The following is a 57,671-nucleotide window of genomic DNA, read 5'->3' on the forward strand; positions in this document are numbered from 1 at the left end:
TGGACAGCACCCCGTCGTACGAGGTGATCTTGCCGTCGGTGATCTGCAACAGCTCGGTGGACATCCCGAACTTGTGGGCGAGGGGCTGCAGCAACTGAGTACGGACCATCTTGGCCGCCCGTTCCACCGCACCCCCCGACACCCACGTGTGCCGGCCCCGGCAGCCCGGACCGGCCGGCGGCTGATCGGTGTCGACGGGCGCGACGTGCACCTCGTCGATGCCGAGCGTCTCCTGCACGATCTGCCGGGCCAGCGTGGCGAACCCCTGCCCGGTCTCGACGGCGGCGCACAGCACCGTCGCCACCCCGTTCTGCACCTTCACCGTCGCCGTGGAGACCTCGTCCGCGCCCTCCGCGCCGAGCATGTGCACCATGCCGATGCCATAGCCCACGCCCCGGCGCACCGCGCCCGGTTCGCCCGCGCCCTCGGGGCCGCCGGGCAGCAGCCACTCGTCGGCGGGCGTGTCCTTGGGCAGCGCGGGCAGCGGGAAGTCGCGTACCGCTGCCAGCAGTTCCGCGACCGGCGCCGGGCAGGTCACCGTCTGGCCGGTGGGCAGCACGTCACCGGTGGCCAGGACGTTGCGCAGGCGCACCTCGGCCGGGTCCAGCCCCAGCTTCTTGGCGATCTTGTCCATCTGCGCCTCGTACGCCGCGCACACCTGCATGGCGCCCTCGCCGCGCACGTGCCCGGACGGCGGGTTGTTGGTCCGCACCGCCCAGCCCTCGATGAACGCGTTCGGGACGACGTAGGGGCCGCAGGCGAAGGCGACGGCGGCGGCCAGCGCCTCGGCGGAGGTGTCGGCGTACGCGCCCGCGTCGAGCAGGATCTGCGCCTCGACCTTGACCAGCCGGCCCTCGGCGTCCGCGTGGTGGCGGTAGCGCAGCAGGGTGGGGTGGCGGTGCACGTGACCGAGGAAGGACTCCTCGCGGGTGGCGGTCAGCTTCACCGGGCAGCCGGTCTTCAGCGCCAGCAGGCCGAGCGGCAGCTGGAAGCCCTGGTCCTCGCGGTCGGCGGTGGCGCCGGGCACGCCGGTGACGACGACCTTGACCTGCTCGGGCGGCAGCCCGAAGGCGGCGGCGGCGGTGTCCCGGTCGGTGTGCGGGTCGGTGGAGGCCAGGTACAGCTCCACGCCGCCGTCCGGGCGGGGCACGGCGAGGCCCGCCTCGGCGCCGATCGGGGCGGGGTCCTGGCGGCCGATGCGGTACAGGCCCTCGGCGACGACCTCGCCGGCCGCCTCCGGGTCACCGTGCCGCAGCGGGATGTGCCGGATCAGGTTGCCGTCGGGGTGCAGCGGCTCCGCCTCGAACGCCTGCTCGGGGTCGGTGACCGGGTCGAGCACCTCGTACTCGACGATGACGGCCGCCGCCGCCATCCGCGCGGTGTCCGGGTGGTCGGCGGCGACGGCGGCGATGGGCTCGCCGTGGTGCCGTACCACCTCGGCGGCGAAGACCGGCCGGTCGGCTCTGCCGCGTCCGTGCAGCGCGGCGCCCGGCACGTCCTCGTGCGTGACGACCGCCCGTACGCCGGGCATCTCGCGCGCGTGGGTGGTGTCGACGGACACGATCCGCGCGTGCGGGTGCGGGGAGCGCAGCACGGCCGCCCAGAGCAGGCCCTCGGCCCACAGGTCGGCGGCGTAGGGGAAGGTGCCCTCGGTCTTGGCGCGGGCGTCGGCCGGGTGCAGGGAGGCGCCGAGGCCGTGCGCGAGGGGCTCGGGGGCGGGGGCGGTCTCCGTGGTCGCCGCGGCCTGGGCGGTGGCTGCCTCGTTGCTCACGCCTGGCCTCCGTCGTCCTGGCCGTGGGGGTGGTCGTGGGGGTGGTCGTGCGGTTCCCGGGGGTGCGGGCCGGCTGAGCCCTGGGGGTCGAACGCCGACGGGTTGACGCCGCCGGCGCCGGGACCGGCCTGGTGCGGGATACGGGCCTCGCCGGCCTCCGCGGCGTCCGCGTCCGCCTCGGCGCTCGCCTCGCGCTCGGCGACCACCTCGTCGACGGCCCGCAGGAAACCGCGGTAGCCGGAGCAGCGGCACAGGTTGCCGCAGAGCGCCTGGCGGGTCTCCAGCTCGGTCGGGGCGGGGTTGCCCTCCAGCAGGTCGTGCATGGTCATCGCCATGCCGGGCACGCAGAACCCGCACTGCACCGCCCCGCACCGGGCCAGCGCGCGCTGTACGTCGGAGGGCTGTCCGTCGGCGGCCAGGCCCTCGACGGTACGGACCTCGCTGCCCGCCGCGGTCACCGCCGGGACCAGGCAGGAGGCGACGAGGCGGCCGTCGACCTGCACGTTGCAGGCGCCGCACTCGCCCTGCGAGCAGCCGTCCTTGGCGCCCGCGAGGCCGAGCCGCTCACGCAGCACGTAGAGCAGCGACTCGCCGATCCAGGCGTCGGTGACGGGCCGGTCGGTGCCGTTGACGCGCAGCACGTAGGAGGCGAGGGGGTGTTCCTCGTGGAGGGGGCCGGGAGGCGTGGGGCCGTCGGCGCCCTCGGGCTCCTCGGGGGCGGGGTCCGGCGGGCCGGGTTCGGAGTCGGACTCGGGCACGGGATCGGGATCGGGCGCGGGATCGGCTTCCGCCGCCTCCGCCTCCGCTTCCGTCGCCGCCTCGGTGTCCGGGTCCGGCTCGGCTTCGGTCGCCGTCTCGGTCGCGTCCCGCGCGTCGGGTTCGGCCGCCGGCTCCGGGGACGGGGCCTCGCGCGCCGGGGCGACGGGCGGCACGGGCTCCTCGGCGGCCTCGGGCGCGGTCTCGGCCGCGTCGGCCGGGGCCGGTGCCTCGGGCGGCTCAGCGGGGCCCTCAGCGGCCTCCTGGACTCCCTGGGTCTCCTGGGCTCCCTGCGCCCCCTGGGCCTCGTCCGTCACCGTCCCGCCGGGCACCGGCTCGGCACCGGACTCGGCCACCGGCCCGGCGACGGACTCGCCGCCGGCCTCGGCCGCGGGCCGCAGGTAGGGCCGTACGTCCGGGAACGGCCGTTCGTCCGGGAACGCCTGCCCCTGCGGATACGTCCGCTCGTCCGGGCCCGGCTGCTCCGGCGCGAACCGCCGCCCGTCCGAGTACCGCTGCTCCTCCGCGTACCGCTGCTGCTCCTGGTGGTACCGCTGCTCGTCCGGGTACCCCTGCCCCTCCGCGAACGACTGCTCCTCCGCGAACGCCTGCTCCTCGGGGAACGCCTGCGGCTGCGGCGCCGGAGCACCGCCCTGAACCGTTTCCGCGCCGGCCTCCGGGGCGGCCTCCTGGATGCCCTGCGCGCCGTAGTCGGGACCGAAGTCCGCGCGGGCACCGGCGCCGTACTCCGGACCGAAGCCGGTCTCCGGCTCCCCGGCCCGGGCGCCCCACGGCGCGCCCGCCGCCTGGGTCGCCCACGGGGCGGGCGCGCCGCCCGGCAGGGTGGCCGGCGGGGTGCCGCCCCACTGCTCGACCAGGGACGACGTGGTGAACTCGCCGGACTCGTCCGGCAGGTCGCCGCCGGCCACCGGGATGGACCACTGTCCGGTCACGTCGTGGCCGGGCGCGGGCGCGCCCTGCTCCTCGGCGACCGCCTCACCGAAGTCCCACTGGCTGGTGGCGCCCGGGTGGTAGGCGAACCGGTCGTCCTGTGCCGCGTGCGGATCGTGCCCCGCGTACGGGGCGCCGACCCCGTACTGCCCGTGCCCGGCCGTCCCGTACGGGTCCTGCCGCGCCGCGCCGTACGCCTGCGCCGGGTCCGCGCTCCCGTACTGCTGGGCGGCGTCCGGGTCACCGTACGACGGCTGGCCCGGCGTTGGTGCCTGCCACTGCGTGCCGTCCACCGGTGCCGACGGCATCGGCCAGCCGCCGGTGTCGGCGGGGTCGGTGCCGGCGGCGGGGGCGACCGTGATCTGCGGGGGCACGAAGCCGTGGCCGGGCGCCGCGAGCGGACTGCCGGCGGCGTCCAGGAGGGCGTCGATGCCGCCCTCGGGGAGCTGGACGAAGGCGGTGGCGCCGTCGTCGTAGTCGCCCTGGGGCAGCGGGTCCCAGCGGCTGCCGCCGCCCTGGGGCGTGCCCTCTCCCTGCTGGTCGTCGGTCACGACAGCGCCCTCCCCAGTGCTCGTCGGGCCAGCGCGGCCACGGTGCGCCGCAGGTGCAGTACGGCGGGCGGAAGCTGCGGTACGGACCCGTCCTCGGCGGGCGCCGGGTCCGGGATGCAGGCCGCGGCGACGTACTCGCCGAAGGCGGCCAGTGCCTCCGGGACGATCGCGCGGTTGTTGTCCCAGTCGATGAGCTGCGCCACCCACTGCTCGGCCTCCAGCGGGCGCAGCGGCATCGGCGCTATGGCACCGACCGCGCACCGCACCCCGCGCCGGGCCGGGTCCAGGACCAGCGCCACGGAGGCGACCGCGCGCCCGGGGCCGGTGCGGCCGGTGGCCTTGAGGAAGACCTGCGGGGCGTGCAGCAGCGGCACCCGGACGTAGCCGATGAGTTCGCCCGCCCGCAGCATCTCCACGCCGGCCAGCAGGTGGGAGACCGGGATCTCGCGGCGGGCGCCGCCCTGGCCCGCGATGATCAGGGTCGCCTCCAGGGCGGCCAGCACCGGCAGCGCGTCGCCGGTCGGGGCGGCCGAGGCGACGTTGCCGCCCAGCGTGCCCGCGTTGCGGATCTGCGGCGGTCCGGCGGCGCGCGCGGCGGCGGCCAGCGCCGGGATGAGGGCGGCGAAGTCGGGGCGGCCCATGCGGGCGTGGGTGAGTCCGGCGCCGAGCAGCGCGTGGCCGTCCTGGTACTGCCAGCCGCGGATCTCGCTGATCCGGCCGAGGCCGACCAGCGCGGCGGGCCTGAGCTGGCCGGAGTTGACGGCGGCCATCAGGTCGGTGCCGCCCGCGACCGGCACGGCGGCGGGGCGTTCGGCGAGCGCGCCGACGGCCTCGTCCAGTGTTGTGGGCAGCGTGACGGCCTGCGCCGCCTGCGGTGCGTGCGTACTCAAACCGCTGCCCCTTCCCGCTGTCCCACTGGTCCCGCCCGTGCGCCGTACGGTACGTGCTGACAGGGCGGACGTGGCAACTCTGGCACATCATCGCAGCACCCGGACGCGGGGGTCCGCTAGGAGGCATTCGCCCACCTCGCGGAAGAGATGGGCGGTTTGAGTCACTTGTTCGGAGGCGGCCCCTCGATCGGGCGGCCGGGGACCCCGGGGCGCCGCTGCCACGGCCGGGGTCCGGTGGGCGGCCGGTAGCCGACGCCCAGGGCGTCAAGTCGCGCGTAGTGGCCGGTCATCCGGTGCTCGAAGGCGGTGAAGTCCCGGTCCGCCGGGGCGGGCAGCGCGCTCCAGGCGACCTCGGCGAAGGCGGCGAGCCGCGGGAAGGCCTGGTAGTCGACCCGGGCCGGGCTCTCCATCACCTCGGTCCAGACGTTGGCCTGGGTGCCGAGCACCCGCCCGGCCTCCGCCGCCGTCAGCTCCGGTGGAACGGGTTCAAACCGGTAGACGTCCTCCAGGGTGCGGACGAACCCGATCGGCACCGGTTCGTCGGCGCCGCCGTGCTGCCGGTGGTCCAGGTAGACGTGCTGCTCGGGGCACATGACGACGTCGTGTCCGGCGCGCGCGGCGGCGATGCCGCCCTGGTAGCCGCGCCAGGAGGAGACCGCGGCGCCGGGCGCGAGGCCGCCCTCCAGGATCTCGTCCCAGCCGATGAGCCGGCGTCCGCGCGCGGCCAGCCAGGTGCTGAAGTGCCCGATGAACCACGCCTGCAAAGCGTCCTCGTTGGCCAGCCCCAGATCCGCCATCCGCGCCTTCGCGGTCGCCGACCGGCGCCACTGTTCCTTGGGGCATTCGTCGCCGCCGACGTGAATGAACTCCGAGGGGAAGAGATCGAGGAGTTCCTCGAACACACCCTCGTAGAAACGCAGCGTGTTCTCGGTGGGGGCGAGGACGTTCGGGGAGATCCCCCAGGTGTCCCAGACGCCGAGCGCGGCGGTGTCGACGACGTCGGTGTTGCCGAGTTCGGGATAGGCGGCGACGGCGGCCTGCGAGTGGCCGGGGACGTCGATTTCGGGGACGACGGTGATGTGCCGTTCGGCGGCGTAGGCGACGATCTCCCGGATGTCGTCCTGGGTGTAGAAACCGCCGTGCGGCTTGTCGTCCCACAGCGGTGAGGCGCGGTGGCCGAATTTGGTGCGGGAACGCCAGGCGCCGGTCTCGGTGAGCTTCGGGTACCGCTGGATCTCGATCCGCCAGCCCTGGTCGTCGGTGAGGTGGAAGTGGAAGACGTTGAGTTTGTGCGCGGCCATCAGGTCGAGATAGCGCAGCACGCCGTCCTTGGGCATGAAGTGCCGGGCCACGTCCAACATCAGGCCGCGCCAGCGGAACCGGGGGGCGTCCGCGACGTCGACGGCGGGCAGTTCCCAGTCCCGGCCCGGCCGCAGCGGGGCCTGTCGGAAGGCGTCCGGCCCGAGCAGCTGCCGCAGGGTCTGGGTGCCCCAGAACACCCCGGCCGCGCTGCCGCCCCGGATCCGCACCGGGTACTCGCCGGTGCCGAGGCGGTAGCCCTCGGCCGGCAGCGCCGGGTCGATGGCCAGCTCGATCCGTTCCGGCCCGTCCCCCTGCGCGAACGCCAGCCCGGTCGCCGCGCCGAGCGTCGCCCGCAGCCGGCGCGCGACCCCCTCGGTACCGGCCCCGGCCACCAGCCGTGTCGCCGGTCCCAGCCGCACCCCGCTCCCGGTCGCGCCCGCGACCGCGCTCCGCACCTGTGGCACGAACCCGAATTCGACCGACATACGAACCTCAATCCTTGACCGCTCCGCCGAGGCCGGAGACGAGCCGCCGTTGCACGAGTACGAAGAGGACCAGCACCGGAATCGTCATCACCGTGGACGCGGCCATCACGCCGCCCCAGTCGGGGTCGTCCGGTTTGTAGAAGACCAGCAGCGCCATCGGCAGCGTCGACTGCGAGGTGTCGCTGATGATGAACGACTTGGCGAACAGGAAGTCGTTCCAGGTGGAGATGAAGGAAAACACGCTGGTGGCCACCAGGCCCGGGAAGACCAGCGGGAAAAGGACCTGCCACAGGAATCGCGCCCGGCTCGCCCCGTCCAGGTAGGCGGCCTCCTCCAGGGCCTCGGGCACGGCTTTCACGAAACCCCGCAGCATCCAGATCGCGAAGGGCAGCGAGAAGGCGATGTGCGGCAGGATCAGCGACCCGAGGGTGTTCAACTGGCCGAGGTCGCGCATGAGGAAGAACAGCGGGATGGTGAGCGCTTCCACGGGCACCATCTGGGCCACCAGGAACATGATCAGCAAGGTGGTCCGGAAACGGAACCGGAATCGCGTCACGGCGGTCGCGGCGAGAAACGCGATCAGCCCCGAGGCGATCACGACGGCCCCCGCGACGAGCAGACTGTTGCCGAAGTAACGGCCGAATTCCTGCTGCCCGAACACCCGCCGGAACGAGTCGAGGGACGGCGCCAGGGTCCACGGGCGCGGCGAACTCGACTCGATCTCCCCGGCCGGTCTGAACGCGCTCAGCACCATCCAGTACAGCGGCAGCGCGACGACGACCGCGATCAGCAGCGCGGACGCCTCGGCGGCGAACCTCCACGGACGTCTCACAGTTCCTCCCCCCGCCGCCGCAGCAGCCGCAGTTGGCCGAGGGTCACGGCGAGCAGGATCAGCAGCATCACGACGCCGATCGCCGAACCGAGGCCGTACTGCGAGGAGGCGAACGCCTTCTGGTACGCGTAGACGTTCAGCACGAGGTTCTGCCCGGCGATCCCGCCGCCGCCGGTCATCACGTAGATCTGGGTGAAGACCTTGAAGTCCCAGATCACCGACTGGATGGTGACGACCAGCAGGATCGGCCGCAGCAGCGGCGCCAGCACGGACCGCCAGATCCGCCACTGCGAGGCACCGTCCAGCGCGGCGGCCTCCAGCACCTCGGCGGGGACGGCGCGGATGCCGGCGTAGACGGTGACCATCACGAACGGGAAGGAGCACCAGACCACTTCGAGCAGCACCAGCAGGAAGGCGCTGTACCGCCCGTAGGTCCAGGAGTGGTCGCCGAGCCCGAGAAACCGGTTGACCGGCCCGAAATCCGGGTCGAACAGCAGCAGCCACACTGTCGACCCGGTGACCGCGGGCGTCGCCCAGGCCCCCAGCGCGGCCAGCATCAGCACCAGCCGCGGCACCGCCCGCACCCGGGTCAGCAGCACGGCGAGCGCGCACCCGACGGCGAGCGTGCACACCACACAGGCAGCGGCGAACACCACGGTGGCCAGCAGCACCCGCCAGAACTCGGCGTCCCCGAACAGTTCGCGGTAGTTCCCGAGCCCGCGGAAGCTGGTGGGCACCCCGCCGCTCACCTGGGCCTGCGTGTACTCCAGGAAGGAGATCAGCCCGAGCTGGTAGACGGGGTAGACGAGCAGCCCGCCGAGGACGACGAGAGCGGGGGCGAGATACAGCCAGGGGGTACGGGCCTGCCCCGGGGGGCGCAGCCGCACCCGGGGTTCAGCCGTCACAGCGCGGAACCGATCTTCGCCGCCGCGTCCTCCGCCGCCGCGGCGACCCCCTTGCGGCCGCTCACGACCTCCTGGTACATCGTCGGCAGCACCAACGACGAGTCGACCTCGGCCCAGCCGGGCGCCACCGGCACGAACTCCGTCCCGGCGTTCAGCGTCTCGACGAACGGCCGCACGAACGGCTCGGCCGCCGCCACCTCCCCCCGCACGTCCGCGAACGTCGGCAGGAACCCCATCGCGTCGAACAGCTCCCGCTGCGTCGCCTTCGAGGCGAGCCGCTTCATCAGGTCCACGGCCAGCGTGCGATGCGACGTGGACCGCAGCACGCCCACGTTGTTGCCGCCCGCGAAGGCCGGCGCGATCGACCCCGGCGCCACCCCCGGCAGCGGCACCACCGCGTACTTCCCGCGCACCGCCCCCGCCTGCACGGCGGCATGGCTGAAGTCGCCCCCGATCGCCATCCCGGCCTTGCCCGCGGCGAACGCCGTCACCGTGTCGTTGCCGCCCATCCCGGCGCACTTCGCGGCGGGACAGTTGGCGTCGCCGAAGAGGTCGGTGTACGCCTCGATGCCCGCGCGCGAGGCCGCGCTGTCCAGGTCGGTCAGGTCGCCGCCGTGGGCCCACAGGAACGGCAGCGCGCCGTACGTGTACGCGCCGCCGACGGCGAGGCCGTACAGGCCGGGTTCGGCGGCCCGGATCTTCCTGGCGGTGGCGGCCAGTTCCGCCAGCGACCGGGGCGGTTCCAGGCCCAGTTCCGCGAAGAGGTCCGTGCGGTAGTACAGGGCGCGGACGCCGACGAAGAGCGGCGCGCCGTACACCTTGCCGTCCACCGTGACCGACCGGCGGGCCGTCGGGTCGGTGTCCTTCGCCTCGTCCCAGGCGCCGAACTCGGCGGTGACGTCGGCGAGTCCGCCGTCCGCGACATAGCCGGCGGTGTCGGTGTTGCCGTACTCGACGACGTCGGGCGCGGAGCCGGGGTCGTTGAAGGCGGCCTTGATGCGCTGGGCGCGGGTCTCCACGGGGATGTACTCGACGGTGACGTCGGTGCCGGCGTGCGCCTTCTCGAAGCCGGCCACCACCGCGTCGACGACCTTCTCCTTGGGCTGGTTGCCGACCTCCTGGAAGAGCCAGACCCGCAGGGTGCCGGTCGCCTCGTCCCCGCCGGAGCCGCCGGAGGTACCCGGCGCGCAGGCGGTGGCGGCGATGACGGTGAGCAGTAGAGCCAGTCGGACGGGGAGCTTCATGCAGCGGTCCTCCGAGAACAGGCGTTGCAACATACGCAATGGCGGTTTCGCTCTGCACAACACCATGGAGGCTAAGTACTACATGCACATGCCCACAAGAGGTCTGAACCATTTCCCGGACAGGCGAGAGCCCCCGGAGCGCGCGCACCGCACGCCCGGGGGCTCTCGAACCGAAAGAAGCCGGAACCGATAAGAAGCCGGAACCGATAAGGAGCCGGAACCGATAAACAGCCGGCGGGAAGCTACTTCTTGTCGCCGCCCTTGCCCTTGCCCTCGTCCCCGCCGCCGCTCATGGACTCGTAGATCTCCTTGCACATGGGGCACACCGGGTACTTCTTCGGGTCGCGGCCCGGTACCCACACCTTGCCGCACAGCGCCACGACGGGCGTGCCGTCGAGGGCGCTCGCCATGATCTTGTCCTTCTGGACGTAGTGGGCGAAGCGCTCGTGGTCACCGTCGCCGTGGGACACCTGTGGCGTCGGCTCTACGAGGGTCCCCGTACCAGTCCCGCGCTCGGGCTCAAGAGTGCTCATAACCGCCAAGGGTACTGAAGCGGGCCGGCTTCAGTTGAGCGAAGGGTCGTCCGGGTACGTCGCCACCATCGCCAGTTCGCTGCGCTGACGGCGCAGCACCTCGCGCCAGAGCCGCTCGGGCAGCGGCGCGGAGACGTCACCGGGCTCCGACTCGACCACGTACCAGGCGCCCTCGGCCAGTTCGTCCTCCAGCTGACCGGGGCCCCAGCCGGCGTACCCGGCGAAGATCCGCAGCGAGCCGACCGCCCGGGCCAGCAGTTCCGGCGGCGCCTCCAGGTCGACCAGGCCGATCGCGCCGTGCACCCGGCGCCAGCCCAGCGGGTCGCCGCCGTCGCCGTCGCCGGGCACCACGGCCACGCCGAGCGCGGAGTCCAGGGAGACCGGACCGCCCTGGAAGACGACGCCGGGGTCGCCGGCCAGCTCCGCCCAGCCGTCCAGGATGTCGCCCACCCCGACCGGGGTCGGGCGGTTGAGGACGACACCGAGGGAGCCCTCCTCGTCGTGGTCGAGGAGCAGCACCACCGCACGTTCGAAGTTCGGGTCCGCCAGGGCGGGTGTGGCCACGAGCAGCCGCCCTGTGAGCGAGGACACCTCGGTCATGCCTGACATGATCCCGCATCCTGCGCCGCGGTGGGGAGGCAATCGGGGGCACCGGAGTGAACGCAGCTCAGGCGGCACCCCGGCACGCCCCGTCGCACGCCCGTCCGCCGTGACCCCATGTGCCCGGCGGTGCACCGTTCGTGTTGTGACAGAACCATGAAGTGCCTGTGCGGTCCTGGGCTTACGGCCCCCGGCCGATGGACCATTACCCTTTCCCTTCTGGCCCCTGCCCCACCCCAACGGAACGCGAGATTCATGACCGTCAACGGCGCTGATGACGTACTGCTTGTCCACGGCGGGACCCCGCTGGAGGGCGAGATCCGTGTCCGCGGTGCGAAGAACCTCGTACCGAAGGCCATGGTGGCCGCGCTCCTCGGCAGCGCGCCGAGCCGGCTGCGCAATGTGCCGGACATCCGCGACGTGCGGGTCGTACGCGGCCTGCTGCAACTGCACGGGGTGACGGTCCGTCCGGGCGACGAACCGGGTGAGCTGGTGCTCGACCCGACCCATGTGGAGAGCGCCAACGTCGCCGACATCGACGCGCACGCGGGCTCCAGCCGCATCCCGATCCTGTTCTGCGGCCCGCTGCTGCACCGCCTGGGCCACGCCTTCATCCCGGGCCTGGGCGGCTGCGACATCGGCGGGCGGCCCATCGACTTCCACTTCGACGTGCTGCGGCAATTCGGCGCGACCATCGAGAAGCGGGCGGACGGGCAGTACCTGGAGGCCCCGCAGCGGCTGCGCGGCACCAAGATCCGGCTGCCGTACCCGTCGGTCGGCGCCACCGAGCAGGTGCTGCTGACGGCGGTGCTCGCGGAGGGCGTCACGGAGCTGTCCAACGCGGCCGTCGAGCCGGAGATCGAGGACCTGATCTGCGTACTGCAGAAAATGGGCGCGATCATCGCGATGGACACCGACCGGACCATCCGGATCACCGGCGTGGACGAGCTGGGCGGCTACAACCACCACGCCCTCGCGGACCGCCTGGAGGCCGCCTCCTGGGCGTCGGCGGCGCTGGCGACCGAGGGGAACGTCTACGTCCGCGGCGCCCAGCAGCGCTCGATGATGACGTTCCTGAACACCTTCCGCAAGGTGGGCGGCGCCTTCGAGATCGACGACGAGGGCATCCGGTTCTGGCACCCGGGCGGCCGGCTGAAGTCCATCGCCCTGGAGACGGACGTGCACCCCGGCTTCCAGACCGACTGGCAGCAGCCGCTGGTGGTGGCGCTCACCCAGGCCACCGGCCTGTCCATCGTGCACGAGACGGTCTACGAGTCCCGGCTCGGCTTCACCTCGGCGCTCAACCAGATGGGCGCGCACATCCAGCTCTACCGGGAGTGCCTGGGCGGCTCCGACTGCCGCTTCGGCCAGCGCAACTTCCTGCACTCGGCGGTCGTCTCCGGACCGACCCGCCTGGAGGGCGCCGACCTGGTCATCCCCGACCTGCGCGGCGGCTTCTCGTACCTGATCGCGGCGCTGGCCGCCCAGGGCACCTCCCGGGTGCACGGCATCGACCTGATCAACCGGGGCTACGAGAACTTCATGGAGAAGCTCGTGGAACTGGGCGCGAAGGTGGAACTGCCGGGCAAGGCACTGGGCTGACCGGTACGCGAAGGGGCGGCCACCCGGAGGTGGCCGCCCCTTCGGCGTCTCTACGCCTTGTACGCCGTGCGGTGACGGACGTACGGCGGGGTCACTTGCCCTTGGCGGCTTCCTTCAGCTTGGAGCCCGCGGAGACCTTCACGCTGTAACCGGCCGGGATCTGGATCGGCTCGCCGGTCTGCGGGTTGCGGGCGGTACGAGCGGCACGGTGGGTGCGCTCGAAGGTCAGGAAGCCGGGGACGGTGACCTTCTCGTCGCCCTTGGAGACGATGTCGCCGACGACCTCGGCGAACGCGGCCAGTACGGCGTCGGCGTCCTTGCGGGTCACCTCGGCACGGTCGGCCAGCGCGGCCACCAGCTCACTGCGGTTCATGTTGTTACTCCCGTGTTCTTCTTGCCGTTGAGGCGTGGCACGCGGCGTAGCCGCATGTTGGGCAGGTCCGTCGCCAGACCCACGCGCCCAGGGAGGCATCCTGCCTCTACCTGCGGCGGTAAAGCCAATCCGGCACCCGCAGGAGTCACGAGAACACCCTTGGGAGTCACACGAAGAGACTGCCCGGGCACGGCCGCCCACCCTAAAGGACCGCCGCGGGGTGCCGGTGAAGCGACGCGCCGGGTGAGGACCGTCGACGGCCCGGGAAGACCGTGGTGATCCTCACAGCCGGCGCACACCCGCGCTAGGCGACGGTGGCGCCCGCCGCCTTCGCCGCGTCCCGCACCGCGCCGGCGACGGCACCGGCGACCTTGTCGTTGAAGACGGAGGGGACGATGTAGTTCGGGTTCAGCTCGTCCTCGGTCACCACGTCCGCCAGGGCGGTCGCGGCGGCCAGCATCATCTCGGTGTTGACCGTGCGGGACTGGGCGTCCAGCAGGCCGCGGAAGACGCCCGGGAAGACCAGCACGTTGTTGATCTGGTTCGGGAAGTCGGAGCGGCCGGTGGCGACCACGGCGGCCGTCCGGCGGGCGACGGCGGGGTCGACCTCGGGGTCCGGGTTGGCCAGCGCGAAGACGATCGCGCCGTCCGCCATCGCGGCCACGTCGTCGCCGTCCAGGACGTTCGGGGCGGAGACGCCGATGAAGACGTCGGCGTCGCGCACGGCCTCCTTCAGGGTGCCGGTGAGGCCCTCGGGGTTGGTGTTGTCGGCGATCCAGCGCAGCGCCGAGCCGGGGGCGGCGTCCACCAGGTCCTCGCGGCCGGCGTGCACGACACCGTGGATGTCGGCGACGACCGCGTTCTTCACCCCGGCGGCCAGCAGCAGCTTCAGGATGGCGGTGCCGGCCGCGCCCGCGCCGGACATCACCACCCGCACGTTCTCGATGCCCTTGCCGACCACCCGCAGGGCGTTGGTGAGGGCGGCGAGCACGACGATCGCGGTGCCGTGCTGGTCGTCGTGGAAGACCGGGATGTCCAGGGCCTCGCGCAGCCGGGCCTCGATCTCGAAGCAGCGCGGCGCGGAGATGTCCTCCAGGTTGATGCCGGCGAAGCCCGGGGCGATGGCCTTGACGATCTCCACGATCGCGTCGGTGTCCTGGGTGTCCAGGCAGATCGGCCAGGCGTCGATGCCGGCGAACCGCTTGAACAGGGCCGCCTTGCCCTCCATCACCGGCAGCGCGGCCTTCGGGCCGATGTTGCCGAGGCCGAGGACGGCCGAGCCGTCCGTGACCACCGCGACGGAGTTGCGCTTGATGGTCAGGCGGCGGGCGTCCTCGGGGTTCTCCGCGATCGCCATGCACACCCGGGCGACGCCCGGGGTGTAGACCATGGACAGGTCGTCACGGTTGCGGATGGGGTGCTTGGACTGCATCTCGATCTTGCCGCCGAGGTGCATCAGGAACGTACGGTCGGAGACCTTGCCCAGGGTGACGCCCTCGATGCCGCGCAGTTCCTGCACGATCTCGTCGGCGTGCGAGGTGGAGGAGGCGGCGATGGTGACGTCGATGCGGAGCTTCTCGTGACCGGACGCCGTGACGTCGAGGCCGGTCACCGAGCCTCCGGAGGACTCCACCGCGGTGGTGAGCTGCGAGACGGCGGTTCCGCTCGCGGGCACCTCCAGCCTGATGGTCATCGAGTAGGAGACGCTGGGCGCCGTAGCCATGGCCGACTTCCTTCTGCTTTTACCGTGTCGCGTGTCGCGTGTCGCTTGGTTGTGCCGTCCGATGGTCGCACCTACCCCGGAGTACGCGGTAGCCGCCCCTGGTTTCGGAAAACCGGTTCCACCATACGAGAAGCGTACGAGAACTCGCGGTCCGGGGAAAGAGAACCCCGGGACGGGAATTGTCTTGCGGGGATCGTTTGTTACCTTGGACGTGGCACCGGCCCGATCCAAGCCCCCGGGCCCAACCTACGTCGCTACGAGCGACCACTTGCCGCGAGGCGAGCATGGCGGGTCGGTGTCACTTAGACGTAAAAAGACGCGAGGCCCGCACCGGCGACGGTGCGGGCCTCGCCTCATGCCGGCGTCAGTCGCGCAGCAGGTCCGGCAGGCCGGCCGCGTCCGGCTCGTCCCGCTCCCCGGAGACCACCGTGAGCTGCTGGGTGGCCCGGGTCAGGGCGACGTAGAGCACCCGCAGCCCGGCGGGCGACTCGTCGGCGATCTCGGCCGGGGAGACCACCACGGTGGCGTCGTACTCCAGACCCTTGGCCTCCAGACTGCCGAGCGCCACCACCCTCTCCCCGAGCGGGGCCAGCCATCTGCGGGCCTCCTCGCGGCGGTTCATGGCGACGACGACACCGACCGTGCCGTCGACCCGCGCCAGGAGCCGGGCGGCCTCCGCCCGGACCGTCTCGGCGAGCGAGCCGCGGACGACGGCGAAGCGCGGTTCGAGGCCGGTGGAGCGGACCGCCTTCGGGGACTCGGCGCCGGGCATCGCCAGGGCCAGCACCCGGGCCGCCAGTTCGGCGATCTCGGCGGGGTTGCGGTAGTTCACCGTCAGTTCGAAGCGGCGGCGCGGCCGGGTGCCCAGCGCCTCGTCGCGGGCGGCCGCCGCCTCGTCCGGGTCGGACCAGGAGGACTGCGCGGGGTCGCCGACCACCGTCCAGGTGGCGTGCCGGCCGCGGCGGCCGACCATCCGCCACTGCATCGGTGTCAGGTCCTGCGCCTCGTCGACGATGACGTGCGCGTACTCGGTGCGCTCCTCGGCCAGCCGCTCGGCCCGCTCGCGCCGGGTCTCCTCGCGCTGCGGCATCAGCTCCTCCAGGCCGGTGAGCTGGTCCAGCGGGTCCAGGTCCCGGCGCTTGCGGGGGCGGGCCGGGGCGCCCAGGATCGCCTGGAGCTCGTCGAGCAGCGCGATGTCGTGCACCGAGTGGCCCTCGCGCCGCAGCGAGCGGGCCACCTTGCGCACCTCGCCCGGGTTGAGCACCCGGCGCGCCCAGCGGCCAAGGCGTCGCTCGTCGGCCATCGCGGCCAGCACCGAGGCGGGCGTCAGCTCCGGCCACCAGGCGTCCAGGAAGGCGATGAAGGGGTCCTCCGCCGAGACGTCCTCGTCGAAGGAGGAGCGCAGCTCGGCGGCGAGCTCCGGGTCGGTGTGCCGGGTGGCGGCGCCGGACTGGGCCCACAGGGCGTCCAGCAGCAGCTTGCGGGCGCGCGGGCGCAGCAGGTTGACCGGCGCGGTGCCGCCGAGGGCGGTCTGCCGGAGGCCGGCCAGCTCCGCGGCCGCCAGCTCCAGCCGGCGGCCGAAGGCGACCACCCGCAGCCGGGCCGCCGGATCGTTCAGCTCCAGGGCGCCGCGCGCGGCCCGGCGCAGCACCTTCAGCATCCGCGCCGAGCCCTTGGCGCGGGCGGTGGCCGGGGAGTCGTAGAGGGTGGCCTCGGCGCCGTCGAACAGGGAGCCGATGGCCCGGATGGCGACCTGGCCCTCCTCGCCGAGGGAGGGCAGCACGCCCTCGGTGTACGACACCAGGAGCGGGGTCGGGGAGACGATCAGGATGCCGCCCGCGTACCGGCGCCGGTCCTGGTAGAGCAGGTACGCCGCCCGGTGCAGGGCGACGGCGGTCTTGCCGGTGCCGGGGCCGCCCTCGACGTAGGTGACGGAGGCGGCGGGGGCGCGGATGACGAGGTCCTGCTCGGCCTGGATGGAGGCGACGATGTCCCGCATGGAGTGGGTCCGGGCCTGGCCGAGCGCGGCCATCAGGGCGCCGTCGCCGAGCACGGCCAGTTCGCCGCCGTCCAGGTACGCCTTGATCTCGGGGCGCATCAGGTCGTCCTCGACGCCGAGCACCCGGCGCCCCTTGGAGCGGATCACGCGCCGGCGCACGACCCGCCCCGGGTCCACCGGCGTGGACCGGTAGAACGGCGCGGCGGCCGGCGCCCGCCAGTCGATGACCAGCGGCGCGTACTCGGCGTCCAGGACGCCGATCCGGCCGATGTGCAGGGTCTCGGCGATGTCGGCGGTGCCGTCCGGGCGTACCGCCCCCTCGGCGGGCTCCACGGCGGTGTAGGCGCCGTCCGGGCCCTTCTTGCCGTCCTTGCCCCGCAGCAGGTCGATGCGGCCGAAGAGGAAGTCCTCGAACTCGTTGTTCAGCCGGTTGAGGTGGACGCCCGCCCGGAAGACCTGGGCGTCCCGCTCGGCCAGCGCGCCGGGCGTGCCGACCTGGCCGCGCTGGGCGGCGTCGTTCATGAGGAACTCGGCCTCGTGGATCTTCTCCTCAAGACGGCGGTACACCCGGTCCAGGTGCGCCTGCTCCCCGCTGATCTCCCGCTCTCGGACAGAATCCTGGGTTCTGTCCGAGTCGACGGCCGAATCCTGTTGCGCCTGTGCGGCCACCGGGCCCCCTTCTGACGTGCTGGGCAGCCGTCAACCGTACGCGAAGGGGGCCGGTGAAGCTACGCGTCGACCTCGACCAGCCGTTCGCCGCCGAAGGTCATGACCTCGAAGTGGTCGATCTGGTTCGGTTCGAAGGCGGCGCCGCCGTGCACGTAGAGCGGCTGTTTGGCCTTGTCGGTGGTGGCGTCCGGGATGCCGTAGCCCCACTCCGGGACCGACCACGACGTGACCGTCTCGCGCTCGCCGTTCTTGCCGACCGCGATCAGCGCGCACTTCTCCGGCCCCTTGACGTTCTTCAGCTCCAGCACCGCGTGCGTGCCCCACGCCTTCTTCTCCACCGCCACGGTCGCGCTGACCTCGGTGTCCGGGTCGGTGGCGCTGACCCGGTCGGTCATGTCGCCGAACGCCTCCTGGGCCGGGGCGGCACTGCTGCGCACCTCGGCGGTCCGGCCCTCGTCGCCGCCGCTGGTGGTGGCCACGGCGGCGAACGGGCCGCCGACGATCAGCGCGGCGGCGGTGCCCACCAGGTACAGGTTGCGGCGCTTCTTGCGGGCGCGGCGCTCGGCGACCTCGTCGACGAGTTTCTCCGCCACCCGGGGCGCGGGCCGGGCGGAGAGCGACTCGCCGAGCGCGGGGGTGCCCACCCCGCCCGGCAGCCCGGCCAGCGCGGCCATCATCGGTTCCATGCCGGCCAGTTCGTCGAGCTGCTGGGCGCACCACTCGCAGCCGGCCAGATGCCGTTCGAAGGCGGACGCCTCGGCGTCGTCGAGAATGCCGAGGGCGTAGGCGCCCACGGTCTCGTGCTCGCTGGGCACCGGAGACTCCCGCATGGGGCCAGCCATACCCGGACCTCCCGCACCGAACCCCCGAGATCCCCCGTGAACCCCGTTCGTCACGCCGTCACCCCCCGCTCCTCCAGTGCCAGCTTCATCGATCGCAGGGCGTAGAACACCCGGGAGCGGACCGTGCCGCTCGGTATGCCCAGGGTCTCGGCCGCCTCATTGACGGTACGCCCTTTGAAGTACGTCTCGACGAGTACTTCCCGGTGGGCCGGGGTCAGGTCGTCGAGCGCGTCCGACAGCGTCATCAGCCACAGCGCCTTGTCGATCTCGTCCTCCGCGGGGATGACCTCCAGCGGCGACGGATCGACCTCCTGCGGCCGGGCCTGCCGGCTGCGATGGCCGTCGATGACGATGCGCCGGGCGACCGTCACCAGCCAGGGGCGTACCGATCCGGTCGCCCGATTGAGCGAACCGGCGTTCTTCCAGGCCCGGATGAGCGTCTCCTGCACGACGTCCTCGGCGCGCTGCCGGTCCCCCGCGACCAGCCGCAGCACATACGCCAGCAGGGGTCCGGCGTGTTCCCGGTACAGCGCGCGCATCAGTTCCTCGTCGGGTTCCGAGGACGACCGGGCGGACATCCGATGTCGGGCCCTCGTACCGCGTTCCTTGGCCACGACGGGATCCTTGCGCACGCCCACCTCCGGTGTCCGGGGGTTCCCCCGAGTCGGTCGCTCGTCCATTCGGTACGGACGGGGAGGGTGGGGTGTTCAAAGGCGGGGGACAGAAATCCGCCGGGCGGCCCACGGCGAGTGGGTTCGGGTACTCATGCCGGGGCGGGGGCGCCGGGCCGTCGTGGGGTCAGGCCAACTCCGGTCCTGCGCAAGGGAGTACGCCATGCCGAACACCGCCCGCTCACGCCGCCGCGCCGGCTCCTCACCCTCGCCACCGGCAACTGGCCCGCCCGGACTCACCTCAGCCTCGTCGGGGCCGCGCTGGGCTCACCTGAGCGCCCCGTAAGGGGGACTCAACCCACTCACGCCCGGGCCACCGCGGCGACCCGCCGCCGATGCCGGGCGACCCGCTCCCGATTGCCGCACACCTCACTGGAGCACCAGCGCCGGCGCCGGCCCCGCGAGGTGTCCAGGTACACGATCGGGCAGCCGTCCCCCTCGCACTGCCGCAGCCCGGCCCGCGCGACCGGATCGGTGAGCAGGTCCACCGCGTCCCGGGCGAGCGCCCCGAGCAGGGCCGCGCACTCCGGCGGCTCCGCCAACTCCCGTACCAGCACGCCCCCTTCCGCGGGCACCGCCCGGGGCGCCGGGGGCGCGGCGCGGGCCAGGTCGTTGACGTGGGCGAGGGCCTGCGGGTGGGGACGGGCCCCCGGGGTGAGCCGGTCCCGGACCAGCCGCCCGGTGCGGGCGCGCAGTTCCCGGAAGGCGGCGAGCCAGCAGGGGTCGGCGTGGTCCAGCCGGGTGCCCGGCGGGACCAGCCCGGCGGCGGCGATCCAGCCGCACAGGGCCGCGACCGAGTCCAGGTGTTCGGCGGGATGGGAGGTGGTGAGGAGATCCAGGCAGGGTCGTCCGGTGTCGAAACGCGCCATGTTCCTGTCACCACCTGGGCTGCACGACTGGGGGAACCGTCCTCCCACAGTGCCTGCCCGCACCGGCAGCCGGAACCCCCCGTACCGGCTAGGCGTCGTACTTGGTCTCGGCCGACGGGTCCAGGGCGAGCCGGTAGCCGCGTTTGACGACGGTCTGGATCAACTTGGGCGTGCCCAGGGCGGTGCGCAGCCGGGCCATCGCCGTCTCGACGGCGTGCTCGTCGCGGCCGGCCCCCGGCAGCGCGCGCAGCAGTTCGGCGCGGGGCACCACCCAGCCCGGCCGCCTCGACAGGGTCCGCAGCAGCGACATCCCGGCCGGCGGTACGGGTTTCAGCGCGCCGTCCACCAGCACGGCGTGCCCGCGGATCTCCACCCGGTGCCCGGCGACCGGCAGCACCCGGGCCCGGGCCGGCAGTTCGCGGCAGAGCAACTGCACCAGCGGCCCGAGCCGGAACCGCTCCGGCTGGATCGTGTCAATGCCGCGGGACTGGAGCGGCAGCGCGGTGACCGGGCCGACGCAGGCGGAGAGCACGTCGTGGCCGAAGGCGGTGAGCAGTTCGGGCAGCAGCCCGCGTTCGTCGGCGCGGGAGAGCAGGGCGGCGGCGGCGGGCGCGCTGGTGAAGGTGATCGCGTCCAGGCCGCGGGAGACGGCGGCGTCCAGCAGCCGGTCGACGGGGCCGATGTCCTCCGGCGGCATCCACCGGTACACGGGCACGCCGACCACCTCGGCCCCGCCCGCCCGCAGCGACTCCACGAACCCGGGCAGCGGCTCCCCGTGCAGCTGGACAGCGATCCGGCGCCCGTCGACCCCCTCCTCCAGGAGCCGGTCGAGCACCTCCGCCATCGACTCGGAGGACGGCGACCACTCCTCGGTCAGCCCGGCGGCCCGTACCGCGCCCTTGACCTTGGGCCCGCGGGCCAGCAGCTCCACCGTGCGCAGCCGCTCCACCAGCGCCTCGCCCAGCCCCCAGCCCTCGGCGGCCTCGACCCAGCCGCGGAACCCGATGGCGGTGGTGGCGACCACCACGTCCGGTGCCTGGTCGATCAGCTCCTTCGTCGCGGCCAGCAGCTCACTGTCGTCGGCGAGCGGCACGATCCGGATCGCCGGGGCGTGCAGGACGGCCGCGCCGCGCCGGGTCAGCAGCGCGCCCAGCTCGTCGGCGCGGCGGGCGGCGGTCACGCCGACGGTGAAGCCGGCCAGGGGTCCGTGGTCGTCGATCTGTCGCTGTACGTCGTCCATGGCCTCGTCCCGCTTGTTCCTGCCCCGCGTGTTCCTGCCGGCGCCCATCGTGCCGACCGAGCCTGTCAACGGCTCGTGACAGGCTCGGTTCGGCTGTATGTCACCAGTGTTACGTCATACGTTGGAGTAGCTGAGCTGCGCGTTCTCCTCCGTGGGGGCGGCCGGTCCGGCGACCGGGGCGCCCTGGCGCCGAAGGTATACCGCCCAGGTGAGCGCGAAGCAGGCGGCGTAGAAGGCGAGGAAGGCGACGAAGGCGCCGGTGCCGGAGCCGTAGGAGAGGAAGGACTGCCGGAAGGCGAGGTTGATCCCGACGCCGCCGAGCGCGCCCACCGCCCCGATGAGCCCCATCGACGCCCCGGACAGCCGCCGTCCGTAGGCGGCGGCGGCCTCACCGGTGAGCCCCTTGGCCTCGGCCTTGGCCTGGAAGATGCCGGGGATCATCTTGAAGGTGGACCCGTTGCCGAGTCCGCTGAGCACGAAGAGCACGACGAAGGCGCTGACGAACAGGCCGAGCGAGTCCCGCATGCTGGCGACGATGAGTACGGCGGTGGCGGCGCCCATGGCGACGTAGTTCCACAGCGTGATCTTCGCGCCGCCGTACTTGTCGGCGAGCTTCCCGCCGACGGGCCGGATGAGGGAGCCGAGCAGCGGCCCGATGAAGGTGACGTACGCGGCCTCCAGCGGCGTCCGCCCGAACCCGCTCTGGAGCACCTGCCCGAAGGCGAACGAGTACCCGATGAACGACCCGAAGGTCCCGACGTACAGGAAGGCCATGATCCAGGTGTGCCGGTCGCGGGCGGCGTCCTTGGCGGCGCCGGTGTCGTTCTTCACGGACGCGATGTTGTCCATGAAGACCGCGGAGAGCACGGCGGCCACGACGATCAGCGGGATGTAGATGCCCAGCAGCACCCGCGGCCCGCCGCTCGCCCCGATGATGGCGAGCGCGGCCAGCTGGATGACCGGCACCCCGATGTTGCCGCCGCCGGCGTTCATGCCGAGCGCCCAGCCCTTCTTCCGCAGCGGGAAGAAGGCGTTGATGTTGGTCATGGAGGAGGCGAAGTTGCCGCCGCCGATGCCGGCCAGCAGGCCGACGAGCAGGAACGTCGAGAACGACGTCCCGGGCTCCATCACCACGAACGCGGCGATGGTCGGCACCAGCAGCAGACTGGCCGAGATGATCGTCCAGTTCCGCCCGCCGAAGATCGCGACAGCGAACGTGTAGGGAACCCGCACGACGGCCCCGACCAGCGTCACCACCGACGTCAGCAGGAACTTGTCGGCGGGGGTGAGCCCGTACTCCGGCCCCATGAACAGCACGAGCACGGACCACAGGGTCCACACGGAGAACCCGATGTGCTCGGAGAGCACCGAGAAGAGCAGATTCCGGTTGGCGATCCGCGCCCCGGTCCGCTCCCAGAAGGTCTCGTCCTCGGGTTCCCAGTGCTCGATCCAGCGACCTGCCGCCATGACGCCTCCACGCTCCTTGGACTCGGTCTTTCGAAGGTAGGGAGACCGCGTTTCATGACTGTGGCTGCGGGTGACCGGTGGGGAACGTTGCTCTCACCCTCCGGGGAACACGGATGAGAGGTCCCGGAGTGTCAGTTCCGCCTGGATGGACTTGCCGTTCCGCTCCATCCGCACGGTGAGGCGGGCCGCGAGCCCTTCGATAACCGTGAGCCCCCGGCCGGTCTCGGCCTCGGGGGCGGCTGCCCGCTGTACGGGAGGACGAGGCGAGGAGTCGGCCACGGTCACCCACACCACCCCCACCGCCGGACGCTCCACCGTCAGCCGGCACCAGCCCGGCTCCTCGGCAGTCGCTGTGGCCGGACGGCCGTGCAGCACGGCATTGGTGACCAACTCGCTCGCGATCACCTGAGCGCTGTCGGCCAGTTCCTCCAGCCCCCAGCAGGCGAGTGTGGTCCGGACACTGCACCGGGCGAGCGCGGCGGACTCGGGGATCAGGGCGAGGGCCTGCGTGTAGCCGGGGGCAGTGCCGGTCAGCGGGAGCAGGGGCGATTGTTCACGGGACATCTGGTGGGTCATCGCGGCCTCGATTCTGGGGCGGGACGGAGTGACGCCATACGCGGCCGGTTACTTTCCGGCACGGCGCGCTCACGAGACGTCAGAGTGCACCCATGGAAGCGATGGCTGCAAGTTTGGAATTCAAATCCGCAAAGACAGAACACACGTGCTGTGGACCTGCGACCCTGACACCGGGCACACTGCACCCGGAAGCGCATCCGAGGACCCCTTCGCACGGGCCAGCCAGCCCGAGCCGTACCCGAGTTGACCCCACGGAGGGCAGATTCAGATGGCGACCGTCCGTCTCGTTCCGACAGTCCGCCGACGCCGCCTCGGAGGTGCTCTGCGCCGGTTGCGCAACCAGGCCGGCGCCTCGATCGAGGCCGCCTCGGAGGCGATGGGCTGGGACCCGAGCAAGCTGAGCCGCATCGAGAACGCCAAAGCGCATCTACCCGTCAAGGACGTGGCCCCGCTCCTGGCCCAGTACGGCGTCACCGACGCGGACGTGATCAAAGCACTCGAAGGGCTCGCCCAGGATGCCAACAAGACTGGCTGGTGGACGACATACGGAAACGTCGTCGCCGACGGCTACAAGGACTACATCGGGCTTGAGGAGGACGCGGAGTCGACGCACATCTACGTCCAGGGGCTCATCCCCGGTCTCCTCCAGACCGGCGCGTACGCCCGTGAGATCATCGCCGGGACCGGACCGCACCTCGGACCAGCCGACGTGGCCGCGCTCGCGGAGGTGCGCAAGAAACGTCAGGCCATCCTCACCGACAGCACACGGCCAACCGGCCCCCTCAAGCTGTGGGCCGTCATTCATGAGACCGCACTCGGCTACAGGTCGGCGGCCCAGCCGACCCTGATGCGCGAACAGCTCCGTCACCTGCTCGACATGACCGACCTGCCGAACCTGACCCTCCAGATCATGCCGAAGGACGCCCCCGCGCACCCCGGGATGGCGGGCCCCTTCCACGTCGTCCGCTTCCCGATGCCGTGGCCTACCGTGATCAGCCTGGAGAACCTCCGGGGCGGCTACTTCGTGGAGGGCACCGACGACGTGAAGGCGTTCGAGTCGTGCTTCGAGTTGATCGTCGCCGCCGCGCTTCCCGTGGACGACTCCCGGGAGGCCATCAAAAAGATCATGGAAGGGATCTCACGATGACCTCGAAGGAAGAACGCTTCCCGCTCGATCTCCGCCGAGCCGTCTGGTGCAAGTCATCACATTCCGATGCGGCACAGCAATGCCTGGAGATAGCCGCGAATTACCCCGGCATCGTCCCCGTCCGGGACAGCAAGGCCCCGGAGGGGCCCGCGCTCGTCTTCCCCCGGGTCTCCTTCGCGGCCTTCGTCACCGCTGTCGGCGTCGGCGAGTTCGGCGCCATCTGACCCATCCACCCCTCGCCCGACACGGTGCCCGCCCAGGGCAGCTGGGCGGGCACCGTGTCGCGTGCCGGGTCACCGGCGCTGCGGAAGCTGCCAGTGGGCGCGTTCTGCTGGGGATACGGGCTGCGGCGCGCACCGGCCCGGGGCAGGCGGGGCGTACAGCCCCTGCGCCGGGGGCTGCTAGGCGGCGTACGGAGCCTGCGGCGCGGCGTACGGGCCGGCGAAAGGGTTGCCGTGACCCGGCATCGACATCGTCATCGGCGCCTGACCCGGCACGGAGCCCTGCGTCCCCGGCGGCAGGTAACGGACCTGTCCGGCCGCGTCCATCACTGGCAGGAAACCGGCGGCCGTCAGCCGGGCGGCAAACTTGGCGGGAGACCCCGTCGCCGGCGTTCGGGTACTGCGCCCAGTTCTGCGCCGCCCGGGCCTGGGCGCTCGGGCCGGGCACGACAGCATCTTCAGCACGCGCCATTGCTGCCCGTCCTCTGCCGGATGCCAGCGCACTCGTACTCGAACTGCTGTGCCGTGATGGCGAGTCGAACGAGCTTCTTCACCGACGCCAACCGGCTGGTCAGCTCGACGGCCTCGCCGCCAGCCATCAGCCATCAGCCATCAGCCATCAGCCATCAGCCATCAGCCATCAGCCATCAGCCGCAGCATCTCCCGCGTCTGCCGCTTGCGCATCAGCCCCCCCCGGGGCTAACCCGTTCACTTGCGCAACCGGGGCAGTGAGCCTTTTCCAACCTGCTGATCCAGTCCCGCGGTCGGCGTGACGGACGAGTGAAATCCCTGGTAGATGGGTTCACGACCAAGATCACCCGTTCCGCCAGAGGCTTCCCGTGCTTGTCTACCCGTCCGGACTGGACCTGTCCAGCTCGCATCTTCGTTTCCTCACCGCCGTCTCCGTGAACACCGCCGTGCCATCGGCAGCCGGTGGCGTCGGCTGAACGCCGGCCGACAGGCCCTGCCGGCGCTCGCCCACCTGCGCCACGGCCACCCGTACGCCCAACTCGCGGCGGGCTTCGGCATCGGAACCACGACTGCCTACCGGTCCGCCACCGAGGCCGTGGAGATCCTGGCCGCACTCGCTCCCAGCCTCGCCGAAGCAGTACGGGTCACATCGTCGAAGGCGTTCGTACTGCTGGACGGACGCTGCTGCCGACCGATCGGACCGGCCTTTCTACTCCTGCAAGCACAAGAAGCACGGCATGAACGTGCAGATCGCCACGGACCCGGCAGAGCCGGCTGCTGTGGGCCTCACCGGCCCTGCCGGGCGCGATCCACAACGTCCGCGCCGCTCGCGAGCACGGCATCGTCAACGCTCTCGCCGAGGCCGACATCACGTGCTGGGCGGACAAGGGCCACCGAGGAGCGGGAGGTACCGTCTGGGGAAGCTCTCCGCAGGTCAGCAGGCCGTCAACCGGTCCAACGCGAAGATCCGGGCTCTCGTTGAACCTGCCATCGCCGCACTGAAAACCTGGCGTCTCCCGCGCAAACTACGCTGCTCAACCACCCACGTCACCCAACTCGTCCAGGCAGCCCTCACCCTCCACCTCACCACCACGAACTGAGGTTGGAAAAGGCTCACTCTCTACCAGGGCTCTCCCATGTCGATCTAGCTACGCCATCAGAATCTGGCACCACAGCACACCATCCAAACAAGGCCGCATCAGCCAGCATGAACGAGAATCCCATGTCAGTTACTTCAGCAAGGCTCTCAGCCCCCCCGGGATAGGCGCGGTGCATGAGCTGGCCGGGCGTGAGAGGGGCTTCGAACGCAGTGAAATCTTCGTCCAGCAACCCCATGTCGAGCTGCAGGTTCGGGTTTGCGGCAACGCACAGGAGCGAGCGTGCCCGTACCGTATGTGCCACCTCTGTAACATTCCCCGCAGTCACCCGGAACCATCGGCAACCGTAGGCACCGTGCGCCCAGCGCTCACACAAGAGCACTAACCCATCAGCCGCCACCCGAACCGAGTTCCAGAACTCGTCATCCACGGCGTCATCGATAATTTTTAGTTCCTCCTCAGAATCTTGTTCTGCGGGGCGCCACTCAAGAGACAGTGCGTCGCCAGCCAGCCCGGTAAGCACATTGGCTACCGCCGGATCCATTGAGAGATGGATCGCCCCATCCCATCCCGACTCGATGCGGAGCCGCCCCGGCGTAATCAGTCGGCAGTACGGTCCGAACCCAGCCGCCATTCGCTCGGCGAGATCTATCGCCTCTGCCGCGTTGGCCTGCATCCCGTTGCGGAGCTTCCAGTACCGGTCAGGAAGCGGTTGACTGACAAGCAACTCGCTGACCTCAAGACGGTCAGCTCCACATGCCTCGATTGCCGCATTGAGAAACCTCCGCAGATCCACCGCGTAGGCACTCCAGACCGACGCCTCCGCCAGGGAGGCTCGCACATGCGGGTCGCTCGGACTTACGACAAGCTCGGCTGTCATTTGGCTAGCCACTTGAGACCCAACACCTCTCCTGTCGAGGAGACGTCCAGCCCATACGTTCCGTCCCGAGCCGAATCTTTCGTCGACTGGAAGGGATTACGGAAGCTGGCGCCCTTGAATATCGCCTGCTTGTTATGTCCGGTCCGATCGTAGGTGATGTACCGAGGTTGCCCACCTCCAGCCTTCCTATTCTCCCAAATTGGAGCACCACCTGCGGACTTCATTTTTGTTTTCGCGTATCCCAAGAAGTTCGCAATATCGTCAGACTGTGCACGCGTAAGCGAGTTGCAATTGCTGTTGTGGACGAGTACTGGCGTCTGCCCAGCGAGTACATAGTAAGTGTGCAGGTCGTCGACGCTCAGGTTGTACGTGCGAGCATGGTCCGTGTACGCACGATTCGCTGCAACGATGACGGTGTCGCCGTCGTCGCTGAGAAGCGTCATCCCGGACTTAAGAGCACCTGCCTCGATCCAATCTCCCTCAGAGGGCGACCAGAAGGGGTGCTCGTAGGTTGCCGTGAGCTGCTCAACACCACTTTGAGTGACAATCGACAAATCGTTGAATCGCTTGTCGTCCTCGGTGATGATCAGACGGGTAACTTTCCGCGGACCGGATTCACCTGTCTCGGGATCAGTGGCCAGCACTGTGTCGCCGATGTTGACATCTTCGATATCCTTGACGGTTTCGTCAGCCATCAGAACATCCGTGCCAGCAAGGAAACATTGGGTGCAGCTACCCGCGCTGGACCTTTTTCCAACCTCTCCACGCCTATCCCCAGCCGCCCGACCATCGGCGTAGGCTCGTCCGAAAATTTCCAGGAAACTCTTCCTGTTCAACGGCATCGACTCGATGTCGTCAGGCCCCACTTCATCCGAGCAGTCAAAAATGAGACAGGGTCCGAAGTTGTCGATCACTTCCTCGCTATACCCGTAGAGCCACATCATCCACTTGGAATCCTCAATGGCACCGTCATACGCTCCCTGATATTTCATCATTGCTCGATGAAACTCATCACGGTCCACGGTTTGAGCGTTGCGCACGTAGGGAGCATCGCTCAGCGCCAATTCAACCGTTGTGTTATATGCCACGGTCGACGAGATGTCCTGCAATTCCTGTCGAGACGGCTGTGAGTAGTCGACTGCTTCGTTCGGACGTCCGTTGCCCGGTGTCCCGTCGGGACGGGTCGGACAGGCCGCCGTATCACCGCCGGCTCCGCCGCAAGCAAGGCCCATACCCGTGGGGTCGGAGTGGGTGATCGGGTTCTGCGCCCCGTAACCATAGCCGTTAAGGGTCTGATGCTCGTCGAGTTCGAGCAGGGGATCAACGCTTACGAATTGTCCAATGTTCGGGTCATATTCCCGAGCCCCCACGTGCGTCAGCCCAGTCGAGTCGTCCGTCGATTTGCCCAGGAAGCCCTTGTCGTCAGGCCACGTCGTCGCCTTGGTGCCGCGAGTCTCACCGAACGGTGAGTTGTAGCGCTTCGTCACCGCGTACGTGCCGGAGTCGAGTGCGATGCTCGACGTACCGTGGTGGTCGGCGGCCAGGAAGCTGAGCTTCGTGCCCGACACTCCGGAAGTCGCCGTGCGGACGGCGATGGTCTGGCCGTTCGTCGTGTAGTAGCGGGTGCCGGAGAGCGTTTTCGTCGTGCCCTTAGTGGTGAGCCGGACCTCGGTGCCACCCAGGTAGAGGATCGTGTCGCCGTCGCCGTTGGCCCGGCGGATCAGGAGTTCTCCGGAGGCATCGTAGAGGTACGCCGTCTCCTTCGTACTCTCGGTGAGCTTGCTTAGGTCGCCCTCTGCGTTCCAGCTCAGCGACTGCTGGGCCGTCGCTCCGGGACGGGAGGTGGTGTTGCCGGAATTGTCGTAGCCGTAAGCACCGGTTTCGGCGCCCGTCGTCTTATCGAGCGTGTGCAGCTTGGTGTCCGTCGTGCCGTCATAGGTGTACGTGGTGATCTTGTCGCCGGACGACGCATGCTGCGTCTCCGTCTTGCGCTGGCCCGCGTCGGTGTACGTGTAGGACGTCCAGTACGGCGCGGCGCCGTCCAGGTTCGATGTCGTGCGGCCGGAGGTCGAGCAACTCGCCGTCTTGGGAGTCCAGGCGTCCGTCAGCCGGCTGTAGCCGTCGTAGGAGAAGCACTGGTAGTCCGTCTCGGTCGTCCCGCCCTGGGTCGTCGCGTCGAAGATCGATGTGACATTACCGGCGTCGTCCTGGGTGTACTTCAGCTCCTGCGGCATGTAGCCATGCACGTCGTCGGTGACGTAGGAGCGCGTGAGGCGGCGGGTGCCGTCCTCGTAATCCCAGTTGAGGTACGCCTTCTTCGCGGAACTGGCCGTGTCGGTGCCGAGGGCGAGCTGCCGCAGGTCGCCCTGCGGGGAGAAGGCTGCCCCCTGGAGGTAGGAGGTGGTGCCCTTCGCAGTGAGCTGGCCTCCGGTCTCGTTGTAGGTGTAGGCGACCGTTTCCGCCGACAGGCCACCGACCGCCGGCGCAGAGGCCTGGCTGACGGTGCCGTTCAGGTTGTACGAGGTGGTGGTCGACAGCGTCTTCGCCACGTATCCGTCGGCGACCAGCGGCTCAGTGTCAGGCAGGATCAGCTGACTGGCCGTCACTTGGTACAACGCGTCGTACGCGGTGACTTTCTGCGTGTACGCCTTGCCCGACACGCCTCCGTCGTAGCGGACCGCTGTGTCCTGCTGGCCCTTCTTCAGAGTGTCGAAGGACCAGGCGGCGATCTTGTTGGCGTCCGTCTTGGACGTCTGCCACGCACCCGTCTTGCGGCCGAGGTCGTCGTACTCGTACAGCAGCTTCTTGGCCGTGTCGTCGTTCTCGGTGGTGCTAAGGACCTGGTCGAGAAGGTTGTACTCGGTGGTGCTCCTCCCCTTGTCGGGGTCGGTGGCCGTGATCTGGCGACCGAACAGGTCGTAGGTGTACGACCACTTAGTTTTATCCGGACCGGTGATCGTCTCTTGCTGACCACCGGGCGTGTAGGTGTAGTTCGTCGTCGTGTAGGCCGTACCCGTGGGGGTGGGGCCGACGTACTCACGTCGCTCCGTCGTCTGCCCCAACGCGTCGGTCACCACCGCGGTGGCCTGACCGCCCGACGGAGCGGTGGTCGAGACGGTGTCGCCCGTGTACGCCGTGTCGATCGCCCAGCGAGTGGCGCCGTAGACCTTCGTCACGGCCTTCGTCGCACGGCCGGCACCGTCGTACGTGGTGTCCGTCTGCGTCGGTGCCTGACCGCCGTCGACCTCCACCGGGGTTCCGGAGGGAGCAGAGGTCTCGTCCCAGATGTCCGACTGCTGACTGACCGCGAGGCCGCGCTCGTCGTACTCCGTGAGGGAGATCAGCCTGCCACCGTCGGGGCTCGGCGTCTGGGCCTGCCGGGATCGCAGGAGGGAGTCGTAGAACTCGTAGCTCGTGGTGTAGCCGGAGCCGTCTCCCTTGAGCGTTCCGGTCGACACCCAGGACATCGCCGAGTCGGAGACGTTGTAGGCGTAGACGTAGTTCGGTGTCTTGCCGAGCGACTTGGAGCGGTTGGCCAGCCAGGTCTTCACCACGCGGCCGAGGCTGTCGTACTCGGACTCGGTGACGTTGTTATTCGCGTCCGTGGTCTTCAGCGTCGCGCCGGTCGCGAAGTCGAAGGTGGTCGTTGTCTTGTGTGACTTGGTGTTGGTGACCGCCGTCGACGTCAGCGGGCCAGTGGAGGTCGGCGTGTGAACCGTGGTGGCCACCGTCGTGCCGTTGACGTCGCTCACCACCAGCGCCCGACCGAGCGTGTCGTACGTCGTGGTCGACACCTTCTGCCAGGACGAGGCGTCGTCGCTGCCGTATGCCTTGGCTCGTCCGGTCCAGGTCGTGTCGCCCTTGGTGGGCTTCTGCGAGGCGGACCACGCGGTGGCGGTCGCATCGTCGTAGACGGCGGCGGTGTCGGAGATGACGTCACCGGGACGGGAGGAGTCGGCTGGCAGGTCCAGCGCCGAGTCGGCCGTCCCACAGGTTCTGCCCACCGTACGCGTTCGGGAGACGAGGGAGCTGATGCCCTTGTCGTCGTTGCGTGCGTACCAGGTGCGGGTGCACTTCTCGTCACCCGTCGCGGAGTCGTCGCCCCCGTCCTCGACAGTCTCGGCCATGCCGTAGTCGTCGTAGGTGGTCTTCACCGTGCGGACCCGGTCGTACGGCGTGATCTTGCTGGTGATGTTTGTACGGGAGTGCGTGGATCCAGTGCGCACATAGTACGCCTCGATGTCCCCGTACGACTTGTGCTGGGTCGCCGTCCGCTTCGACCAGGGGTCGTTGACGGTGCCGCCCACCTCGGCGTCGCCGTCGTAGGTGACTGTCTCACGGGTGAAGCCCGCGTACTGGTCGGAGTCGGTGACCTCGACCGCCTTGATGCCGGAGACCTTGACGGTCTTCCGCTCGTCCGGGTCCGGGCTCTTGCCGTCGGAACCCAGCACGCGGTCGCCGTTCATGCCCCGGAGATAGACGGAGACCGTCCTGCTCTGGGTCCGGCCGGACACACCGGTGAGGTCGGTGACCTTGCCGTAGCCCCGCCAACTGGACCATGTGCGCTCCTTGGCGGGCGTCATCGGGTCCTCGTTGTAATGCCAGGCTCCGCCACCGGAGTATTCGTAGGTGCGCTGCACCGCCTCTGAACCGCCGTACGGGTCGGTGGTCGACACCGAGCTGACCGGGTACTTCTGGAACCAGTCGAGGACCGGGTCCTTCTCCCCGTTGGGGGACCAGTACACGGGGTAGCAGCGCTTGGTGTTCTCGTCCAGCTGCGGCTTGGTGCCACCCGCGGAGCACTCGGAAGGCGCGTAATTGACGATCGTCTGCGCGCCTGCCTCGGAGGTGACCGCCTTCAGGCGCGGCTTGCTGAGCGGCAGGATGTCGTCGGCAGCCCCGTCCACCCGGTTCGGCAGCATGACGTGTTCGAACTTGACGGGGTCCAGCGCCAGGTCGGTGCCGCGCTTGCCGGTGTGCTTGATCTGGTCCAACCACAGCGATTGGTCGGTGGAGTCGCCGGTGTCGCCCGGGTCCAGGTAGAGGTGGCTGAGCGACCAGGCGTCCACCGCCTCGAACTTGTCGGTGGCCGTGGAGGCGGCGTTCCACGCGTACGTGGTGACGGTGGTCAGCCGTTTGCGTGTGAAGAAGGACGGACCGACATTGCCGGTGCACTTGTCGCCGTCCTTGCAGACGGCGTCGAACGGCACATCCGGCCAGTTGTCCTGGGTGTCCTCCGTAAGGGAGTCACAGCCGGTCCCGGAGGCCAGGCACCGCTCGGCGTAGGAGAGGACAACCTTGTTCGAGGCGGCCGGGGAGCCCGAGAAGAGGGCGTCGGTCCTCTGGCCGTAGCGGATCTCCTTCAGATAGCCGCCGCGGACGTAATCCGTGCCTGTGTTGTCGTCACCGAGCTTGTCGTAGTTATTGTGCTCGGCGGTGTACCAGTACGACATGGCATTGCCATGGGTGTCCTCGACGTAATCCAGGTTCCAGCGCCAGGCCTGCGTCTTGCCCCGGTCAGAGAAAGACGAGCCGTCGGAGTAGCCGGGTTCGCCGTCATCGTCACCGAAGACCGGCACGGTCCACACAGACTGGGTGCGGTCGTCCGCGCCTGCGCCCTCAAGCTTGTTGAGGCCGAAGACGTACTTGGTTCCGTCTCCGGTGACGACCGTCCAGTACTCACCGTCGTTGTCGCCGTTGTCGGCGTCGGTGGAGCGGGTCACGATCGACGCGTCGTCGTTCTCCAACCGCCACTTGCCGGTGGTGTCGTCCTTGACCAGTTCGCTGGCCTTGCCGTTCAGGATGATGGATGCGTTGTCGTACTTCCAGCACAGGTCGTACTTCTCATCCTGACCGTCGTCGTCGCAGGAGCCGTACTTGCGCTCGATGTACGACGAAGTGATGTCGAAGCCCTCACCGACCTGACTGCCCTGGTTGTTCGTGTTCGCAGTGCGGCCGTCGACCGACCCGGAGTCGTAGTCAATCGAGAGGCTCGGGGCGGGACCAGCAGCGGCGGGTGGTACGCGCATCGGATAGGACCAGGTGAACGAGCCCGAGGAGCCGCCCGCTTCCCAGGTCGAGGAGGCGGACAGAGGTGTCGCCTTGTAGTCGCCGGCGCCGGAACCGGCCGCCGTGCTCGCTGCGAGGGCGAACACCGTCGGCTCGCTGCTCGAAGACAGGCTGACCGACGCGGAAATCTGTTCCGTCTCGCGGTCGTTGGCGGACTCGATGTGGTCCGTCGTACGGCACTTGGCGGCGTCCGGGTCGTCCACCGCGCAGCCGGGCAGCCGGCTCAGGCCGGACGCCCCGCCCAGTCCCCGCCGTACGCGGCGGCGAAGGCGGAGTAATCGATGCCCAGACGGGCCCCGCCTCCGTCGTTCAGTGCGGTGACCTTGAGGACGACGCCCTTGACACCGAGTCGCTCCGTGGCCTTCCGGCTCAGCACCTCGACGGTGACGGACTCGACGGCGTCGCCCTTGCCAGACGCGGACACCGTGACGGGCAGCGAACCCGGCGAAGCCTCGGCGGCCCCCTTGCCCGGAACGGTCAGCGTAGCCTTGCCCGCCCTGGGCCAGGTCGTCTTCTGCCGCTGATCCTGCCGCGCACGCGCCGAAGCCGCGCGGTCGGCCTCGGCTGCCTTCTTCACCTCAGCCGCGGTCTTCTTGTTGGTCTCCGCCGTGAACGGAGTCACGTCCGCGGACCGCGCCTTCTCAAGATCCGGCGCGCCCAACGGGTCCGCGTCCGCGGCGAACGCCACTGGGGTCAGCAGGCCCGGCAGCAGGGCGAATCCGACCACCGCCGCCAGTCGTCTCGCGCACGCGGCGGTCCACGACGTACCTGATCGAAGCCGTCTCATGTGATCGCGTCTCCCTGTGAGGCCGCCCTCCCCTGGGCAGCGCCGACCACGGCAGCACGAGCCGTGATAATCGTCTGAGGCAGAGCCGGGCGTTTCGTGCGACTGCCGCCCGGCTCTTGGTCGTGTTTCGAGACCTACTCGTCGCCGGGTGCGCCCAGCGCCTTCGAGCGGACCTGGTCGGCGCTCATCGCACCTGCCCACACCCGGACCTCGTCGAGAGAACCGGGCATGTAGTACCCCGTGGTGCCGCCGGCGCGCCCACGGCCGACGGCGATCTCACCGCTGCCCTGCTGGACGGCGGTGAAGGCCGATCCGCCTTCCTGTGCTTGTTCGGACTCACTCACATAGAGATGTGTGTTGCCGTAGCCACCGGTGGCCTCCTCGGTGGCGTCGTACACACCGGTCACCTGGACCCACGTGTCCATCTCCGCGGAGGTCTCCGACGGAACAGACGCACTGGCCACCACCGCGCCCGTCGAGTCGGTCGCCGTTCGGCCGAATCTCCACAGATACCCTTCTGCGGAGACCTTCTCGACCCACAGCGCCCATGACGACTCCTTGCCGTCCGGGGTGGCCTGTCCGAAGATCTGGGCCCGCTGACCGACAGGCATCGCCGCGAACTTCGCACTGTCCAGCTTGACGTCCGCGGTCACAGTGAAGGAGCCCGTTTCGTCTACCGCAGGTCCCGTGGTCGACATGTAACCCGACGCACCGTCCAGGCGCAGTTCGTTCTCGTCCGGGTCGGCCTCCGCTCCGCTGGCGGAGATGTCCATGGAGCCCAGGGCGTACGACGTGAACTCAGTGACTTTGCCATCGGCGGCGGTGGCACTGTCCCAGTACGCGACCAGCTCAGTCGCCGCCACGCCGTCGGTCTCCAAGCGCGCGTCGTGGCGGATCTCGTCGGCCGTCAGCGCCCGCTGCCAGACGTTGAGCTCGTCGATCCGGCCGAGGAAATAGCTGGTGCCGGACACGTTGCGGCCGATCTGGAGCCCACCAGTCGACACCCACGGTGTGTAGGTGCTGGTCGCGGTGTACAACTTCACGGGTTGGCCCTGCGCGCGGCCGTTGACGAACAATTGGATGGTGTCGTTCGTCTTGTCCGTGTCGCCCTTGGTGTCGAAGACGCCCGCAAGATGGGTCCAGACCTCTTTGCGGGGGCTCTCCGCATCGGCAAGGGACCGTATGTACGTCGCGCCGCTGCCCACGTCCTTGTCGCTGCGGCTGAAAACCCACTTCTTGTACGACGCCGAGTAGTACAGCGCGAAGGCCCAGGTGTTGGAGCCCGGTGCCGACGCGATCACGCGGTTGCTGCTGTCGTCCGTAAGAAGTACCCAGGCAGAGAGGGTAAAGGAGTCGCCCGAGTTCGCCACGGGATTCGTCGTGGCGGCGTAGCCGGTCTGTTTGGTGCTGTCCGTCGCGTCATCGTTCAGACGAAGCGAGTAGTCCGCCGTACCACGCCGCCCGAGGACGGACCAGCCGGCCGCGGTTCCATCAGTCTGGGGATGCAGTGTGGCGTCATGGCGAGTGCCCTCGGTCGCGGTGTCCTTCGCGGTGGTCACCGTCGATCCGGGCGCCCCGTCGTCGAAGTGATACGTCCCCACGGGACCTGTAGCGGCGGCGACCTTGAAAACGAACTCGGTCGACTCTCCCCACCGATCACGGACATCCTTGGCCTGGACGGTCAACACCTGTGTCCCGGAGAGGGCCGGCACCGGTTTGATGGTGACCGTCGACCCTGTGGTCGTGGTGGCGGACTTCTGCGTCAACAGACGCCAGCGGTAGGCCGTGATGTCTGTGTCAGCGGCGTTCGGCGTGAACTGGAAGGAGCCCGCGACCCCGGGGCCGCCCTTGCCCTCGCACACATTGGCGGTGCATTCGGTATACACGCCGGTACTGGTGATCTGCGGAGCCTTCGGAGCCGTTGAGTCGATCTTGAAGTAGCACCAGGAGGAGTAGGAGGAATACAGATCACCGGATTTCGTGCCGTACGTCCAGTGAGACTGGGTGCGCGAGCGCATCCGGTACAGCCCGCCGTCGGCCCGATTGCTCATGCGGACCTTCTCCAAGGTGTCGTCGGGGTCCCACCCTGACTGGGGTCGATAATCGGACCACACCTGGTGCCAGTCAGCGTCGTCACCGCGCTGGACGACGAACTCCGCCTGGAGCTCGCCTTTGTCCTCGGTCGACTTGGGCTTCACCTGTGTCTGCGCACGGGCTTGGGCCATCGGATCGAGCCGGGTGACGATCAGCGGGTCGGAGGACGATTTGTTGCAGTAGGCCGTGGACCCACTGCCCGGGATTAGTCCGACCGACGACGGCGTGCCCGGCTTGGGCACATACACAACCTGGAGTTCGGCATTGTCGTCGAATCGCTTCCAGGCGGCCGGGTCGCTCTCGTCCTTAGCCTGCAGCATCAGGGTCAGGCGGGAGAACTTGCCCGCGGCGAGGTTACGGACAGAACCTGTGAGGTTTTCGTCGCTCTCGTCGGGGTTGTCGTTGAACTCAATCCAGGAGTCCGGCTGGTCGGGGCTGCAGAGATCACCCCGACCGGCGGAGACATTCCGGTCACCGATGTGGTCCAGGATTGCCGGTCCGGGCCAGCGCGTCGACGAGGAAATGTTGTTCGTGCGTTCCAGGTCGACCCACTTGGCGTCACAGGTGAACGACCAGGTCTCCTTCGCCCGGAACGTGGTGTCGATGACCTGCTTGCCGGACAGATTCGTGCCGCCGAACTCGAAGTACATCCGGTTTGTGTGGTCCACATCGCAGTAATAAGGACCCAGGCGGCTGCAGTTGCCGACACCGTAGTCACCGTCGAACTGCCACCACCGGTCACCGTCGTCGGAGAGTACCGTGCGTTCCGACGCACCCAGACCGACCGACGGGTCGATGCGGACCGGGTAGACGGTGTCCTTTCCCCGAAGCAGTTCCAGGTCTGGCTTCACGCTGATGGTGGTGTCCCGGACCTTGACCGGCATCTCGGCGCTGGCGTCACCGGGCAGGGGGGTGCTCGCCTCCCGGTCGCTCTCGGCCGGGTCCGCCGTCCTCGCGGACGGCTCGGCGCTCATGACCGCCTGGCCGGCGGAGTCCCACATCACACCGGCGGGCCCGTCGAAGACCGTGTTGCCGTCCTCGTCGACGGCGCGCAGACCACCGCCGGATGTCGGCAGCACCTGCAGCCCTTCGCCGGTCGCCGACAGTTCGACGTGCTCAAGTCCGGGATTGTCCGCCGCCCTGGCGGACTTCACGACGAGGATCTCCCGATAGCCCTCAGCCGTCGCGGTCAGCTCAAGGTCAACGCCCTCGAAGACATCGGAATAGACGGCGGTCGCGCCTTCCAGGGTCGGCGCGGGCAGCCGGTCCGGCCAGCCGAGCCGCAGCATTCCTCGTTCGTTACCGATCCGGATCAGATCGCTGCCGTTACCGCCGCCGGAGAACGAGAGATCGATTACGGCCGCCTTCGGGCCGACGGTGCCGTCGGGACGGCGCACCAGCGTCGCGTCGACGTCCTGCCAGGAACCGTCATCATCCTGGACCCGCTGCGGGGTGGTCGACTGGGTGAGTGTGAAGGTGCCGTCGGGGTTGGCCACGGTCGTCGTGTATGCCGTCCGCTCGGATGTCACCTCGACGGGCTTACCCGTCTCAACGGCCCTGGCGGATGCCGAGGACTGTGACTCAGTCGCTTCCGCGGCCTGAGCCGGCCCCGTCGTCGCCACGGCCAGCGTTGACACGAGGGAAGCCACGACAGCGGTTGCTGTCAGGGCACTCACCAGCCGAGCGAATCTTCGCTTCGGACGAACGGCGTACCCCCGTCTCCCAAACCCCTTCGCCATATCCCCACCCCTGAGTCACCACTCGTTCACACAGAAGTACGAAGCGAACCATCGTTGACCAAACATCGTCAAGCAAAGTCGGAGTAAAGGGGGGCGCCGGGCCTGGCTGCCACCTGCACGGGAGACCAAATGATCGAGCCTGACATATTGGACGCATTAGGGTCATGCGGACATATCCTCTATCGCCATTACCGAACAACAGACAACTGGTTCCAGCCAGTAACCGGTGACGGGCGAAAGCACATGGGCCGCCCGGAACTGTCCGGACGGCCCACGCAGGAGTATCTCGATTCGCCTCAGCGAACGGCCGGTGTCAGGAGCGGTGCGCCCCGGCCTTCGTACGCGTGCCCTTGCCGCCATCACCGTCCGGCCACAGTTGCGGTTTGCGCTTCGCCGCCACGTCCTCCATCCAGCCGAAGCAGACGATGCACGTGGCGATCCACATCCACACGAAGACCAGAACCGGCCAGGGACTTTCCAGCAGCCAGGAGAAGTGCTGCCACATCACGTCGAAGTTCCACAGTTGGTCCCACATTGTCGCGGCGACGAGGATGCACAAGTTGTGCCACAAGTAGATCGTCACCGCTCGGGAGTTCAGCAGGGTGATGAGCCTGTCGAAGCGGCGCAGCAGCCGTGGCCACTCCGACCACGACGGGCTGAAGTGCAGGAGCACCAGCACTGTGGCGAAGGACCAAAGGGACTGCGCGTACGGGATGTCATCCAGGTCGTGCCCGGCTTTGAACCCGTGCGTCAGCGCATACCACAGGCCGTACCCGGCGACGAACGGCGCCAGGGAGGGCACGACATAGCGCGGGAGCCGCTTGAGAACGCCTTGCTGGTGTGCCATGCCGAGGATCCAGCAGGCACCGAAGGTGCTGAAGTCCGTGACGGCCGAGTCGATCCGCACGCTGGGGATGTGCAGCCAGCCGGACTCCAGGACCGCCGCCAGGGCGATGGGCGCCAGGATAGTCCCCCAGGGGAGGGCGCGCAGCGCCTTAAGGATGAAGGGGGACAGCAGGACGTACCAGAGGTAGGCCCTGATGTACCACAGCGGTCCGGCCAGCTCTGAGCCCCAGTCCTCGCCGAGGATGCCATGGAGGCCCGGGAGACCCTCGGCATAGGGCGGGTCGCTGACCGGGACGATCCAGTAGACGAGGTGGAACCACCACCAGCCAGGATGGCCTTCGGCGTCGGGTCCCCAGCCCTGGATCACCATCCCGGTGACCCCGAGTGCGCCGAGGAGCCACAGCGGAGGCAGGAGCCTGCGCATGCGTCCCCGCACTACCTGGGCGGCCGGGCGTTTCAGAGAGCGGGCCATCAGGTTGCCGGCGAGCGCGAACATCACGCCCATCGACGGGAACACCACCGGGAGCCAGGACCAGCCCATCAGGTGGTAGAAGACGACGCGGAACAGAGCCACCGCGCGCAGCAGGTCGAAGTAACGATCGCGCACGGGCTTGCGCGGGGCCGGCGCGGACACGTCCGACTGCGCTGTCGGGGCCGGCCCAGTGACTGGGAGCGGCCCTACGGGGGCCGTCACGGCCCCCGGCGCGAACGAGCCATACCCGGGTGACGGCACGGCGTCGCCCGTACCGGACGGGAAGGTCGGGGTACTCATCGGACGTGCTCCTGCTGGTCGTTTGTGACGCGCCGAAGCTGCGTCGGGATGGCTCCGGGCGCCTCGACGACACCCGTCCGCCGCAGTTTCTGCCAGCGCAGCCGGCCGCCGGTGAGGGCCGTGATCCAGGACTGGAGCAGCACCACGTACATGAGCTGGCGGTAGAGGATCTGCTGAAGGGGCAGCGAGATCAGGTGGGTCATGCGTTCGCGGTCCAGGCGGAAGGCGTAGGCGGCGCAGACGGCCTGCAAGGCCAGCACGCCCAGCCACGCGCCGATCGTCTTCTCGGTCGGGCCGAAGATGATGCCGTAGAGCAGGAAGATGTCGATCAGCGGCGCGAGCAGCGGGGCCACCACCATGAACAGCGAGACGAAGGGCAGGCCGACGCGGCCGAAGCGGCCCGAGGGGCCCCGGTCGATGACCGCGCGGCGGTGCTTCCAGATCGCCTGCATGGTGCCGTAGGACCAGCGGTAGCGCTGGGACCACAGCTGCTGGACGGTCTCGGGGGCCTCGGTCCAGGCGCGGGCGTTCTCCGCGTAGACGACCTTCCAGCCGTCGCGGTGCAGCGCCATCGTGACGTCGGTGTCCTCGGCGAGGGTGTCGTCGCTCATGCCGCCGATCGGGGTCAGCGCGGAGCGGCGGAACGCGCCGACCGCGCCCGGGATGGTCGGCATGCAGCCCAGCACGTCGTACATCCGGCGGTCCAGGTTGAAGCCCATCACGTACTCGATGTGCTGCCAGGCGCCGATGAGGGAGTCCCGGTTGCCGACCTTGGCGTTGCCGGCCACCGCGCCGACCCCCGGGTCGCCGAACGGCTGGACGAGTTCCCGGACCGTGGACGGCTCGAAGACGGTGTCGCCGTCCATCATCACGACGATGTCGTGGCTGGCATTGGCCAGACCCCGGTTGAGGGCGGCCGGCTTGCCCGCGTTGAGCTGCCGGATGACCCGTACATTGGGCAGGCCCATCGCCTCGACGATGCGGGCCGTGCCGTCCGTGGAGCCGTCGTCGACGACGATGATCTCGACCGGGTGGTCGCTCGACATCAGGGAACGCACGGTGTTCTCGATGCACTTGGCCTCGTTGTACGCCGGGACCAGCACCGACACCGGTTCGGTGACCGGCGGGCCCCAGGCGAAGCCGCGGCGCCGCACCCGGCGGGCGTGCACCACGGAGAGCAGCAGCATCAGGCCGAACCGCCCGATGACCAGCGTGCCGATGACCGCGAGGCCGACCACGAGGATGTCCGTGACGTTGTCGGACGCCGCGACCAGGAAGACCCACGCCTTGCCCTTCCACAGGTCGGCGCCGGTCACCTCGGAGTGCGCGCTGGGCATGTCCAGCGCCTCGGAGAGGTTGTCGAACTGGTAGCCCCGCTGCTGGAGTTCGGGCAGGAACTTGTCCAGTGCCTGGACCGTCTGGTGGCGGTCGCCGCCGGAGTCGTGCATCAGGACGATGGCGCCCTTGCCGTGGCGCGGGGTGGCCCGGCGGATGATCTCGTCGACGCCGGGCTTCTTCCAGTCCTCGCTGTCGGTGTTGTTGACGACGGTGAGGTAACCGCGCGAGCCGATGTACTCGGTGACCGGCCAGGACTTGTTGTCCATCGCGTCGGCGAAGGACGAGTACGGCGGCCGGAACAGCGAGGTGCGGATGCCGGCCGCGCCGGTCAGCGCCAGCTGGTTCTGCGACAGCTCCCAGTCGATGCGGGACTTCGACTGGTAGGAGAGGTCGGGGTGGTTGAAGGTGTGCAGGCCCACCTCGTGGCCCTCGTCGACCATCCGCTTGACCAGGTCCGGGTAGCGGGAGGCCATGGTGCCGGTGACGAAGAAGACGGCGTGCGCGTGGTGCTTCTTCAGCACGTCCAGGACCTTCGGGGTCCAGGTCGGGTCGGGGCCGTCGTCGAAGGTGAGGACCAGTTCGTGGTCCGGCACGCTCATCGACTCGGTGCGGCCGGCCCGGGTGTCGATGACCGGGCCGCCCTCCAGGATCTTCTCCGGCACCTTGTCGGTGGCGGCGGGCGGCTGGACGCGGTGGTCGGCGAGGATCTCGCTGTGCACGTAACCGCGCAGCATGAGCATCGCCATCATCGCGACGAGGACGAGCACCGGCAGGAGCAGGCGCAGCGGCAGCCGGCGCCGCCGGGAGCCGGCACGGGCTCCGGGTGCGGCGCCGTGACGACGGGTGCGGGCGGCCATCAGAAGGTGTACTCCACGAGCGGTGAGTCGGGGACGGGCGCGCCGGATTCGGCGGCGAGGGGAGTTGGGGTGCCCGGGGCCTGGGCGAGGTTGCCGGGGTCGTTGCCGGTGCCCGCGCTGTCGCCGCCGGCGGTCTCGGTCGGGTCGGCCGTGGTGCCGTCGGTCGGGGTCGGGTCGGACGCGTCGGGGTCCGGTGCGGTGGCCGTGTCGGTCGCGCCGGGCTCGGTCTCGCCGCCGCCCGGCTCGGGCGCGGTCTGCGTGGCGGTCGACTCCGACTGGGTGGCGGTGCCGGACTGCTCGGTCGCCGGGGCGGTGTCCGAGGCGGACCCGCCGGTGTCCGGGAGCTGCTCCTCTACGCCGGTGGCGGAGGGCGTCGTCTCAGGGGTGGGGCTGCCGGTGGCGGAAGGGCTCACCGAACCGGTGGGCAGCGGGGTGGTGTCGACCTTGCCGGCCGGTCTGCCGTCCTCCTTGCCCGGTACCGGCAGCCAGGGCGCGTCCGAGCTGCCCGACAGCAGGGTGACCACCATGACCACGGCGTAGACGGCACAGGCGAGGCCGACGGCTATGCCTATTCGGCGGTAGAGGCGGCTGCGCCGGCCCGACTCGTCGACGAAGACCGGCCGGTCGGCCGCGTCGGCGGACACCGCCCCGCCCTTGGCCCGGTGCAGCACTCCGTCCCCGAGCTGCACGGCGTCGAGCTGGACGGTCACCTCGTGCGGGTCGTGCTGGTCGGCGGCGTCGGCCCCGCCCGTACCGAGGGCGCCGCCGCCCTCCTGCCAGGGGTCGCGCACCAAAGCGGTGCGCAGCACGTCCGTGGCAGCGGTGCCGGCCGGGCCGGCGGCCTTGCGGAACCGGTCCGGGGCGGCGGTGGCGGCGGTGGTGGCCGGCCGGGTGACCTTGGGCCATCCGCTCGTCGCGGCGGGAGCGGGGGCGGGCGCGGGCGCGGCAGGGGTGGCGGGGGTAGCGGGCAGTACGTCCGTCACGGCGCCGGAATCGGCCGGCGCGGCGGACCGTACGGCGGCGGGGCCGGCGGTGTCGGGCACGGCCGGTATGACGGCGGTGGCGTCGCCGCCGTCGTGCAGGGCGGGCAGCACATCCGTGGCGTCGGCATCGGCACCGGTTCGGCCGGCAACCGCACCGCCGTCCGCCCCCTCCGTCCCGCTCGCCGTCCCGCCAGCCGTCCCGCTCGCCGTCATCCCGACGTCTCTGCGGAACCAGGACCCCGCACTCCCCGTCTCCGGGAGCTGCCGCGTCGCCGACGCGGCCTCGGGCCACCCCGGTTGGGCGTCTTTCTGCCAGTTCTCCACGCGCCGCACTTCCCCCCAACGAGCAGGTACCGGGTGCGCCGTGACTCCGAGCACCTGCCGAGCGAACCAGGCCCCCACCGGATTCGAGCGCCCCCATTACCACACAGTGCTCAGGTGACGAATGTAGCGCACAGGCAGACGGTGTGTCGGCCAGGTGCCGATTGTTGAGACGCCCGCACCCCGCCCGCAACCCGCCCGCACCCCGCCCACACCCTGCCGTCAGACCGTCATCACCTGCGCGTCACTGTCCGGAATCCATCCCTGGGCGGGCCGCCGCAGCCACCCTTCCTCCGCGGCGAGCGCCCGCGCCGCCCGCCGCAGCGCCCGCAATCCCGGATGCACCAGCCCCTTTCGCCACACCAAGGAGACCGGCGACAGCGGCACCGGATCGACCAGCGGCCGCACCACCGTCGCCGGCATGGCCGGAAACTCCGTCACGGCGAGCACCGGGTGCCGCGTCTTCGCCATCAGCCGTTCGAACTCCTCTTCGCCCACCGCGAGCGGGGCCGGGGGCGCCAGCGCGATGCCGCGCCCCGCGAAGAGCCGGCGGGCGAGATCGGTCCACTCCGGCGTACGGTCGTTGCCGGCCCCGGCGTACACCGTCTCGCCCGCCAGCGCGGCCACCGGCACCCGAGCCAGCGGTGCCAGCGGGTGGTCCGCGGGCAGCAGCACCGCCATCGCCTCGTACCGCACCGGCTGCTGCTCCAGACCGGCCCGCAGCGCCGGCGCCAGACCGGCGAACCGTCCGAAGGAGACGTCCAGCCGCCCCGCGAGCAACTCGGCGGCCGCCCAGGTCAGCCCGCTCTCGTAGCGGGCCATCAGCTCCAGTTCGGGGGCGAGTTCGCGGGCCCGGTGCAGCACCCGGCGGCCGGTGGCCAGCCCCGGCGAGTTGAGGTCCACCAGCAGCGGCCGGGCCTGTCCGAAGGCGGCCAGCAGTTCGTCCTGCGCCGCGAGCACCCGGCGAGCGTACGGCAGCAGCCGCTCGCCGTCGGCGGTGAGGGTCACCTGCCGGGTGGAGCGGACGAACAGCTCGGCGCCCAGCTCCCGTTCGAGGCGCCGTACGTCCCGGCTGAGCGCCTGCTGGGCGACGTACAGCCGGTGCGCGGCACGGGTGAAGTGCAGTTCCTCGGCGACGGCGACGAAGCCGCGCAGCAGACGCGGGTCGAGGTGGCTCGGGACGGGCATCCGGCGAATCTACAACGGGGGTGCGTGAATCGGTGCGCGGAAGGTGTTGGACCCCGGGACCGGTGCCGGGCGACGGTGTTGCCCATGCCGCAACCGACGTATGCCCGCTCCCCCGACCGCCCCGAACCCGTCATGACGGCCGTCACCACCGACAGCCTGGTCGCCGCCGACTTCCGCCCCCGCACCAGCATGCACGCCCGTCCCCGGACCCACCCCCGGGACCGCCCGCCCGGCCCGTACCGCCGGCTCCTCGCCGTCCCCGGCGCCCGCGCGTTCACCGCCGGGAACCTCGTCGCCCGACTGCCCCAGGGCATGTTCAGCGTCAGCGCGGTCGTCATGATCGCCGAAACCCGGGACTCGTACGCCCTGGCCGGCGCGGTCGTCGCGACCGGGCTGGCGGTGAGCACGGTGGCCGCCCCGCTGATCGCCCGGCTCGTCGACCGCCACGGCCAGGCCCGGGTGGCACTGCCCGCCACCCTGGTCGCCGTCCTCGGCTCGCTCGCCCTGGTGCTCTGCGTCCGCCAGGGCGCCCCGCACTGGACCCTGTTCGCCGCCGAGGCCGCCACCGCCGCGACCCCCAACACCGGCGGCATGGCCCGGGCCCGCTGGAACCACCTGCTGCGCGGCGACCCGGCCGCCCTGCACACCGCCAACTCCTTCGAGCAGGCCACCGACGAGCTGTGCTACCTGCTCGGCCCGGTGCTGGCGGCCCTGGTGTGCACGGCGTTCTTCCCGGAGGCGGGCACGCTGGTCGCGGCGGCGCTGCTGCTGGGCGGCATGCTGCTGTTCACCGCCCAGCGCGCCACCGAGCCGCCCGTCCGTCCCCCGGCGTCCGCCGGGAAGGCCCCGCTGCGCGCCCCCGGCATCCCCCCGCTGCTGGCGGTGTGCCTGGCGACGGGCGCGGTGTTCGGCTCGATGGAGGTGGTCACCATCGCGTTCGCGGACGCGCAGGGCCACCGGTCGGCCGCCGGCGCGGTGCTGGCCTGCCAGGCGGCCGGTTCGGGCGTGGCCGGGCTACTGTTCGGGACGCTGCGGCTGTCCGGGCCGGTCACCGCCCGGCTGCCCTGGTGCGTCGCGGCGATGACCGCCCTGATGACCCTGCCGCTGCTCGCGGCGGCCGGTACCGGATCGCTGCCGCTGCTGGCCGGCGCCCTGCTGCTGGCCGGGATGGCCACCGCCCCGACGATGGTCACCACGATGACCCTGGTCCAGCAGCGCACCCCCGAGGGCCGCCTCAACGAGGGCATGACCCTGGCGGTCACCGGCCTGCTCGGCGGCATCGCCGGCGGCAGCGCGCTCGGCGGCTGGACGGTGGAGCACCTCTCCGCCACGGCCGGCTACGGCATCCCGGTCACGGCCGCGGCGGTGGCGCTGCTGCTGGCACTGGCGGCGGCGGCCGGCTCCCGCGGGCCCCTTGAGCCGCGCCCGGCCCATTGACGCCGGTGCCCACCGCGCCTACCTTCCTCCGTCCAAGCGCTCCGACGCCCCCGGAGGAACCGACCATGCCGGCAGCCCGCTGATGGTCAGCATCACCGACGTGGCCCGCCGGGCCGGCGTCTCCCCCAGCACCGTCTCCTACGCGCTCAGCGGCAAGCGCCCGATCTCCGCGGGGACCCGGCGGCGCGTCGAGGCGGCCGTCCGCGAACTGGGCTACCGCACGCATCCCGGCATCCCCACCGGAGTACTGGGGCTGCTGCTCCCGCTGCGCCCCGGGGCCGGGCCGCCGGACCCGGCGGGCCACGCGATGTCCGTGGTCACCGCGGCCCGCGCGCACGGCCACGACGTACTCCTGATCACCCGCGAGGACGACGACAGCACCGGCGAGGAAGCCGACCGGACCGGACACCGCATGGCCGACGCGCTGATCGTGACCGATGTGCGGCTGCGCGACCCCCGGCTGCCGGCGCTGCGCGGCCGCCCCGCCGTACTGCTCGGCCTGCCCGCCGATCCGGCCGGGCTGACCTGCGTCGACCTGGACTACCGGGCGGCCGGTGAGCGGTGCGCGGCGCGGCTGGCGGAGCTGGGGCACCGGGTGGTGGCGCTGGTCGGCGCGGAGCCGGCGGTGTACGCCCGGGGGACCGCGTCCGCGCACCGGGTGGTCCGCGGCTTCACGGCCGCCGCCGCCCGCGCCGGGCTGACCGCGTCCGTGCACCCGAGCGCCGCCGGGCCGGACACCGCCCGGGACACCGCCGGACGACTGCTGCGGCTGCGTCCGGCGCCCACCGCCGTCCTCGTCCACAACGAGCCGCTGCTGGCCCCCCTGCTCGACGCCTTGGAGCGGCTCGGCCGCCGTGTCCCCGACGACCTCTCCGTCGTCGCGATCTGCCCGGACGCGGTGGCCCTCGCCCCCCGGCTCCCGGTCACCTCGGTCACCGTCCCGACCGCCGAGCTGGGCGCCCGGGCGGTGGCACTGGCGCTACGGGCGGTCAGCGGCCCGGCCGCGCCCGGCGTCCACCTGCTGCCGCCGCGGCTGACCGAGCGCTCGAGCACCGCCCCGGCATGACGAAGGCCCCGCCGCCCGAGGGCGACGGGGCCTTGGCCCACATGGGAATTGTGGAGATGGCGGGAATCGAACCCGCGTCCAACGGTGCGGAATCAGGGCTTCTCCGTGTGCAGTCCGCTTCGATTTTCTCAGCCCCGGAGATCACGCGGACAAGTCTCCGACGGGCTCAGTCACTGTTTGGTTTCCCTCTTCACCCCGTGACCGGGATCAAGGTTTAGTCCCCTAGCTGATGCCAGGATCCGGGTCGGGAACAGCCCCGGGCTGACACTCCCTTAGTAGGAGGCTCGCTTCGCTACCTGAGATCAGGCAGCGAGGGCGAAGGCCTGCTGGGAGGAATCGCGCTTGGTGTTGGCGATTATTTTTTTCGGCCTGTGGTTTACGAGATCATGGCCGCTTCCTCGACACGCTTCCCCTGCTTCGACAGCCGCTGTCGAAACCGATCATCCCCATGTTGTTTTTTCAAATAATGCACCGGCCAGGCGGTGCAGGTGCCATCGTACGTGACCAACGCACGACCGTGCCAGCCTATTCCCGGCGCCGCGCGGCGGGCTCAGCCACGCTCCCGGCGCTTGATCGCCGAGATGGTCCGCTCCGCCTCCCGCCGGTCCTGCTTCTCGCGCAGGGTCTGGCGCTTGTCGTACTCCTTCTTGCCGCGCGCCAGGGCGATCTCCGCCTTGGCCCGGCCGTCCTTGAAGTACAGGGCGAGCGGGACGATGGTGTGCCCGGTCTCCTGGGACTTGGACTCCAGCTTGTCGATCTCCTCCCGGTGCAGCAGCAGCTTGCGCTTGCGGCGCGCGGAGTGGTTGGTCCAGCTGCCCTGGTGATACTCGGGGATGTGGGCGTTGTGCAGCCACGCCTCGCCCCCGTCGATCTGGACGAACCCGTCGGTCAGCGAGGTCCGCCCCTCCCGCAGCGACTTGACCTCGGTGCCGGTGAGCACCAGCCCGGCCTCGTAGGTGTCGATGATCGCGTAGTCGTGCCGGGCCTTCTTGTTCTGGGCGACGATCTTGCGTTTGCCGCCCTTCTCGCCGTCCCGGCCCTTGCCGCCCCCGCCGCCCTGCTTGGGCTGGGACTCCTTCGGTACGTACATTCCCTTGCTCATGATGCCGCCCATTTTCGCACTACGGAGGGGGCCGGGGGAAAGCCGATTACCCGGCCCGCGCCGCTGCCGCCCCAGACCGCCCGCTACCGCCCCAGACCGCTCAGCAGCGCCGCCGCCCGGTCCACGCTGCCGGCCCGGTCCGGGTCGATCTCCAGGTCCGGGGTGATGCCGGTGCCGTCGACGCCGCGCCCGGAGGGGGTGCGGTAGTGGCCGACGGTCAGTTCGGCCACCGAGCCGCCGGGCAGCCGGCTCGGCATCTGCACCGAGCCCTTGCCGAAGGTGCGGGAGCCCACCACGACCGCCCGGCCGCGGTCCTGGAGGGCGCCGGTGAGCAGTTCGGCCGCGCTCATCGTGCCGCCGTCGACGAGCGCGACCAGCGGTCTGGCGGTGTCGCCGCCGTCCGTCGCGTGCAGGGCGCGCTGGTCGCCGTCCACGTCGTAGGTGGCGACCAGGCCGCCGTCGAGGAAGGCGGAGGCCGCGGTGACCGCCTCGGTGACCAGCCCGCCGGAGTTGCCGCGCAGGTCGAGGACGACACCGGCGCCGGACGGCGTGTCGCGGACGGCGGCGCGGACCCGGTCGCCGACGCCCTTGGTGAAGGAGCCGATCCGGACGACGCTCGCGCCGCTCGCCAGCCGGCGCACGGTCACCGGCTGGGTGCTCAGGCTGGCCCGGCGTACCGTCTCGGTCCACGCGCGGGTGCCGCGGGCCAGGCCGAGCCGGACGGTACTGCCGGCCGCCGCGTCGGTGGCGTCGCCGCGCAGCAGCGAGACGACCTCGGTGACGGGCCGCCCGTCGACCCGCTCGCCGTCGACGCTGCGCAGCCGGTCGCCCGCGCGCACCCCGGCCGCGGCGGCGGGCGAGCCGGGCCGCACCTTCGTCACCTCGATGGCGCCGCCGCGCTCCCGGCGCGCGGAGACCCCGACACCGGTGTACCGGCCGTCGAGGGCCTCCTCCAGCTCCGCGTACTCGTTCTGGGAGTAGACCGAACCCCAGCGGTCCCCGCTGCGGCTGACCGCGCGCTCGGCGGCCTCCACCGGGGACTTGCCGTCGGCCATCGCCTCGGCGGCCGCCCGCGCCACCTCCCGGTCCGCGCCGGCCGCCGCCGACCCGGCGGACCCGGCCGTACGGGCCGCTTGGGAGGTCCCGCCCGCCGCGTTCCGGTCGGCCTCGGGCAGCGATCCGGTGGCCGCGCCGGCCACCAGAACACTGGCGAACACCAACGTCAGGGCGGCCCCGTGGCGGACGCGGCGGGGCGGGCAGAACAGGTCTCGACCTGACATGCCGGTGAGTGTAGGACACGGCAGGAGGGCCGCACGGAAGCTTGCCCGTACGGCCCTCTTGGCGTGTGTCACACCTTCAGGTACTTGCGCAGCGCGAAGAACGCGGCCAGCGCCGGCATCAGCACACTCGCGGCCAGGATGAGCGGCAGCTTGGTCAGGACGGCGTCCCAGCCAACGAAGTTGATGAGGGTCAGCTTGTTGGACAGGGCCATGCCGTGGTCGATGGTGAAGTACCGCCCCACGACCAGGAACACGCACGCCAGGCCACCGCCGATGACGCCGGCCACGGCGGCCTCCATGATGAACGGCGCCTGGATGTAGAAGCCGGAGGCGCCGACCAGCCGCATGATGCCGGTCTCCCGGCGGCGGCTGAAGGCGGAGACCCGCACCGTGTTGACGATCAGCAGCAGGGCGACGACCAGCATGAGGACCATGACGCCGAGCGCCGCGCGGTTCATCAGGTTCAGCAGCTCGAAGAGGTTGTCCAGGATGCCCTTCTGGTCCTGCACGGACTGCACGCCGTCCCGCCCGTCGAAGGCGGTCGCGATCACCTGGTACTTCTCCGGGTCCTTCAGCTTGATCCGGTACGACTCCTGCATCTGGTCCGGCGTCAGGGAGCTGGCCAGCGGCGAGTCGCCGAACTGCTCCTTGTAGTGCTTGTACGCCTCGTCCTGCGACTCGTACGTCACGTCCTGGACGACCGACATCTCGTCGAGGTCGGCGAGGATCTGCTTCTTCTGGTCCTCGGTCACCGCGCCCTTGGCGCAGTTGGGATCGGACTCGGCGTCGCTCTTGTTGCAGAGGAAGACGGAGACGTTGACCTTGTCGTACCAGTAGCCCTTCATGGTGTTGACCTGGTCGCTCATCAGCAGCGAACCGCCGAACAGGGCCAGGGAGAGGGCGACGGAGACGATGACCGCGAAGGTCATCGTCAGGTTGCGGCGGAGACCTACACCGATCTCCGAGAGGACGAACTGGGCGCGCATGGCGTCTGGTTAAGCCTTTCCGTGGATACCGGGCGTACTGCGTGTGTCAGTGCTGGTAGCCGTAGACACCGCGCGCCTGGTCGCGGACGAGGCGCCCCTTCTCCAGCTCGATGACGCGCTTGCGCATCTGGTCCACGATGTTCTGGTCGTGCGTCGCCATGATCACGGTGGTGCCCGTCCGGTTGATCCGGTCGAGCAGCTTCATGATGCCGACGGAGGTCTGCGGGTCGAGGTTGCCGGTGGGCTCGTCGGCGATGAGCAGCTTGGGCCGGTTGACGAAGGCCCGCGCGATGGCCACGCGCTGCTGTTCACCACCGGACAGCTCGCCCGGCATGCGGTCCTCCTTGCCGCCGAGCCCGACCAGGTCGAGCACCTGGGGCACGGACTTGCGGATCTCGCCGCGGGACTTGCCGATGACCTCCTGGGCGAAGGCCACGTTCTCGCCGACCGTCTTGTTGGGCAGCAGACGGAAGTCCTGGAACACCGTCCCCAGCTGGCGGCGCATGTGCGGCACCTTCCAGTTGGACAGACGGGCCAGGTCCTTGCCGAGGACGTGCACCTGGCCGTGGCTCGCCCGTTCCTCGCGCAGGACCAGCCGCAGGAAGGTGGACTTACCGGAGCCGGAGGACCCCACCAGGAAGACGAACTCGCCCTTCTCCACCTCCAGGGAGACATCCCTGAGGGCGGGGCGGTTCTGTTTGGGGTAGGCCTTGGAGACGTTGTCGAATCGGATCACGGGTGCACCACGGGTAGCCGGGGGTAGATGAGCGTGACCATACGCGAAGTGGGTATGGGCCCGCAGTCACCGGTCGGGGTTGCGTCATGGTTGCGCGTTATGTCCGCGTTATCTGGGCGGGCTGTCCGTACACCGTCCTCGGCGGGAGCGCGCGCAGCGACGCGCGGAACCTGGCACAGTGGAAGGGGAACGTTCGCGGTACGGCGGGCGTTGTGGGTAGGTGGAGACCGGTGCTAGGAGGGCGAGCGCATGACGTACGACCGGTTGGTGTGCGCGAACTGCGCGGCGCCCGTGAGCGAGGGCCGCTGCCCGGTGTGCCGGGCGAACCGCGAGCGGATGCAGCAGCAGAGCTTCCTGGCGGGCCTGACCCCGATGACGCTGGTCGCGCTGGCCGTGGTGCTGGTGGCGGCGGTGGCCCTGCTGGCCCACCAGACCGCCTAGCGGGCCCCAGGAGAGCGACAGACGACGGCCGAGGGGCCCGGAGCGCCGTACGTACGCTCCGGGCCCCTCGGCCGTGATGCCGCGCGCGTACGGCGTCCCGTACGCGGACCGTCACCGTCAGGCAGCGGCGCCCCGGCCGCCCATCAGGCGCGGCAGGAAGCGGAAGCCGACGCCACCGGCGATCATGGTGGCGGCGCCGATGAGCAGGAAGGTGGTCTCGGCGGCACCGGTCTCGGCGAGCTCGTCGCCGGTGCCCTGCGCCGAGGTCTGCGCGGTGGTGTCCGCACCGGTGTCGGTCAGGGCCGAGGTGCCCTGCTCCTGAGCGGCGTTGTTGTTGCCGCCGTCGGTGCTGGTGTTGTCGGTGCCGCCGCCGTTGCCGGTGCTGCCGCCGCCCGCGCTGTCGCTCGGGTCGTCGGTGGGCTCGACCGGGTTGGCGGGGTCGGTACCCGGGCCGGTGCCCTCGCCGGGGTCGGTGCCCTCGCCCGGGTCCGTGCCCTCACCGGGGTCGGTGCCCTCACCGGGGTCCGTACCCTCGCCCGGGTCCGTGCCCTCACCGGGGTCGGTGCCCTCACCGGGGTCCGTACCCTCGCCCGGGTCCGTGCCCTCGCCCGGGTCGGTGCCCTCACCGGGGTCGGTGCCCTCGCCCGGGTCCGTGCCGCAGTTCGGGTCGACTGCGACGTCGCAGTTCGGGTCGTCCGTTTCGTCGTCCGTGACGCTCGCGCCGAGGCCGAGCCCGCCGTCGCCCACGCTGGCGCTGACGCCTATGTCGAGCGCCGAAGCGGCACCCGCGGCGGTCAGCGAGGCACCGGCGGCGATGATGGCGCCGGCCGCGACCCGTGCGACACGGACCCGTGTCTTCTTGGTCATTGTTTGCTACCCCCAGTAGCTGAATCGTCAGGGTGGCGGCGTTTCGGGGCCGTGATCGACGGGGGTAGCCATGTTGTGAAGCCCCCCGGTTCACATGCGCCCCAGAAACACGCATGCCGCGCATCACCTTTCCCATTTTTAAAGGCAACGTCAAGGCCATTGCGTACGCGATGTCCGCGTTCGAGGTGTATGCCGGATACAAAGACTGTGAGTTTGATGTAAAAGCCGGACATCGAGCCCAGAAAAGACGCATACGAAAGGCAACTGCCACCACGAGGGCGGCAGTTGCCTTGTCGACAAAGCGGCGTCAGCGTACCGCCGTTACTTCTCCTGCTGCTTGCGCCAGCGAATTCCGGCCTCCAGGAAGCCCTGGATCTCCCCGTTGAACACGGCCTCGGGGTTGCCCACCTCGTACTCGGTGCGCAGGTCCTTGACCATCTGGTACGGGTGCAGGACGTACGAACGCATCTGGTTGCCCCAGGAGTTGCCGCCGTCGCCCTTGAGCGCGTCCATCTTGGCCTGCTCCTCCTGGCGGCGGCGCTCGAGGAGCTTGGCCTGGAGGACGTTCATCGCGGTCGCCTTGTTCTGGATCTGCGAGCGCTCGTTCTGGCAGGAGACGACGATGCCGGTGGGCAGGTGGGTCAGCCGGACCGCGGAGTCCGTCGTGTTCACGCCCTGGCCGCCGGGGCCGGAGGACCGGTAGACGTCCACCCGCAGTTCGGACTCGTCGATCTCGATGTGGTCGGTCTGCTCGACCACCGGCAGGATCTCGACGCCCGCGAAGGAGGTCTGGCGGCGCCCCTGGTTGTCGAACGGCGAGATGCGCACCAGCCGGTGCGTGCCCTGCTCGACGGAGAGCGTCCCGTAGGCGTACGGCACCTGCACGGCGAAGGTGGTCGACTTGATGCCGGCCTCCTCCGCGTACGACGTCTCGTAGATCTCCGTCTTGTAGCCGCGCTGCTCCGCCCAGCGCAGGTACATCCGCTGGAGCTTCTCGGCGAAGTCGGCGGCGTCCACGCCACCCGCCTCGGCGCGGATGTTGACCAGCGCCTCCCGGGAGTCGTACTCGCCGGACAGCAGGGTGCGGACCTCCATCTCGTCCAGCGCCTTGCGCACCGAGGTGAGCTCCGTCTCGGCCTCGGCCCGGGTGTCCGGGTCGTCCTCCTCCTCGGCCATCTCGAAGAGCACCGCGAGATCGTCGATCCGGCCGCGCAGCGCCTCCGCCTTCCGGACCTCGGCCTGGAGGTGGGAGAGCTTGCTGGTGATCTTCTGCGCCGCCTCCGGGTCGTCCCACAGGGACGGCGCGGCCGCCTGCTCCTCGAGCACGGCGATGTCTGCCCTCATCTTGTCGAGGTCCAGGACGGCCTCGATCGACTCCATGGTCGAGGAGAGGGACTTCAGCTCTTCGGATACATCGACGACTGCCACGCCCTCCAGCGTAACGGCTCCGCCGGGCGGCCCACGCCGGGCGGTACGGGGGCGGTCGCCGGGGGCCGTCCCCTGGCCGGCCCTAGGGGACCGCCGGTGCCGAGTTCCGGGTGTCCTCGGGGCCGGTGCCGGACTCGTCGCCGCTCGTGGTCAGCCAGGCGCCGACGCCGATCGCCGCCAGCAGCGCCACGGCGCCCGCGCCGAGGGCGATCCGGCGGCGGCGGGCGGCGGCCCGGTTGCGTGCCGAGCCGGGGCGCCGGGCGCCCGGCGCGCGCGGCGCCCGGGCGGTGCCGTGGGCCGGGCCGGCCAGCTCGTCGGGGGCGGGGACGCGCATGGAGGTGTGGGTGTCCCGGTTGGAGTCGGCGGGCTTGGCGCGGGGCACCAGCGGCACCGCGCCGCGCCGCCGCACCGCGTCGCCGTCCCGCCCGGCCCCGGTCCCGGCGGACGGCTCCCGGTCGGTGTCGTCCGCGTCCTCCGGCTGGTCGCCGCCGGACTCGTCCACGTCCAGCGGGGGCATGCCGGCCAGCATCGGCAGCAGCTCGCGCAGCCGGGCGCCCAGCTCGGAGGCGCGCAGCCGGGAGGCCGGCGCCTTGGCCAGGCACTGCACCAGGAGCTGCCACAGCTCGTCCGGGATGCCGGGCAGCGGGACGACGGTCTCGGTGACGTGCCGGCGCAGTACCGCCCCGGGGTGGCCGCCGCCGAACGGCGTGAACCCGGCCAGCAGCTCGTACAGCACGGTGGCCAGCGCGTAGATGTCGACGGAGGCGCGCGGCGGCAGGCCCTCGACGATCTCGGGGGCCAGGTAGTCCGGGGTGCCGATGATCTTCGTGGCGCGGGTGCGGCGCGGGGTGTCGATGAGCTTGGCCACCCCGAAGTCGGTGAGCAGCGCGCGGTGCGAGCCGCCGGGGCCGAGCGGACCCTGCATGTCGAGGAGCACGTTCTCCGGCTTGACGTCACGGTGCACGACCCCGGCGGCGTGCGCGGCGGCCAGTCCGTCGGCGACGTCGGCGGTGATCGCCACCGCGGCCTCGGGCGGCAGCCGGCGCTCGCGGTCCAGGCGGGTGCGCAGGTCGGTGCCGCGGACCAGGTCCATGACCAGGGCCAGGTCGTTGCCGTCGACCACGAGGTCGCGGACGGAGACGACGTGCGGGTGCTCCAGACCGAGCAGGGCGGTGCGCTCCTGCACGAAGCGGCCGACCAGCTCCTGGTCGGACGCGAGGTCCTCGCGCAGCAGCTTGATCGCGACGGGTCCCTCGGGGCCCTCGCCCAGCCACACCGTGCCGGCACTGCCCCGACCGAGGATCTGGTGGGCGGTGTACCGGCTGCCGATCTTCCGTGCCAAGACTGCTCCTACCGACGCGTGTTGCGAGTAAAGCTACGCGTCCGTGCAGCCGGCCTTCACCTCCGAGGCGGAAATCACCCGCTGGATGTCGACAAATCTATGAACTCGGCGAACCCGCCGTTCGGGTCAGCTGGCGCCGGAGCCGCTGCTGAGGTCGCTGATCCAGTCGGTGGCGGTGCCCACCCAGTCGCTGAGCTGCTCCCAGTAGCCCTTGCCGGTGCCGATCCAGTCCTGCAGCGGGCTCAGTTCCCAGATCAGCCAGCCGGCCACGAACAGCACGACGATCGTGACCAGGCAGCCCTTGAGACAGCCGAGGCCGGGGATGCGCATCGGGTTGGCGCTGCGCTGCCGGGGCTCGCGCCGGGGGCGCTGCGGCTCGGGCGCGGGCGGCGGGGTGTACCGCTGCGGCTGGGGCTGCTGCGGCTGGGGGGTGGCGTACCGCTGCGGCTGCCGCTGCTGCGCACCGCCGTAGCCCGGCGGGGGCTGCTGCGGGCGCGGCTGCTGCTGCGGTCGGGCGACCTGGCGCTGCGGGCGGCGGCGCAGCGGGTCCTCGTTGGGGTCGAGGTACTGCACCTGGGTCTGCTCGTTGCGGTCGCGGGCGGCGCGCAGCTGGTTCTGCCAGGGGTGCGGGTCGTCCGGGCCGCCCTGACCCGGCTGGCCCGGCGGTACGGGCGGCATGACGGCGGTCGGGTCGGCCGCGCCGTTCGGGCCGCCGGTGTGCGGGAGTACGGCGGTGGGGTCGGCGGCGCCGGCCGGTCCGCCGGTGTGCGGCAGGACGCTGGTGGCGCCGTTCGGGTCGTAGGCGCCGTTCGGGTCGTAGGCGCCGGCGGGGTTGTGCGGGAGCACCTGCGTCGGGTCGGCGGCGCCGGGCGTGCCCGGGACCGGCGCGGGCGCCGGGTCGGGGACGAGCAGCGCGCCGACACCCTCGGCCGCGCCGATCTGCGCGCTGCCCGCGTGCACCCCGATGCCCTCGGCGACGACCCGCAGGCCGCGCGCCAGGTTCTCGGCGCTGGGGCGTTCGTCGGGGTTCTTGCGCAGGCAGCGCTCGATGACCGTCCACAGCGGGTCGGGGACGGTGGAGGGGCGGCGCGGCTCGGCGCTCAGGTGCTGGTGCAGGACCTCGAGGGCGGAGCCGCCGGAGAATGGCGGGCGGCCGGTGACCAGCTCGTAGAGCAGGATGCCGGCGCCGTAGATGTCGACGGCGGAGGTCTGCGGACGCCCCTCGGCGGACTCCGGCGCGACGTAGGCGGGCGTGCCGACGAACTCGTGGGTGCGGGTCAGGCCGGGCGAGTCCGCGAGGCGGGCGATGCCGAAGTCGGTCAGCATCGGGTGCAGCCGGCCGCCGTCCTGCTTGAGCAGCACGTTGGCCGGTTTCAGGTCGCGGTGGACGACGCCGTCGGCGTGGCTGGCGGCGAGCGCGTCGGCGATCTGGGCGGTGAGCAGGGCCGCGGCGACCGGGCTGAAGGGGCCGTTCTCGCGCAGGTAGCGGTGCAGGTCGGGACCGTCGACCAGGTCCATGACCAGGGCCAGCAGATCGCCCTCGACGACCAGGTCGCGGACCCGGACGATGTTGGGGTGGGTGAGCCGGAGCAGGACGGAGCGCTCCCGCAGGAAGCGCATCACGACGTCGGCGTCGTTCGCGAGCTCCTCCTTGAGGACCTTGATCGCGACAGTTTCGCCGGGCTGTCCGGGCACGGCCGCCTCGGCGCCCGCGGTCTCCCTTTGACTGGCTCGCCAGACGGTGCCGGTGGCACCGCGTCCGAGCGGCTCCTCCAGGAGGTACTTGCTGCCTACCGGCCGCACGTCATGCGCTCCCTGCTGCTTGCTGGCTGTTCCGCACCACTGTAGTGCCGAGGAGTACGGCACCGGGCTGTCGTTCGGCTGTGGTGCTCGCGGAACATGTTCGAAGGAAAGACGCGGGGCCTGGTCCCGCGGTTGCCGGTCCCGGACGTGACCGATCTCAACCGGCACTCAAACGATCATTCGGACAGTACTGGTCAGGCATTTTTGAGGGCAGAGCCGACCAATCAAGATCATTTGACAGTGGAGTGCGGGCGCGTTGTCAGTGGCAGGTGCGAGGATGCGTGCAGTACTGGCCGACGTGCGCGTGCGGCGGGTGGGGGAAGTCCGTGGTGACATCCGTGGTGGGGGACCGCGGGGCGGCTTCGCCCTCCTTCTGCGCGGGCGCCCGCGCAGAAGGGACCGCTGACGGCGATGCAGATCCGGCTGACCGTCGTAGACCCGCTGGGCCCGTCCTCCCCCACGGCGCCCGGCCGCCCCGCGCGCTGCGACGTGCTGGTCACGGCCCCCGCCGGCACCGCGCTCGCCACGGTGGCGCAGCCGCTGGCCGCGGCACTGCCGGGCGGGGACGGCTCCGGTTCCGGTGCCGTGGTGCTGTACGCGGGCGAGCGGCGGCTCGACGCCCAGCGCTGCACCCTGGGCGAGCCGCCGCTGATCGACGGCGCGGTGCTGTTCCTCGGCGCTCCCGGCGACCCCGAGCCGCATCCCGAGTCGTCCGACGCGCCGACCCGGCTCCATGTGGTCGCGGGGCCCGACGCGGGCGGCGTGCACCTGCTGCACGGCGGCCGGATCGAGATCGGCCGCTCCGCCGACGCCGACGTGGCGCTCGACGACCCGGACGTCTCCCGGGCGCACTGCGCGGTGACCGTCGCGGCCGACGGCCGGGTCTCGGTGGCCGACCTCGGCTCCACCAACGGCACCACCCTGGACGGCACCCGGGTGGGCGAGCGCGCGGTGCGCTTCCCGGCGGGGGCGCTGCTGCGGATCGGCGAGTCGGCCCTGCGGCTGGCGCCCGCGCCGGTCGCGGCGGCCCGGGTGGAGACGGCACCCGACGGGGAGGGGTACGTGCGGGTACGGGTCCCGGCCGCGGCCCCCGGGAGCGCGCGCGGCACATCCCCCGGCGCGCTCACCGCACCGGGCGGCCCCGCTGCCGACCCGGACCTCGCGGCGCACGGGGGCGTCGCCGACGCGGTGGTCCCGGGCGGTGACGACGCGGTGGACGTGCGCGGGGGCGCCGGGCGGGCGGAGACGCACGGGGGCGACGGACGGGCGGACGCTTACGGGGACACCGGCTGGGCGGACCCGCATGGCGGCGTCGGCCGGACGGAGACCCGCGACGACGCAGGCCCGGCGCGGGCGCGCGAGGGTGCCGGCCGGGCGAACACGCATGAGGGTGCCGACCGGGCTGATACGCGTGGCGGCGCAGGCCCGACGCAGACGCACGGAGGTGCCGGCCAGGCGGATACGCGTGGCGGCGCAAGCCCGGCGAACACGCACGGAGGTGCCGGCCAGGCAAACACGCACG

At 70.8% G+C, this 57,671-nt stretch carries 40 protein-coding genes, 1 other RNA gene and 2 pseudogenes (2 of these 43 running past the window's edge); 9 read left to right on the forward strand and 34 right to left on the reverse strand.

The genetic code is table 11. The annotated features are described in order from the left end of the window. From AB0G32_RS08065 to AB0G32_RS08105, 9 genes are all read right to left on the reverse strand, one after another. Positions 1-1,771 carry the 5' portion of a molybdopterin cofactor-binding domain-containing protein gene (locus AB0G32_RS08065; RefSeq protein ID WP_361159802.1) on the reverse strand. It extends 545 nt beyond the left edge of the window, so the window shows 1,771 of its 2,316 coding nt (coding positions 1-1,771); its start codon is at positions 1,769-1,771; its stop codon lies beyond the left edge, outside the window. Further along, positions 1,768-4,029: a 2Fe-2S iron-sulfur cluster-binding protein gene (locus AB0G32_RS08070; RefSeq protein ID WP_361159805.1), complete on the reverse strand. Its 2,262-nt coding sequence runs from the start codon at positions 4,027-4,029 to the stop codon at positions 1,768-1,770. The genes AB0G32_RS08065 and AB0G32_RS08070 overlap by 4 nt, the downstream gene beginning before the upstream one ends. Next, on the reverse strand, positions 4,026-4,919 hold the full coding sequence (locus AB0G32_RS08075; RefSeq protein WP_361159808.1) for an FAD binding domain-containing protein: 894 nt from the start codon (positions 4,917-4,919) through the stop codon (positions 4,026-4,028). Before AB0G32_RS08075 ends, AB0G32_RS08070 begins: the two co-directional genes overlap by 4 nt. 161 nt (positions 4,920-5,080) lie before the next feature. After that, positions 5,081-6,706 (reverse strand): beta-N-acetylhexosaminidase, encoded by a 1,626-nt coding sequence (locus tag AB0G32_RS08080; protein WP_361159811.1) that lies wholly within the window; start codon positions 6,704-6,706, stop codon positions 5,081-5,083. Positions 6,707-6,713: 7 nt separating this feature from the next. Beyond that, on the reverse strand, positions 6,714-7,538 hold the full coding sequence (locus tag AB0G32_RS08085) for a carbohydrate ABC transporter permease (RefSeq protein WP_361159814.1): 825 nt from the start codon (positions 7,536-7,538) through the stop codon (positions 6,714-6,716). Continuing rightward, on the reverse strand, positions 7,535-8,443 hold the full coding sequence (locus tag AB0G32_RS08090) for a sugar ABC transporter permease (protein WP_361159816.1): 909 nt from the start codon (positions 8,441-8,443) through the stop codon (positions 7,535-7,537). The genes AB0G32_RS08085 and AB0G32_RS08090 overlap by 4 nt, the downstream gene beginning before the upstream one ends. Next, a complete protein-coding gene (locus AB0G32_RS08095; protein WP_361159819.1) occupies positions 8,440-9,687 on the reverse strand; it encodes an extracellular solute-binding protein in 1,248 nt (415 codons plus the stop codon). The genes AB0G32_RS08090 and AB0G32_RS08095 overlap by 4 nt, the downstream gene beginning before the upstream one ends. Before the next feature lie 242 nt (positions 9,688-9,929). Next, positions 9,930-10,220, reverse strand: a complete 291-nt coding sequence (locus AB0G32_RS08100) for a DUF3039 domain-containing protein (RefSeq protein ID WP_361159822.1) — start codon at positions 10,218-10,220, stop codon at positions 9,930-9,932. Positions 10,221-10,250: 30 nt separating this feature from the next. Further along, a complete protein-coding gene (locus tag AB0G32_RS08105; protein ID WP_361159825.1) occupies positions 10,251-10,820 on the reverse strand; it encodes a YqgE/AlgH family protein in 570 nt (189 codons plus the stop codon). Between the two features lie 255 nt (positions 10,821-11,075). On the opposite strand from AB0G32_RS08105, the gene murA reads away from it, so the two are divergent. After that, a complete protein-coding gene (murA, locus tag AB0G32_RS08110) occupies positions 11,076-12,422 on the forward strand; it encodes a UDP-N-acetylglucosamine 1-carboxyvinyltransferase (RefSeq protein ID WP_361159828.1) in 1,347 nt (448 codons plus the stop codon). Positions 12,423-12,513: 91 nt separating this feature from the next. Here murA and AB0G32_RS08115 read toward each other — a convergent pair whose 3' ends face one another. The 9 genes from AB0G32_RS08115 to AB0G32_RS08155 form a co-directional block, all read right to left on the reverse strand. Beyond that, positions 12,514-12,795: an HU family DNA-binding protein gene (locus AB0G32_RS08115; protein ID WP_004987462.1), complete on the reverse strand. Its 282-nt coding sequence runs from the start codon at positions 12,793-12,795 to the stop codon at positions 12,514-12,516. Positions 12,796-13,099: 304 nt separating this feature from the next. After that, a complete protein-coding gene (locus AB0G32_RS08120) occupies positions 13,100-14,518 on the reverse strand; it encodes an NAD-dependent malic enzyme (protein ID WP_361159831.1) in 1,419 nt (472 codons plus the stop codon). Between the two features lie 364 nt (positions 14,519-14,882). Further along, positions 14,883-17,186 (reverse strand): UvrD-helicase domain-containing protein, encoded by a 2,304-nt coding sequence (locus AB0G32_RS08125; RefSeq protein WP_361159834.1) that lies wholly within the window; start codon positions 17,184-17,186, stop codon positions 14,883-14,885. Between the two features lie 59 nt (positions 17,187-17,245). Next, positions 17,246-18,016, reverse strand: a complete 771-nt coding sequence (locus AB0G32_RS08130; protein WP_361159837.1) for a zf-HC2 domain-containing protein — start codon at positions 18,014-18,016, stop codon at positions 17,246-17,248. Positions 18,017-18,078: 62 nt separating this feature from the next. Then, positions 18,079-18,666: a sigma-70 family RNA polymerase sigma factor gene (locus AB0G32_RS08135; RefSeq protein WP_361159840.1), complete on the reverse strand. Its 588-nt coding sequence runs from the start codon at positions 18,664-18,666 to the stop codon at positions 18,079-18,081. A gap of 335 nt (positions 18,667-19,001) precedes the next feature. Further along, positions 19,002-19,568, reverse strand: a complete 567-nt coding sequence (locus tag AB0G32_RS08140) for an ABATE domain-containing protein (protein WP_361159843.1) — start codon at positions 19,566-19,568, stop codon at positions 19,002-19,004. An 88-nt stretch (positions 19,569-19,656) separates the two neighbouring features. After that, positions 19,657-20,808, reverse strand: coding sequence for a uroporphyrinogen-III synthase (locus tag AB0G32_RS08145; RefSeq protein WP_361159846.1), 1,152 nt, complete (start codon positions 20,806-20,808; stop codon positions 19,657-19,659). 114 nt (positions 20,809-20,922) lie between these two features. Continuing rightward, complete coding sequence (locus AB0G32_RS08150) at positions 20,923-22,275, reverse strand: nitrate/nitrite transporter (RefSeq protein WP_361159848.1); 1,353 nt, start codon at positions 22,273-22,275, stop codon at positions 20,923-20,925. 93 nt (positions 22,276-22,368) lie between these two features. Next, positions 22,369-22,851: an ATP-binding protein gene (locus AB0G32_RS08155; protein ID WP_361159852.1), complete on the reverse strand. Its 483-nt coding sequence runs from the start codon at positions 22,849-22,851 to the stop codon at positions 22,369-22,371. A 268-nt stretch (positions 22,852-23,119) separates the two neighbouring features. Between AB0G32_RS08155 and AB0G32_RS08160 the strand changes: the two genes are divergently transcribed. The 4 genes and pseudogenes from AB0G32_RS08160 (at position 23,120) to AB0G32_RS08175 (ending at position 25,790) form a co-directional block, all read left to right on the forward strand. Then, on the forward strand, positions 23,120-23,998 hold the full coding sequence (locus AB0G32_RS08160) for a helix-turn-helix transcriptional regulator (RefSeq protein ID WP_361159855.1): 879 nt from the start codon (positions 23,120-23,122) through the stop codon (positions 23,996-23,998). Next, complete coding sequence (locus tag AB0G32_RS08165; protein WP_361159858.1) at positions 23,995-24,222, forward strand: DUF397 domain-containing protein; 228 nt, start codon at positions 23,995-23,997, stop codon at positions 24,220-24,222. Before AB0G32_RS08160 ends, AB0G32_RS08165 begins: the two co-directional genes overlap by 4 nt. 793 nt (positions 24,223-25,015) lie before the next feature. After that, a pseudogene (locus AB0G32_RS08170) lies at positions 25,016-25,252 on the forward strand (hypothetical protein); the annotation flags it as partial. A 7-nt stretch (positions 25,253-25,259) separates the two neighbouring features. Beyond that, positions 25,260-25,790, forward strand: a complete 531-nt coding sequence (locus tag AB0G32_RS08175) for a transposase family protein (protein ID WP_361159970.1) — start codon at positions 25,260-25,262, stop codon at positions 25,788-25,790. 13 nt (positions 25,791-25,803) lie between these two features. Here AB0G32_RS08175 and AB0G32_RS08180 read toward each other — a convergent pair whose 3' ends face one another. The 7 genes and pseudogenes from AB0G32_RS08180 to AB0G32_RS08210 all read right to left on the reverse strand — a co-directional run bounded on the left by AB0G32_RS08180 (position 25,804) and on the right by AB0G32_RS08210 (position 43,661). Further along, positions 25,804-26,583 (reverse strand): hypothetical protein, encoded by a 780-nt coding sequence (locus AB0G32_RS08180; protein WP_361159861.1) that lies wholly within the window; start codon positions 26,581-26,583, stop codon positions 25,804-25,806. An 80-nt stretch (positions 26,584-26,663) separates the two neighbouring features. Further along, positions 26,664-33,523, reverse strand: a pseudogene (locus tag AB0G32_RS08185) (toxin C-terminal domain-containing protein). A gap of 134 nt (positions 33,524-33,657) precedes the next feature. Next, complete coding sequence (locus tag AB0G32_RS08190; protein ID WP_361159864.1) at positions 33,658-37,356, reverse strand: LamG domain-containing protein; 3,699 nt, start codon at positions 37,354-37,356, stop codon at positions 33,658-33,660. 313 nt (positions 37,357-37,669) lie between these two features. Then, a complete protein-coding gene (locus tag AB0G32_RS08195) occupies positions 37,670-38,974 on the reverse strand; it encodes an acyltransferase (RefSeq protein WP_361159867.1) in 1,305 nt (434 codons plus the stop codon). After that, positions 38,971-41,169 carry a glycosyltransferase gene (locus tag AB0G32_RS08200; protein ID WP_361159870.1) on the reverse strand — a complete coding sequence of 733 codons (2,199 nt, stop codon included), beginning with the start codon at positions 41,167-41,169 and terminating at the stop codon, positions 38,971-38,973. The genes AB0G32_RS08195 and AB0G32_RS08200 overlap by 4 nt, the downstream gene beginning before the upstream one ends. Further along, positions 41,169-42,263 (reverse strand): hypothetical protein, encoded by a 1,095-nt coding sequence (locus AB0G32_RS08205; RefSeq protein ID WP_361159873.1) that lies wholly within the window; start codon positions 42,261-42,263, stop codon positions 41,169-41,171. Before AB0G32_RS08205 ends, AB0G32_RS08200 begins: the two co-directional genes overlap by 1 nt. 432 nt (positions 42,264-42,695) lie before the next feature. Further along, complete coding sequence (locus tag AB0G32_RS08210) at positions 42,696-43,661, reverse strand: LysR family transcriptional regulator (RefSeq protein ID WP_361159876.1); 966 nt, start codon at positions 43,659-43,661, stop codon at positions 42,696-42,698. An 84-nt stretch (positions 43,662-43,745) separates the two neighbouring features. Here AB0G32_RS08210 and AB0G32_RS08215 point away from each other — a divergent pair, with 84 nt between their 5' ends. Beyond that, on the forward strand, positions 43,746-45,098 hold the full coding sequence (locus AB0G32_RS08215; RefSeq protein ID WP_361159878.1) for an MFS transporter: 1,353 nt from the start codon (positions 43,746-43,748) through the stop codon (positions 45,096-45,098). 82 nt (positions 45,099-45,180) lie between these two features. Further along, positions 45,181-46,164 carry a LacI family DNA-binding transcriptional regulator gene (locus AB0G32_RS08220; protein ID WP_361159880.1) on the forward strand — a complete coding sequence of 328 codons (984 nt, stop codon included), beginning with the start codon at positions 45,181-45,183 and terminating at the stop codon, positions 46,162-46,164. A gap of 48 nt (positions 46,165-46,212) precedes the next feature. On the opposite strand, the gene ssrA is transcribed toward AB0G32_RS08220, so the two are convergent. The 5 genes from ssrA to ftsE all read right to left on the reverse strand — a co-directional run bounded on the left by ssrA (position 46,213) and on the right by ftsE (position 50,268). Beyond that, positions 46,213-46,612, reverse strand: a transfer-messenger RNA (tmRNA) gene (ssrA, locus tag AB0G32_RS08225). Positions 46,613-46,714: 102 nt separating this feature from the next. Then, complete coding sequence (gene smpB / locus AB0G32_RS08230) at positions 46,715-47,254, reverse strand: SsrA-binding protein SmpB (RefSeq protein ID WP_361159973.1); 540 nt, start codon at positions 47,252-47,254, stop codon at positions 46,715-46,717. Between the two features lie 95 nt (positions 47,255-47,349). After that, positions 47,350-48,546: a S41 family peptidase gene (locus tag AB0G32_RS08235; protein WP_361159882.1), complete on the reverse strand. Its 1,197-nt coding sequence runs from the start codon at positions 48,544-48,546 to the stop codon at positions 47,350-47,352. Between the two features lie 68 nt (positions 48,547-48,614). Continuing rightward, the gene (ftsX, locus tag AB0G32_RS08240) at positions 48,615-49,532 is read right to left on the reverse strand and encodes a permease-like cell division protein FtsX (protein ID WP_361159884.1); all 918 of its coding nucleotides are present in this window, start codon (positions 49,530-49,532) and stop codon (positions 48,615-48,617) included. Between the two features lie 46 nt (positions 49,533-49,578). Continuing rightward, positions 49,579-50,268: a cell division ATP-binding protein FtsE gene (gene ftsE, locus AB0G32_RS08245; protein WP_215166898.1), complete on the reverse strand. Its 690-nt coding sequence runs from the start codon at positions 50,266-50,268 to the stop codon at positions 49,579-49,581. Positions 50,269-50,517: 249 nt separating this feature from the next. On the opposite strand from ftsE, the gene AB0G32_RS08250 reads away from it, so the two are divergent. Continuing rightward, entirely contained in the window at positions 50,518-50,709 is a 192-nt protein-coding gene (locus AB0G32_RS08250; RefSeq protein ID WP_361159887.1) for a hypothetical protein, read from the forward strand. Positions 50,710-50,826: 117 nt separating this feature from the next. Here AB0G32_RS08250 and AB0G32_RS08255 read toward each other — a convergent pair whose 3' ends face one another. The 4 genes from AB0G32_RS08255 to AB0G32_RS08270 all read right to left on the reverse strand — a co-directional run bounded on the left by AB0G32_RS08255 (position 50,827) and on the right by AB0G32_RS08270 (position 56,149). Continuing rightward, positions 50,827-51,576 carry a hypothetical protein gene (locus tag AB0G32_RS08255; protein WP_361159889.1) on the reverse strand — a complete coding sequence of 250 codons (750 nt, stop codon included), beginning with the start codon at positions 51,574-51,576 and terminating at the stop codon, positions 50,827-50,829. A gap of 321 nt (positions 51,577-51,897) precedes the next feature. After that, on the reverse strand, positions 51,898-53,004 hold the full coding sequence (gene prfB / locus AB0G32_RS08260) for a peptide chain release factor 2 (protein ID WP_361159891.1): 1,107 nt from the start codon (positions 53,002-53,004) through the stop codon (positions 51,898-51,900). A gap of 82 nt (positions 53,005-53,086) precedes the next feature. Beyond that, positions 53,087-54,346, reverse strand: coding sequence for a serine/threonine-protein kinase (locus AB0G32_RS08265; RefSeq protein WP_361159894.1), 1,260 nt, complete (start codon positions 54,344-54,346; stop codon positions 53,087-53,089). A 126-nt stretch (positions 54,347-54,472) separates the two neighbouring features. Then, a complete protein-coding gene (locus AB0G32_RS08270) occupies positions 54,473-56,149 on the reverse strand; it encodes a serine/threonine-protein kinase (RefSeq protein ID WP_361159897.1) in 1,677 nt (558 codons plus the stop codon). 411 nt (positions 56,150-56,560) lie between these two features. On the opposite strand from AB0G32_RS08270, the gene AB0G32_RS08275 reads away from it, so the two are divergent. After that, positions 56,561-57,671 carry the start of an FHA domain-containing protein gene (locus AB0G32_RS08275; protein ID WP_361159900.1) on the forward strand. 2,687 nt of this gene lie beyond the right edge of the window, so only the first 1,111 of its 3,798 coding nucleotides appear in the window; the start codon lies at positions 56,561-56,563; its stop codon lies beyond the right edge, outside the window.

It is taken from the genome of Streptomyces sp. NPDC023723 (assembly GCF_040639815.1).
In the GTDB taxonomy this organism is placed as follows: domain Bacteria; phylum Actinomycetota; class Actinomycetes; order Streptomycetales; family Streptomycetaceae; genus Streptomyces.

Coding starts and splice junctions, on each gene's coding strand:
- AB0G32_RS08080 (WP_361159811.1), bottom strand. CDS start 6,706: ATGTCGGTCGAATTCGGGTTCGTGCCACAGGTGCGGAGCGCGGTCGCG.
- AB0G32_RS08095 (WP_361159819.1), bottom strand. CDS start 9,687: ATGAAGCTCCCCGTCCGACTGGCTCTACTGCTCACCGTCATCGCCGCC.
- AB0G32_RS08100 (WP_361159822.1), bottom strand. CDS start 10,220: ATGAGCACTCTTGAGCCCGAGCGCGGGACTGGTACGGGGACCCTCGTA.
- AB0G32_RS08105 (WP_361159825.1), bottom strand. CDS start 10,820: ATGACCGAGGTGTCCTCGCTCACAGGGCGGCTGCTCGTGGCCACACCC.
- murA (WP_361159828.1), top strand. CDS start 11,076: ATGACCGTCAACGGCGCTGATGACGTACTGCTTGTCCACGGCGGGACC.
- AB0G32_RS08115 (WP_004987462.1), bottom strand. CDS start 12,795: ATGAACCGCAGTGAGCTGGTGGCCGCGCTGGCCGACCGTGCCGAGGTG.
- AB0G32_RS08120 (WP_361159831.1), bottom strand. CDS start 14,518: ATGGCTACGGCGCCCAGCGTCTCCTACTCGATGACCATCAGGCTGGAG.
- AB0G32_RS08130 (WP_361159837.1), bottom strand. CDS start 18,016: ATGCGGGAGTCTCCGGTGCCCAGCGAGCACGAGACCGTGGGCGCCTAC.
- AB0G32_RS08140 (WP_361159843.1), bottom strand. CDS start 19,568: ATGGCGCGTTTCGACACCGGACGACCCTGCCTGGATCTCCTCACCACC.
- AB0G32_RS08145 (WP_361159846.1), bottom strand. CDS start 20,808: ATGGACGACGTACAGCGACAGATCGACGACCACGGACCCCTGGCCGGC.
- AB0G32_RS08150 (WP_361159848.1), bottom strand. CDS start 22,275: ATGGCGGCAGGTCGCTGGATCGAGCACTGGGAACCCGAGGACGAGACC.
- AB0G32_RS08155 (WP_361159852.1), bottom strand. CDS start 22,851: ATGACCCACCAGATGTCCCGTGAACAATCGCCCCTGCTCCCGCTGACC.
- AB0G32_RS08160 (WP_361159855.1), top strand. CDS start 23,120: ATGGCGACCGTCCGTCTCGTTCCGACAGTCCGCCGACGCCGCCTCGGA.
- AB0G32_RS08165 (WP_361159858.1), top strand. CDS start 23,995: ATGACCTCGAAGGAAGAACGCTTCCCGCTCGATCTCCGCCGAGCCGTC.
- AB0G32_RS08190 (WP_361159864.1), bottom strand. CDS start 37,356: ATGGCGAAGGGGTTTGGGAGACGGGGGTACGCCGTTCGTCCGAAGCGA.
- AB0G32_RS08195 (WP_361159867.1), bottom strand. CDS start 38,974: ATGAGTACCCCGACCTTCCCGTCCGGTACGGGCGACGCCGTGCCGTCA.
- AB0G32_RS08200 (WP_361159870.1), bottom strand. CDS start 41,169: ATGGCCGCCCGCACCCGTCGTCACGGCGCCGCACCCGGAGCCCGTGCC.
- AB0G32_RS08210 (WP_361159876.1), bottom strand. CDS start 43,661: ATGCCCGTCCCGAGCCACCTCGACCCGCGTCTGCTGCGCGGCTTCGTC.
- AB0G32_RS08215 (WP_361159878.1), top strand. CDS start 43,746: ATGCCGCAACCGACGTATGCCCGCTCCCCCGACCGCCCCGAACCCGTC.
- AB0G32_RS08220 (WP_361159880.1), top strand. CDS start 45,181: ATGGTCAGCATCACCGACGTGGCCCGCCGGGCCGGCGTCTCCCCCAGC.
- smpB (WP_361159973.1), bottom strand. CDS start 47,254: ATGTACGTACCGAAGGAGTCCCAGCCCAAGCAGGGCGGCGGGGGCGGC.
- AB0G32_RS08235 (WP_361159882.1), bottom strand. CDS start 48,546: ATGTCAGGTCGAGACCTGTTCTGCCCGCCCCGCCGCGTCCGCCACGGG.
- ftsX (WP_361159884.1), bottom strand. CDS start 49,532: ATGCGCGCCCAGTTCGTCCTCTCGGAGATCGGTGTAGGTCTCCGCCGC.
- AB0G32_RS08250 (WP_361159887.1), top strand. CDS start 50,518: ATGACGTACGACCGGTTGGTGTGCGCGAACTGCGCGGCGCCCGTGAGC.
- AB0G32_RS08255 (WP_361159889.1), bottom strand. CDS start 51,576: ATGACCAAGAAGACACGGGTCCGTGTCGCACGGGTCGCGGCCGGCGCC.